The organism is Gordonia jinhuaensis (assembly GCF_014639795.1).
In the GTDB taxonomy this organism is placed as follows: domain Bacteria; phylum Actinomycetota; class Actinomycetes; order Mycobacteriales; family Mycobacteriaceae; genus Gordonia_B; species Gordonia_B jinhuaensis.
Map to the genome: position 1 here is coordinate 1 of NZ_BMGC01000023.1, position 57671 is coordinate 57671.

Below are 57671 nucleotides of genomic sequence, written 5' to 3' on the forward strand. Positions count from 1 at the left end.
GAATGTGTCGCAACATCCAGATTTCCGGAGACCAGGGGCGTCTCACGTCATCGACACGCCAGCCCGCTGACCAGGCATTGCCCGCTCAAGTTCGAAGAGCCGGTTCGGTGCTCGCCGGTTCGTCGAGGAGGTTGGTGCGGAAGGCGATCCGCTCGTCGTGGTTGCCCATCACCCAGATCACCTGTGCGTCATAGCGTGCCGCCGCGTCTTCGACGATGCGACGGATACGGCGGTAGGCGTCGGGGTCTCCGTTGTCGGCGAGGTCGCCGGTGAGCAGGATGGCCTCGGGCCGTGTGTTCGACTTCGCGAAGGCGTCGAAGAGTGCGGTGAGGTTGGCGTCGCAGTCGACCTCGTTGTACAGCTTGCCATCGGGTCCCACGAAATGGGTGTCGCTGATGTGGAGCAGGTAGTGCTGGGGCTGAGGATAGTTTTCGCCCAACATGGGATGTCTCCTTCGGAGTGTTGATAAGTCCTGTTCTGGTCGAACAAGTCGTTCGTTGGTGGCTGTGTGGTTGCTACTGCTCCACCAGCGTCGTGAGGAGTTCGTCGTGGTCTGCCGTGGTAAAGCCGTGGGCCTCCAGATAGCCGGTGGCCGAGTCGAATTCGGTGATGATTCGGTCGATGGTGGCATCCATGAGTTCGGCCGGGCTGGCCACGAGAGCCTCGTCGGGTATCGAGTAGCCGGCCGCGGCGATGCGCGTGCGCATCGAGTCCAGCCATTCGCCAGACAGGTTGGCCGAGGTCAGGATGTAGTCGTCGACGATGTCGGCGCGATCGACTCCGCAGGCGAGCAGTGCGAGTGCGACGACCACTCCCGTGCGGTCCTTGCCGGCGGTGCAGTGCACCAGAACCGGGGCGCTCGAGGTGGCGATGGCCCGCACCGCACCCGCGAGCGCGACACCACGATTGTCGATCATGTCGCGGTACACCGCCTCGAGGGTGATCGAGGAGTCCGCGGTAGTGGTGGGCCGGCCCGACTCGAAGATCGGTGCTGCCACGACCGTGGGAGTGGTGAATGACGCCGGCTCACCGTGGATCTCGTCGGCGCTGCGCAGGTCGATGATGCGGTTGATACGCAGTGAGGCCAGCGCATCTCGCCCCTGGTCGGTGATGCCGTCGAGAGCATCGGAGCGGAAGAGGGTGTTGCTCCGGATCACCGACTCCCCGGCGTCCAGCGACGGAATGGCACGAAAATTGTAGGTTCCCTCGACGGTGATCGGTGTGAGGAAGTCGGTGTCGGTCACTGGGTTCTCATTTCTACTCAGGTTCGGTGTCGATACTCGGTGTCGATTTATGTACTCAGGGCGATGTCGCAGAATCGGATCGCGGGTGAGTGCTCACTCGGTGACCAATGCCTGTGCCTGCTTCTGGGCTGCCTGCATCGTGGCCTTGGGGTCCTTGCCGTAGTAGACAGAACTTTCCACGGCATCGGAGAAGATCTTCGAGATCTGCGCATAGTTCTTGCCCGGGTAGGCATCCCACGGTTGCAACTTCTGCAGCTGCTCGAGGTTCGGCGTCACCAAGGGATTGGACTTGGCCCAGGCGGCGAGCGGACCGTTGCCCTGGGTCATGCTGTCGCGCAACGGAAGATAGCCGATCTTCGTGGTGATCTGCTCGTAGGCTGTGGGGCTGGTCATGAACTTGATGAACTCCCACGCCGCAGCCTGCTTCTGCGGATCCTTCGACATGATGAACAGTGCCGACCCGGAGTTCGTCGGTGCGGTCGGCTTACCGGCGAACGCCGGCATCGTGGTGTTCTTCAGCTCCCAGCCACCGGCCTTGGCGGCCTTGGCGAAGGTGCTCTGGAGTGCCGAGGTCTGGAGCTGGATCAGCGAATCGCCCTTGGCGAAGGCGGTGTACTGGGCGGTGGCACCCAGATTCTGCAGTACACCGGCGTCGTTGAGCTTGCGCATCTCGCTCACTGCGCCGACCGAGCCGTCGTCACCGAAGGTGACGTCTCGATGATCGGCGCTCACCACCGATCCGCCATCGGATTTGATGATGCCCTGCATACACCAGTCACCGCCGGTGACGGTGCACGACAACGTGATCGCGGGCTTACCGGTCTTCTCCTTGATCTCCCGGCCCACGGTTTCCAGCCCCTCCCAGGTGGACAGATCGGGGTTGGTGATGCCGAGTTTCGCCAGCGCGGTGGCGTTGTACCAGAGGATCGGGGTGGAGAAGACATACGGGATCCCGTAGGTGACAGAGTTCCAGTCGCCGAGTGTCTTGGCGCGGGCGTTGAAGGGGTACTGGCCGCCGAAGTGGTCGGCAACCGCCTTCTCGCCGACCAGCTTGCTGATCGGTTGCGCACCGAGATCGGTGGCGGCATAGCCCAGCGCGTCGAAGGTCAACTGTGCGACGTCGGGGGCCTTACCCGCCAGTGCCTCGGTCTGGACGCTGGACACATAGGAGCTGCTGCTGCTGCCCGTCACCGATGGTGGTTGTCCGTGGACGGTGATGTTGGGGTGCTGCTTCTCGAATGTGGCGATCAAACCGTTGATGGTGTCTGCCCATCCACCGGTCTGGGTGAGGTTGTAGCTCTCGAAGCTGATGTCCACCTTGGTGTTCGGGTCGAGCGGAGTGATCGTGGACGTGTTCGCAGAGCTGGAGGTGGAGGTGGATCCGAGGCCGCAGGCCGCGACGGAGCACACGGCGATCGCGGCTGCTGCGGACGCGAGCCATCGCCGACTGGTCGAGTACATGATTTCTCCTGATCAGAGTGGAGGGAGGAAAGCGATTGGAGGTGGGTCTGATGGGTGCTTCTGGTTTCGCGGCGCGCGGTTTCAGGCGGGGGCGCCGGTGACGGCCGACGGCATACCGTGACGGCTGTCGTCACGGGTCGCGGCGTCGGCGTCGGCTGTGCGGGGGGTGTCGGTCGACCCGGCCGATTCGGGATCGTCGATCCACTCGAGTCGCCGACCGGTCGCGGTGTCGAAGAGATGAATGTTGTCGGCGGATGCGGTCAGTGCGATGGCATCGCCACGGTCGGCGGGGATCATCCGGTCCACCGCGGCGGTCACCGTTGCCGAACCGGTGTGCACGTGCAGGAGTTGATGGCTGCCGAGGTTCTCGACCCGGGTGATCCGGCCCTCGAAGCGAACACCGGAGTCGGTGAACGCGGTGTGGCCGGCCGGTGCGGGAAGCAGATGTTCGGGACGTACACCGATGGTCACGTCGAGAGGTTCGGTGTCGCCGGGGAAGAGCCACCCGGTGATGCCGTCGCCCGAGACGGTCACCCGTGAGTCGAGTGATTCGATCTGTGCGTCAACGAGATTCATCGGCGGTGAGCCGATGAATCCGGCGACGAAGACCGACGCGGGCCGGTCGTAGACCTGTGTTGGTGTGCCCACCTGCTCGATGCGGCCGCTGTTGAGGATCGCGATCTTGGTGGCCATGGTCATGGCCTCCACCTGGTCGTGGGTGACGTAGATGAACGTCGACGCAAGCCGCTGGTGCAGGTCGCTGAGTTCGGTGCGGGTGGCCGTGCGCAGTTTGGCGTCGAGGTTCGACAGCGGCTCGTCCATCAGGTACGCGCCGGGGCGGCGAGCCAGCGCCCTGCCCACGGCCACCCGCTGGCGCTGTCCGCCGGAGAGTTCCTTGGGGCGGCGGTCGAGAAGTCCCTGCAAGCCGAGGGTGGCCGCCACCTCTTCGACTCGGGTTCTGCGCTCCTGCTTGGGCATCCGGATCGTGGCGAGCGGGAACTCGATGTTCTTGGCCACCGTCAGGTGCGGGTAGAGCGCATAACTCTGGAAGACCATGGCGAGATTGCGCTGTGCCGAGGACGTGGTGGTCATGTCGTTGCCGTCGATGAGGATTCGCCCGTCGGTCGGCTCGAGGAGGCCGGCGATCATGCGCAGCAGTGTCGTCTTACCGCATCCGCTCGGGCCGAGCAGGACCACGAAGTCCCCGTCGTCGATGGTCAGCGACACGTTGTCGACAGCGAGATGGCCCGTGAACTGTGCAGACACGTTCACGATGTCGATGCGACTCATGGGGGCTCCTGACTGGGAGGTAGGTCAACCGGAAGTCGAGTGGAATGAAATTCCAGATCGGGTTCCAGTTTGGAATTTCCGTTCCAGTCGATGGTGGAGCCCCATGGTTAACAGCGGTCAAACCGCATGCGACGGGAGATCGCCGGTTGGCGCAACGTCGCCGAAACAGGTGAATTCTCCGGAAGGTCCGACTCTGTCAGTCGCTTTCGCCCGCGTCGTCGTCGGCGAGGAGGTCGATGACCTCACTGGTGACCGCGGATTCGGCCTCCAGCCGCCCGGCGCGGTGCGCTGCAGCGCTCTGCAGCGCGGCGACGAGCACGAACTGTCCGATATTGGCGGCGACAGTTCCGGTGGGCCAGGTCTGGGTCACGTCACCGCAGACGAGCGGGATGTCGGAGATGCGGTGCAGTTTCGAATGGGTGAAGCCGGTGATGGACAACACGGTGGCGCCCGCTTTGGCGGCGACCTCGGCGGTGTGGAGGGTGAGGATGTTGGCTCCGCTGCTGCTGATGCAGAGGCACAGGTCGCCCGGTGTCAGGCTCGCCGCCGTGAGCTGCTGTACCGCGGCGTCCACCGGCGCCTCGGGATGCCAACCGAGAGCGAGGAATCCGATCAGTGCCGATTGTGCCACCGGCGCTGACCCGCCGTTGGCTGCCAGCAGTAGGCGGCGCGCACCGACGAGCGCGTCGACGGCGAGGTCGAAGTTCTCGTAGTCGACCGGTGCCGAGGCGTGGGCGAGTTCCTTGCCGGCCGACTCGAAGACGGCGGGCAACCATACGCGCGGATCGCCGACACCCATGCGCGGGACGGCCTCCGGCGGTGTGGCGGCCACGAGATCGCGCATGAGGTACAGCCGCAGCTGGTGAAAGCCCTTGAACCCCATGCTCTGACATGTGCGGATGACCGTCGCCGCCGAGGTGGCGGTGCGCTCGGCGAGTTCGGCCGCCGAGAGGGTGGACACCTCACGAGGGTTCTCCACCACCTCTCGGGCGACCTTCTGTTCGCTGGGTCCGAGGGAGGGGATCAGCGACTCGACATGCTTGAGCGTGCCACCAGACGGTGGGTCGACACGTGCACGGGCGGCCATGGGCACAGTGTCTACCACGCCAGGGTTGCGATCCGGTCAGTGCGCGCGGTTGCCCGAGAGGATCGTGAGGAGTTCGTAGGCCACATGAGCGGCCGCGATACCGGTGATCTCGGCGTGGTCGTAGGCCGGTGCGACCTCGACGATGTCGGCGCCGACCACGTTCAGCCCGGCCAGTCCGCGCAAGGTGTGCAGCAGTTCGCGACTGGTCAGTCCACCGGCCTCAGGGGTGCCGGTACCCGGTGCGGCGGCGGGGTCGAGGATGTCGATGTCGACCGAGACGTACACCGGTCCGCCGATCAGTCGCCGCCGCATGCGTTCGACGATGCTGCGGGTGCCGTCGACCTCGTAGTCGTCGGAGCGGATGATCGAAAAGCCCAGCCGCTGATCGTCTTCGAGGTCGGTCTTGGAATAGAGCGGCCCGCGGATGCCGATGTGCAGCGACCGTTCCATGTCGATGAGTCCCTCTTCGCTGGCGCGGCGGAAGGGGGTGCCGTGGGTGTAGGGCGCACCGAAGTAGGTGTCCCACGTGTCGAGGTGGGCGTCGAAGTGCAGCACCGCGATTCGCTGCCCGTAGAGCCGGTGCATCGCACGCAGCATCGGCAGTGCGATCGTGTGGTCACCGCCGAGTGCCAATGTGGTGGCGCCGTGTTCGCCGAGCCCGGTGACGGCGGTGTCGATGGTGTCGATGGCCTCGGTGATGGAGAACGGGTTGATACCGAGGTCGCCGCAGTCGGCCACCTGCTGGTTGGCGAACGGGGAGATGTCCATCGACTGGTTGTAGGGGCGCAGCAGTTTCGACGAGGCCCGGATGTGACCCGGCCCGAACCGTGCGCCCGGCCGGTAGCTCACGCCGGTGTCGAAGGGCAGACCGACGATGTGGACGTCGGCATCGCTGACCTGATCGAGGCGGGGCAGCCGCGCGAATGTCGACGGGTCGGCGTAGCGGGGTCGTTCCGCCGCGTTGGCCTGCCCGAGGATCGTGCCCTCGCCGTGGATGAATCCCGGATCGGTCCAGTCGGTCACGCGTGTTCTCCTCGTCAGATGCTTTCCGGCGCGCCTCGCGGCGCGGGCGGGGCCAGACGTCTGATCGGGGAATCGGACATCGAAGCGACCGGACAGGGTGGACCCGCCCGGTAGATTCCATCACGTGATCCGGCTGTGGCGCAGAAACACCGATTACGGCTCGGTGCTGCTCGGCTCGGCTGACGACAGCCCGCTGATCCGTCGTATCCGCGTGCAGGTGCTCATCTCGGTCTCGGTGATCACCGCGAACGCGATCGGCGCGGCGGTGGCGATCGTGTTGGCCGCGATCGGGATCCCGGAGCCGGCGATCCCCGATTCGGCCTGGTGGGTCAGCTACATCGTGTTGCCGATCTACGTCGGTTGCGCATTCGTGCTCGGCATCCTGATCGGTACGATCCGCACCATCCGGCGGCTGCGCTGGGCGTTCAGACCCGGCGCACCGACCACCAGGCAAGCCCGCCAGGCGCTGATCGCACCGCGTTCGCTGATGCTGATGCAGGCCGCCTTCTGGGTCATCGCCACGGCACTGTTCACCACGCTCTACGGAGTCCACGACCCGATCGTGATCCCCAAGGTGCTGCTGGTGGTGGGGCTGTCGGGTGTGGTGGTGTGTGCGATCTCCTACCTGATGACCGAGTTCGCGCTGCGGCCCATCGCCGCCCGTGCGATCAGCGCCGGCTATCCGCTCAAGCGCCGCGCCCGGCTGCGCACCCGGGCGTTCATGTCGTGGCTCGTGGGTTCGGGCATCCCCATCGCCGGAATGTTCCTCGCGGCGATCTTTGGTGCCTTCCGGGATCAGACATCCAAACTCGACATCTTCATCGCGGTCACGGTGCTCTCGGGGATCGCCGCGCTGACCGGGATGCTGCTCACCTGGCTGAACTCCGACGGCGTGGTCGCCCCCATCCGGTCGGTCCGGTGGGGGATGGGGCGGGTGCGCGACGGGGACGACGACGTGCGCGTGGTCGTCTTCGACGGCAGCGAGCTCGGTGAGCTGCAGGTCGGGTTCAACTCGATGGTGCAGGGGCTCTCCGAGCGCGAGCGACTTCGCGACCTCTTCGGTCGCCATGTGGGGCGTGAGGTGGCCGAGGCCGCGGTGTCGGGGAACTTCGAACTCGGTGGCGCCGAACGACGCGTCGCGGTGGTGTTCGTCGACGTCATCGGCTCGACCACCCTTGCGGCGCAACGCAGTCCGACCGAGGTGGTCGACGTGCTCAACTCGTTCTTCGAGGTGATCGTCACCGAGGTGGAACGCCACCGCGGACTGGTCAACAAGTTCGAGGGCGATGCGGTGCTCGCGGTGTTCGGCGCGCCGATCGCCATCGATGACTCCTCGGGTCAGGCGCTGAGAGCATCGGCGGAGATCTCCAGGCGCCTGCGCGCCGAGGTTCCCGAGATCAGCGCCGGCGTCGGCGTCAGCTACGGCGTGGTGGTGGCCGGCAACGTCGGTGCCGTGCAGCGTTTCGAGTACACCGTGATCGGCGACCCGGTGAACGAGGCCGCACGGCTGTCGGAGCTGGCCAAACGCGATCCCGAGGTGCCGTTGGCATCGGGGACCGCGGTCGATGCCGCCTCGCGCGAGGTCGCGGTGCGCTGGCGACCCGACGGCGAGATCGTGCTGCGCGGGCGCACCGCACCGACCGTCGTCTGCGTACCGGTGGAGACCACGAACGGATCCGATGAGCACGAATCCGATCGATCTGAGGGAGAGGTGGCCGAGGACATGTCACCCACTGAAGCGGGGTACAGCGCGTGAGTGTGCACGTCGACGCCGCACTCGACGTCGCCGAACGGGTGCTCGCTCCCGACGCCGCCCGGGTGGATGCCGAGGGCGTGATCCCGCAGGCGCACCTCGAGGCGATCGCCCGGGCCGGCCTCTACGGGGTCGCCGCCACCGCGGGACCGGCCGAGATGGGGCTGATCGGGGAGATTCTGGTCTCCGGCTGCCTGGCCACGGGTTTCGTCTGGGCGCAGCATCACGGCGTGCTCACCGCGGTGATGCGGGCCGGGGATGACGCGCTGGCCGAGCAGCTGGTCCGCGGCACCCGCATCGCCGGGGTCAGCTTCTCCGGGCTCTCCTCACACGGGCACACCGTGCGCGCCGAGCCGGTGGCGGGCGGTCACCGGCTGACCGGCCGATCGGTGTTCCTCACCGGCTGGGGGATCGTCGATCTCCTCGGTATCTGGGCTCATGACCCCGACACGGGCAGCGCGTCGATGTTCCTGATCGACCGGCCGGAGATGCTGCACGGTGCGGATGCCACACCGCTGCCGCTGATCGCCGGACAGGGCAGCAACACGGTGGCCGTCGCCTGGGATGCGGTGGTCGGGGGCGAGCCGATCGCGCGGGTCCTCGACGATCACCGGTCGCCGAGCGCGGCCGCCGGGATCCGCATCAACGCGGCACTGGCGCTGGGCGTGTGCCGGGCCGCGATCCGGGAACTGGTCGCACTGGGGGCATCGGCTGAGGCCGCGCACGCCCAGGATCAGCTCGACGCGCTGCGCGCCGAGTTCGACGCGGTGGTCGAGGGCGGTACCCCGGCAGGCGGGGCATCGGAGGTGACCACATCGCAGGCCGCCGCTAGCGATGCCGCGCTCTACCGACTGCGCGGGCAGGGTGCGCTGCTGGCACTGCGACTGGCCGCCGGTGTCACCGCGGTCACCGGGAGCAGGTCGGTGCTGCGCGGATCGGCGGCCGAACGGCTGCTGCGCGAGGCGCAGTTCGCCGCGGTCAGCGCCAACCGGCCGGCCATCGGCGATGCCACGCTGCGCGGACTGTCGCTGCGCACCGACTGAGGCCCCTCCCGAGGCCCTCCCGACGCCCTCCCGACCTCATCGGATCACCCCGGCGCTCACCCCTCGCCGATCGACTTGCGGTCCGACAACCCCTCCGCGAGGTCGAGATCGCGCAGCACCCGCCGCAACACCTCGTCATCGATACGGCCGTTGTCACGTTCGTTGACGAACACCTCGCGCTGCGTCTGGACCAGGGCGGTACGCATCCGGTTGAACGCCTGTCCGGGGCTCTCGCCGATCTCGTCGGCGCCGCGACCGAGTTCCTCCCATGCGAGGTTCTTGCGGGAGGCGATCCACTTGCGCAACACCTCGATCTGGCTCTTGCGCGGATCGTCGTCGCCGATCTTCGCGTCGAACTCGTCGAGACGTTTGTCGGCGGCCTTGGCCGCGCGGTCCTGCGCGGCGGCCAGCGAGATGAGGTCCTTGCGCCAGTCGTCGCCGCGGACACCGAGTGCGCGGATCACCCACGGCAGGGTGGTGCCCTGCAACAGCAGCGTGCCCACCACCACCACGAAGGCGAGGAACACGATCTCGTCGCGCGCCGGGAAATCGTGGCCGTTGACGATCAGCGGCACCGAGAATGCGGCGGCCAGCGTCACCACGCCGCGCATCCCCGACCACGACAGCACCGTCACCTCATTGGCGGTGAGCGCGTCCTGCTTCGAGTCCTGCTGCAGGCCGAGTCGCTTCTTGACCGCCCGCCGGGTGTAGGTCGCCACGAACAACCAGACGAATCTCGAGACGATCACCACCGCGAACACGGCCACCGCCGCGATGGTCAGCACGCCGGGTTCGTGGCCGCGCAGACTGCGTGCGACGTCGGGCAGCTGCAGACCGATGAGCAGGAACACGAACGACTCCAGCAGCACCTCCACCGACCGCCACACCGCATTGTCGGCCATCCGGGTCGCATACCCGGCTCGCGCCGACCGCTGGCCCAGGTACAGACCCGCCGTCACCACCGCGATCACGCCGGAGGTGTTCAATTCCTCGGCGAGCAGATAGATCCCGAAGGGAACCACGAGTCCGATCGCGGTCTCCATCGGCGGATCGTCGAGGATTCGCCGGATCCAGGCGACCACGAATGCCACCGCCAGACCCACGAGCAGCCCGCCGACCAGCGCCTCGGCGAACAACAGCAGCCCTGACCATGCCGACGCCGCGGTCCCGACCACCGCGGCCAGTGCGATACGCAGCGCGGTGAGCGAGGTGGCGTCGTTGAGCAGACTCTCCCCGCCCAGCAGCGTGGTCACCCGCCGCGGCAGTCCCACCCGCCGGGCGATCGCCTGCGCGGAGACGGCATCGGGTGGAGCGACCACCGCACCGAGTACGAATGCTGCAGGCCATGTCATCTCGGGCACGCAGTAGTAGGCCACAACCGCCACGCACACCGTGGTGAACAGTGGCAGGCCGATGGCCATCGAGGAGATCGGTCCCATGTTGCGCCGGAAGGCGACATAGGAGCTGTCGAGCGCCGCGGAGTACAGCAGCGGCGGCAGGATGATGAACAGCACCACGTCGGGGTCGAGGGTGAAGTCGGGCAGCCCCGGGATCCATCCGACGACGAATCCCACGAGGACGAGAACCAGCGGCGCGAGCAGACCGAACCGGCGTGCGGCCGCCCCGACGAGCAGCGCCATGACGGCCACCACGAGGAAAGTGATCGTCACTTCGCTGATTCTCCTCTCGCTCTGTGTCGTGCCAATCCTGTGTCGCAGTCGTCGGCGCAGCGCGGCTGTACGCGATGATGGATCAGATGAGACTTCCACGCCGATCCGCGATGCACCGGCTGATCCCGCGACGTGAGGCGCGCGACACGGCCCTTGCGACATGCGACGACCTGTCCGCAGCACCCACCGATCCAGCCGACGATCCGCCCGCCGACGAGGATCCTGACGATCTGACCTACTGCCGCGACTGTCGTGCGATAGGCGAACACAACTGGGCCCACCTGCGCAAATGCCTGACATGCGGTCATGTCGCGTGTTGCGATTCCAGCCCCCGTAAGCATGCCACCGCCCACTTTCATGCCAGCAACCATCCGGTGATGCGATCGGCGGAACCGGAAGAGACATGGCGTTGGTGCTATGTCCACGAACTGATCGGCTGACCTGCTCGGTAGCGTGTCACCTATGACGGCTCCCCGTGCACCGCGCATACCGCAGCGCCTCGGTACCCCACTCTCGCCCAGCGCCACGCGGGTGCTGCTGCTCGGCAGCGGCGAACTCGGCAAAGAACTCGTCATCGCCTTCCAGCGACTCGGCGTGGAGGTCATCGCCGTCGATCGCTATCCCGACGCCCCCGGCCACCAGGTTGCCCATCACGCACATGTGATCGACATGACCGATCGTGAGGCGATCCTCGACCTCGTGGAGCGGTACCGACCGCATTTCGTGGTGCCCGAGATCGAGGCGATCGCGACCGACGCGCTCGTGGAGGTGGAGAGGCGCGGTCTGGCCGAGGTGATCCCGACCGCCCGCGCGACGGTGTTGACGATGAACCGCGAAGGCATTCGACGACTCGCCGACGAGGAGCTCGGTCTGCCGACCTCGCCGTACGCCTTCGCCGACTCGGTCGACGAACTCGAAGCAGCCGCCCGCCAGATCGGTTTCCCCTGCGTGGTCAAGCCGGTGATGAGTTCCTCGGGCAAGGGACAGTCGGTGGTCAAACGCCCCGAGGACATCCCGACCGCATGGGACACTGCGATCACCGGCGGCCGCGTGTCCGGTGAACGGGTGATCGTCGAGGGCTTCGTGGACTTCGACTACGAGATCACATTGCTCACCGTGCGTGCCGTCGACCCGGCAACCGGCAAACTCACCACACATTTCTGTGCCCCGATCGGCCATGTGCAGGATCGTGGCGACTATGTGGAGAGCTGGCAGCCGCAGCCGATGGATCCGGACGCACTCGGCGCAGCGACGTCAGTCGCGGCGCGCATCGTCACCGCGCTCGGTGACGGTGGACTCGGTGGACGAGGCATCTTCGGCGTGGAGATGTTCGTCAAGGGCGGCGATGTGTACTTCTCCGAGGTGAGCCCGCGCCCCCACGACACCGGCATGGTCACCATGGCCACGCAGCGGCTCTCGGAGTTCGAGATGCACGCTCGCGCGATCCTCGGGCTCCCCGTCGATGTCACGCTCGCCAGCCCCGGCGCTTCGGCGGTGATCTTCGGACGGCTCGACGAGCCGGGTATCGCCTTCGAGAACGTCGCCGACGCACTTGCGGTGCCCGAGAGCGACATTCGGCTGTTCGGCAAGCCAGAGAGTTATGCCCGTCGCCGGATGGGTGTTGCGCTCGCGACTGCCGATGACGTGGAAACCGCGCGGGAACGGGCCAAGGAGGCCGCCGGTCGGGTGACGCCGGTGTCGGGTCGCCCACGCCGGCCCGACCCCGCACCGCGATCCGACCCCGCACCGCGACCTGACCCCGACGCGACCACCTATCTCCCGTCGAACGGTCGCAGCCAGGCCGAACGGAGCTCCGGCGAAGGACGCCAGGAGAGCGCAACCTGACCGGGACTCACACCTAGGTCAGGCCGCCCAGTGCCTCGACGGCTTCCGCGTCACAGGCCGGAAGGTCACAGATTCGAACACAGTGGTCCGATCCAGTCGTTGCGCTCGGAGAAGCCGTACCAGCCGGCCGCGAACACGACCACGCAAACGAGCGCCACGACGACTGCGGACAGGCGTGCCCACCGACGTGTCGAGATCGAGAACGCGAGCACCGACGAGATGAGGCCGATTCCGGCCAGCAGCATTGTCACCCAGAAGTATTGGGCGATTGCCAGCGGTAAGTGGGCGTGGCATGTCTGCTTCAGCTCGTTCTTCACCGCGATTCCGGCGCCGATCTGCACCGCATAGAGCACGCTGGCCGCGAGAGTGGCGCCCGCGGCCACGATCCACACGCTCACGGTTCGCTCGCGGTGTCGTGTCACTACCACGTCATCACCTGAAATGCCGTCATCTCCTGCCACGCATACTTCCTTGCCGACTTTCCCTGCCGCGCTGTGGTCTACCACGTCTGTGGCGGGCGAACGACGACGACACCGTTACTGTGGTGATTCCCCTCGGGAAAGGCGGGTTCAAACCGATGTGAGCAATACCCTCGTTCGCGTGGAACAGGGCGCCCTTGCGTCGTACGTTTGACCGGTGACAGCTACCCTGCGCAGACTCGTCGGTCTTGTCGTCGTCGGAATCGTGATGACCTGTGGTGTTGCGACCTCAACACTGGTATCGGGGGCAATCGTCTCCGGAACAGCCAGTGCGACAACGACTCCCGGCCGCGGTGCTGGCAGTGTCACCGAGGCCTATCTCACCGGGGCGACGCCGGGCGCGCGCGTGACGCTGCGCGACGGGACAGGCAGTCAGGTGGGGTCGGGTACGGTCGACCGCCTCGGGTCGTTGATCGTTCGAGATCTGACCCCGGGGCCCGGATTCCACTTCGACGTCAATGGTGTTGCCGGGAACAGCTTCTCGGTGCTCGACCGGTCTGGGTCGAGTGCACCGGCCTCGCTCTACCGCGACCAGCACCTGCATCCGGGCCTGAACTACATTCGGATGCGCGACGGCATCACGCTGGCCGCGACGGTACATCTCCCGCTGGGCAAAACCGCCGCCGACGGGCCGTTCCCCACGGTCATCGAATACTCCGGCTATCAGACCGCCGCGCCAGGCAACTTCTATCTCGGGGCCGCGGCGCAGGTGGCCAAACATCCCGACCCACTGGCCCCGGCCATCAGCACGGTGCTCGGCGGTGTGCTCGCGCCGGCGGCCGGATTCGCCTCGGTGAGTGTTCAGATGCGCGGGAGTGGTTGTTCGGGAGGTGCTTTCGACATCTTCGACTGGCCGACCATCCTCGACGGCTACGACGCGATCGAGACCGTTGCGGCGCAGCCGTGGGTCGCCGGTCACCGCGTGGGTATGGTTGGGATCTCCTTCTCGGCCATCTCGCAGTGGGCCGTCGCCGGCATGCATCCGCCGCATCTGGCCGCGATCGCTCCGCTGTCGACCACCGACGATCTCTACTCCACCGGCTATCCCGGCGGGATCCTCAACACCGGCTTCGCCAACACCTGGCTGACCGAACGTCAGGCCGACGCCCGCCCGGCCCCCGGCGGTGGCCAGCCGTACGCGAAAGCATTGGTGGCACAGGGTGACAAGCAGTGTGCGGTCAACCAGCAGCTGCGGCTGCAGACACCGGACCTGCTCGGCATGATCGAGGACAACCCCACCCGCAACATCGGTGTGTACGAGCATCGTTCGCCGCAGTACTGGGCCTCCAAGGTGAATGTTCCGGTGTTCCTGGCCGGGGCGCTGCAGGACGAACAGGTGGGGTCGCAGTGGACCAACCTGATCGGAGCACTGAAGGGCAACCCGAACGTATGGGTCAAGATGATCAACGGAGCGCATTTCGACTCGCTCGCGCCGCAGATCCTCGGCCCGTGGAACGAATTCCTCAATCTGTTCGTCGCACACCGTATCCCACCGAAATCCCCGGCACTCGAGGCGCACGGACCCGCGCTCTATCTGGCGACCACGTCGGGTCTGGGGCAGCCGGTGAACAGTTCGCGCTTCGCTGATGCGCCGTCATATCAGGCTGCACTCAACGGATTTCGTCGCGACGGCCGGGTGCAGGTGTTCTTCGGCAACGGTACCGGCTCGGCTGGCGTGGGCGGTATGTCGGCGCCGTGGTGGCGCAGTTATGACGCCTGGCCGCCGTCGAATTCGACGCAGACGCGGCTGAGTTTCGGGACCGGCGGAGCGTTGTCCTCGCAGGCGGGTGCCGCCGCACAGGTGAGTTTCCGGCCCGACCCGGCGGCGCGACCGGCTGGCACGCTGAACGTGACCGGCCCGTCGCAGCTCCCCTGGAAGGGCACACCGCCCTATGACTGGGCGCCGGTGCCCGGACATGCCGGGGTCAGCTTCGTGACCGCACCGCAGGCTCGCGATGCCGTGGTGATCGGGCAGGGGGCCGTCGCGCTGAAGCTACACAGCAGTGCGCCGGTCACCGATCTGCAGGCGACGATCAGCGAGGTCCGCCCCGACGGCAAGGAGACTTTCGTGGCGTCGGGTCTGCTGCGGGCACGAGTGGGACATCAGGCGCCCGGACAGTTCACCGACGTTGCGATCCCGCTCGACCCGATCGGCTATGCCTTCCGCGCGGGCTCGCGTATACGGGTGACCATCACAGCCCCCGGCGGCGACCGCACCTCGTGGCGGTTCGCGACGCCCGCGACCGGTGGTCAAGTGGTCGACACCCTCGCACTGGGTACGGGTGGGTCGGCACTGGTGCTGCCGGTGGTCGACGGTCAGCGCGCCGGCACACCGTTGCCGAGCTGTGTGGGTGTGCGCGGTCAGCCCTGCCGCACCTATGTGCGGACGTTCAACGGGGGATGACGGTCGGGCCGCTGCCTGAGTGCTCGCGTCGTTGTCGGTGCTCGCCTCTACGGTGACGGTGCGCCATACCTGCACACTCAGACCAGACCGTCCGCACCGAGAGGACTCCGCCATGGCCGGTTTCTACACGTCGCAGTCACTGTCGGTCGATGTCGGTGACGACCCGATGAAAGAGGACCTGCTCCTGCTGCTCGCCGATCAGCGGGCGCTACTCGAGATCGCCGTGGCCGGCGTCGACGAGGAGCAGGCACGCACGCGCACCACCGTCAGCGAGCTGACGCTGGGTGGGATCGTCAAACACCTCGCACACGGCGAACTCGACACTGCCGACATGATCGCCGACCCGGATCCGGATGCGCAGTTCGACCTCTCCCGACTCGACGACGAGTACACCCTCGGAGAATCGGAGACGTGGGCTGCGACGCTCGATGAGTATGCGGCGGCCACAAGGAGATTCGAGGAGGTGATCGCTGCGGCCCCGCTCGATGCGATGATCCCGCAGCCGATCGCCCCGTGGGCACCCGAGCGGGTGTGGTGGTCGGTGCACCGGCTACTGGCCAATCGCATCCGGGAGACGGCACACCACTGCGGCCATGCCGACATCATCCGGGAGGCACTCGATGGTCAGACCACGATGGGTGTGCTGTCCTCGGGGCTGTCGTTCTGAGCGTTCGCCACAACGTCGCGGGTCGCCGAGGCGATCAGCGGTCGCGGCGACCGACCGGAACGATCAGCGGGCCGCCCGAGACGGGATCGTCGATCACACGTGAATGCAGCCCGAAGGTCTCGAGCAACAGTTCAGGGGTGATCACATCGGCGGGCTTGCCCTGGGCAACCACCTCGCCGGCGCGCATCACCACGATCCAATCGCTGTAGCGCACAGCGAGATTCAGGTCGTGCAGCACCATCACCACGGTCTTGCCGTGCACGCTGCGCAGATCGTCGACGAGATCGAGTACATCGACCGCGTGGGAGAGGTCGAGGTAGGTGGTCGGCTCGTCGAGCAGGATCAGATCGGTGCGCTGGGCGAGGGCCATCGCGATCCACACGCGCTGGCGCTGACCGCCCGAGAGTGAGTCGACCGGTCGCTGCGACAGATCGCTGATCGAGGTCAGCTCCATCGCCTCGGAGACGGCTTCGTCGTCGGCGGCCGACCATTGACGCAGCCACGACTGATGCGGATGTCGACCCCGGGAGACGAGATCGAGCACGGTCAAACCGTCCGGCGCGATCGGGTTCTGGGGCAGCAACCCGAGGATCCGCGCCACCTCCTTGGTCTTGCGTGCGGAAATGTCGGTGCCGTCGAGCAGGACCGCACCGTTCGACGGCCGCAACAGTCGGGCCATCGACCGCAGCAGGGTCGACTTGCCGCAGCCGTTGGGGCCGATGATCGTGGTCACCGCGGCGTCGGGGATCTGCAGGTTCAGTCCCTCGATGATCGGATCGGCGCCGTAGCCCACGGTCAGCTCACTGGCCGTCAACCGCGAGCTGCTTCTGTTGGCAGGATCGGCGGTACCGAGGGCGTCGGTCTGACTGAGAGCGGTGTTGTCGGCGGTCATACGGTCGCCTTCCGTGAGACGCGGATCATGAGGTAGATGAGGAACGGGCCGCCGACTGCGGCGGTCACGATGCCGACCGGCAGCCCCGAGGGCAGCACGGTACGGCACACCACGTCGGCGAGTAGGACCAGCGTCGCCCCGACCAGTCCGGAGATCGTCGGCGTCGGTGTGGGGGTGCGGGCCAGCCGGGCGCCGATCTGCGGCGCCAGCAGGGCGACGAAAGCGATGGGACCTGCCGCGGCCACACACATCGCCGAGATCACCACGCCGAGTCCGAGGACGAGAGTGTTGCCGCGGCCGGGTGAGGCACCCAGCCCCGCAGCGACGTCGGGCCCCAGCGACAGCGCCGAGAGGGTGCGGCTGACCGGCCCGACCAGTGCGAGTGCGACCGCGACGGTGATGACCAGCGGCCAGACGTCACTCCATGATGCGTTGTTCACCGAACCCACGAGCCACTGCTGGGCGCGCGCGGCGTCGTTGATCTGGGCGCGGGTGAGCAGGTAGGAGGTGATGGCCTCGAACATCCAGGTCAGCGCGACGCCGACGAGCACCAGCCGAAACGATTCGATACCGCGTCGCCAGGCGAGCAGGTACATCGCCACCGCGGCGACAGCCGCCCCGATGATCGCCGCGACGGGAACTCCGACGCCGGCCAGCCACGACCCCCAGGTCGACCCGAACGCGATCGCCAGCACCGCGAAAGTGCTTGCGCCCGCGGTGATGCCGATCATGTCGGGCGAGGCCAGCGGGTTGCGGGTGACCACCTGGGTGAGGCTGCCGGCGTAACCGAGTCCCAGACCGACGAGCGCGGCGACCAGTGCCCGGGGGAGCTGCACGTCGAAGACGATCACGTTCTGGACCCGCGTACCGCCGCCGAACAGGATGCGGACGACGTCGGCCAGGGTCATCGGGTAGTCGCTGATCGCGATGTCGGCGAGGAACAACACCACCGCGATCACGGTCAGACACACCCCGACCACCGTCAGTCGGGTGCGCATGGGCAGCCGCATCGGACCGATCGCGATCACCGGACGCAACGGTCGTCGGTGCGCCAGGGGTTGCTGCGCAGTGTCGCCGCGCGCCGCACTCGTCACGCTCATACCGCCACCAGCTTCCTGCGCCGGACCAATGCGATGAGGAAGGGTGCGCCGATGACCGACACCATGATGCCCACGTAGATCTCACCCGGTCGCGCGATGACCCGGCCGATCACGTCGCACAGCAGGAGCAGGTCGGCGCCGATGAGCGCGGCGAACGGCACGATCCACCGGTAGTCGGGGCCCACCAGATAGCGTGCGATATGCGGTGCGAGCAGGCCGAGGAAGGCGATCGGACCACATGCCGCGGTCGCCGCACCGGCGAGGATCGTCAGGGCCAGCAGCCCGAGGAAGCGGGTGGTGGCCACGCGGGTGCCCAGCGCGGTGCTGAGATCGTCACCGAGGCTCAGTGCGTTGAGGAAGTAGCCGTTGGCCACCGCGAGGACCAGACCGATGGCGATGAAGGGCAGCGCGGCCCAGATGACGTCGGTGCCGCGTCCGGAGATCGAGCCGACGTTCCAGAACCGCCACGCGTCCAGCGAGGCGGAGTCGACCAGCACGATCGCCGAGGTGATCGCCAGCAGCATCGCGTTGAGACCCGTGCCGGCGAGTACGAGCAACAGCGGGCTCGACCCGCGGGCCGCCGAGGCGACCACGAACACCAGTGCCGAGGTGATGAGCGCACCGACCAGGCCGAAGCCCATGTACTGGATCGGGGTGGCGATGTTCAGGACGTACACGCCCACCACCACCGCGCACGCGGCCCCCGCGTTGACACCCAGGATTCCTGGATCCGCCAACGGGTTTCGCGTATGCCCCTGGGCGAGTGCACCCGCAGCACCGAGTGCGAGCCCGGCCAGCAGACCGAGGATCGTGCGCGGGATGCGCAGCTGATGGACGATGCCGTAGGCGTCGGTGCCGCGTGCGGCGGCATTCGCCCAGGGCACCGAGGTGTTCGCCCACAGGGCGTCCCACACCGTCGGCAAGGACATGAGTCGCGAGCCGACGGCGATCGACAGCGCCAGCGCGATCACCAGGACCGCGACGAGGACGAGTAGTTCGATCATCCGGATGCGGGTGGTGCGGCGGCGGTGGGCGACGGGAGCCGAGGCCGCCGTGGTGGTCGAGGGAGTCTCGATCACGGACATACTCGCCCCTCCCGGATGTGTGATGTGCGGTTGGTGTGGCTGTGTGGTCGGTGTGGCTGCGTGGCTGCGCCGAGATGCTCGACCGACCGCACCGATGCGCGCGCCGCAACATAGGCCAGCCTAACCATCATCGGGGAATACGGCCGCATCGGGTGGTCGGTTGCCTTGTTGCTGCACGAGGCGGTTTCTGCGTAACAGCTGTGAAGTGTCCTAACGATAAGTAAAATGTGATCTACATCTCAGGTGCAGATGCACGCACGACCCGACAGCCATCACGTGCCTCGTGCCCGTGGGAAGTAAGGAGAGCAGTGCGATGACCGAGAACACGACCGCGTCGAACACGACCGCGTCGAACACGACCGCGTCGAACACGACCGCGTCGACCACCGAGGCAGCCGCCGGTCCTACTCTGACACCCCTGCCTGACAGTTCGGGGCCCGGTAGGTCACGACGCTGGGCGAGGGTTGCCGGTGCCGCGGTGACCGCGATCGGCCTCGGAGCCGGGGCGTTCGTCGGAGTGGGCCCGGCGCAGGCCGACACACCCGCCCCCGCCGCCGGGGCGCCGAATCTGCACCTCGAAGGCGGAGTGTTCTGCACCTTCGGTATCCAACCCGGCAAGCCGTGGGGTGAGTCGTGGTCGATGACGCGCTATATGAAGGTCACCGCGCAGAACGGCACCTTCCGCAACGTGACGTTGCAGGAACTCGGCGGTCAGAACCAGTTCAAGAAAGACCTGAAGGCCGGTGAGTCGCTGGAGATCAAGACGGTCTGGTTCGGCTGCTTCCCGTCGTCGATCTCCGGGTACACGATTTCCGACTACGGTGAGAACCTGCTCGACAACGCCGGATTCTGGTGGAACGTCCGCCAGATCCAGAACCCGAGGCTGCTGAACGGATGAGTCGGCCCCTCGGCTGACGAAAGGAAAGCCGTGCGGCTGGCATCGACCGGATACACCATCGAATTACCCGAGTGGGTGGCCGACGAACTGGCCGATGTCGACGAGGTGATCGACGACCGCGTGGAGCGGATGCGGCTGGTCCACCGGCTCGCCGACCGCAACTGGCGTGAGGGCAACGGTGGCCCATTCGCCGCACTGGTCGCCGAGACCGCGACCGGTCGGATCGTCTCGGTGGGCGTGAATGTCGTTCTCGCGTCAGGCATCTCGTCGGCGCATGCAGAGGTCACTGCGCTGGGCACCGCGCAGCGGGCGGTGGGCACCTGGGATCTCGGCGCGGCCGGGCTTCCGGCCCACGAACTCGTGGTCAACTGGCGGCCGTGTGTGCAGTGCTACGGCGCGACGCTCTGGTCGGGGGTGCGGACACTCGTCGTCGCCGGATCGGGTCCGGAACTCGAGGAGATCACCACCTTCGACGAGGGGCCGATGCGGGAGGACTGGGCCGCACAGTTCGTCGCCCGCGGCATCGAGGTGGTCGACGGTGTACTTCGCGACGAGGCGCTCGAGGTCTATCGGGCCTATCGCGCCGCGGTGGACGCCGACGGCCTGACCGTCTACAACGCGCGCACCGGAGCCTGAACGCCTCAGGCAGGGTCTGAACACACGAGCGGGGTGGGAGGCGCTGCCTCCCACCCCGCTCGTCGGGTTCTGGCGAACCGGTCAGTCCTTGCGGACCTTGTGCGGCTCGGATGCGGCGAGCATGTCGTCACGCTCGACCACCTTCACGCGCTCGCGACCCTCCTTGGCGCCGAGGGCACGCTCGTGCTCGTCGAGGCGGTACCAGCCGTCCCAGGTGGTGAACGGCACGTCGCGTGATTCGAGCAGCTTGACGATCGCGTCCTCACCGGGCTCGGCCGGGTCGAGCAGATTGCCCGCGGCCATGTCCTCGATGACGCACTCGATGGTCTCGTTGGCGTCACCCTTGGTGTGGCCGATGAGGCCGATCGGTCCGCGCTTGATCCAGCCCGTGGTGTAGAGGCCGGTGAGGTGGGTGCCGTCGTCGAAGATGCGGCCCGACTCGTTGGGGATCACGCCCGCCTGATCGTCGAACGGGATCGACGGCAGATTGTCCGAGAGGTAACCGACGGCGCGGTACACGGCGGTGACATCCCAGTCGGTGAGCTTGCCGGTCGGCTTGACGTTCCCGGTCCCGTCGAGCTGGGTGCGTTCGGTGCGCAGGCCCACGACCTTGCCGTCCTCGCCCAGGATCTCCACCGGGTTCTCGAAGAAGTGCAGGAACAGCTTGTGGATCGCACCCTGCTTGGGCTCACGGATCGCGTAGTTCTCGATGATGGTCGAGACCTGGTCGACGATCTTGGAGCCGCGGCGTGCCACGGCCGAACCCTCGTCATAGTCGATGTCCTCGGGGTCGACGACGACCTCGATGTTCGGTGAGTGGTCGAGCTCCTTGAGCTCGAGCGGGGTGAACTTGGCCTGCGCGGGACCGCGGCGGCCGAACACGTGCACCTCGAGTGCCTTGTTGGACTTGAGGCCCTCGTAGACGTTGGCGGGGATCTCGGTGGGCAACAGCTCGTCGCCGGTCTTGGCCAGCACGCGTGCCACGTCGAGTGCCACGTTGCCCACGCCGATCACGGCGACCTTCTCCTCTTCGAGCGGCCATTCCCGCGGGAAGTCGGGGTGTCCGTCGTACCAGGCCACGAACTTGCCGGCGCCGTAGCTGCGTTCGAGATCGACTCCCGGGATCTGCAGTGCACGGTCGTCGGTGGCCCCGGTGGAGAAGACCACGGCGTCGTAGTGACTCTTCAGATCGTCGAGGGTGAGGTCGGTGCCGTAGTCGACGTTGCCGATGAGGCGGACCTGCGGCTTGTCGAGGACCTTGTGCAGGGCGGTGATGATGCCCTTGATGCGCGGATGGTCGGGCGCGACGCCGTAGCGGATCAGGCCGAAGGGTGCGGGCATCCGCTCGAACAGATCGATGCTCACACCGCGTTCCTTGGCGGTGTCGGTCTTCATCAGGGCATCGGCCGCGTAGATGCCGGCAGGCCCGGCACCGACGATCGCGACTCGAAGCGGACGGTTGTTCTCGCTCATGATGGGTGGAGTGTGCCTTCTCTGTTCTCGGGTAACGCGCCAGCCCCCATCGTAGGGTGCCCGGGCCGCGCGCCCAACCTCGGTGTGACGTATGAGGAGGTCGGGGCCGGTCCGGCGGTGGCCGGCGTCAGTCGTCAGGCGTTGGCGGAGACGTTCTCGCGCGACTCGTCGGCCAGCGGTCCGACCAGACGGTCGAGGACCCACGGGATGGTCAGCACGGTGGGTACCGACATCGCGGTGCCCACGGATTGGTCGGCATAGACCACCCCGCCGCGTTTGACGATGTCGAGGTTGTTCCAGGCAGGGTTGGCCTTGAGCTTGTCGGTCGCGCCCTCCCAATCGACCACCACCACGCGGTCGAGGCGGTTGAGCATGCCGAGGTTCTCCTGGGAGATCTCGCCGTAGAAACCGCCGGTCAGGGTCGATTTCAGGTAGTCGGGGAACTGGAAGCCGAGGTTGGTCAGCATCTGGCCGCGGCCGTCACCGGGGCCGTAGATCGAGACGCCGCCGTCGGGGGAATTGGTGATGACCGCGGCGGTCTGGCTCGCCCACTCGGGATGCTGTGCGCGCGCCTCGGTGAAGCGCGCCTCGGTGTCGGCGATCTTCGTGCGCGTCGGCGCCGACATACCCACCGAGTCGCCGATCTCCTGCGTGGACACCTTCCACGGCACCTGCCAGTCGGGGTACTGCTCTGGGCGCACGATCGTCGGGGCCACCTTGCTCAGCGTCGAGTACTGGTCCTTGCTGACCTCGTTGTTCACCCCGACGATCAGGTTCGGGTCGGTGGCGATGGCCTTGGGGATCTCGCCGCCGAGATCCTGCAGCGCATTCGACAGCACCGCGATGTCGGACTCCTTGCCCTTGAGGTACTTCTCGTTCCACGGGGTCACCACGGTCTTGTTCTGCGGGTCGAGGAACGGCGCGATGCTCGTGGGGGTGATGCCCAGGGCGAGCAGGATGTCCTCGTCGCCGGCGCCGAGGGTGGCCACCCGGGTGGGGGCCGAGTCGATGGTGGTGGTGCCGTACCGGTGGGTGATCGAGACCGGGAACGTGTCGGTGCGGCTGGGGGAGACCGCACTCGCGCCGGTGTCGCTGTCATCGGAGGAGGAACAGGCAGCTGTCGCGCCGACGAGCGTGCACACTGCCGCAGCACCGATGAGGGCCGAGGTCAACCGGCGCCAGCCGCGGCCGGAGCCCGCAGAACCTCGACGGAACGTACGACGGAAGTCAGCCATGCGGGCCTCACCTCGTTCTGTTTGGATAGCCTTACCTGTCAGAGTAAAGACTCTGGCATGGCCGGTGTGAAGCGGGCACACGGACCCCGGGGTGGCCCCGTCGCGCCGCTCACTAGACTCCGGCTCATGGCGAAGTCGTCGCGAAAGCCGTCCGGTGCGCGTGAGCAGGGATCGGCATCGCGTCAACAGCCTGCCCGTGACCAGAAGCCGCCCCGCGACCAGAAGCAGGTGGCCGCCGAACCTGAGGCGGTCGACGAGTCGACCTCAGGACTGCGGGCCATCTGGCCGTTCCTGGTGGCGCTGGGCATCGTGGTGCTCTTGTTTGCCATCTGGGGAATCGCGCAACTGGTCAACCCCAGCGATGAGCGCATGGGGACCAACGACAAGATCGCGGCGGCGGTCAACGACCACTACACGGCGCAGAACTCGGGGAACTACGACAAGTTCCGTGCCACCACCTGCTCGGCCGTACTCGGCGCTGCGGACTTCCCGACCGAGTCGGCCTTCGATGCCGATCACGACCGCGACAGTCGCGAACACGGCAAGATCCAGATCGACTCGATCGACGACATCGCCGTCGACGGGTCCACGGCCACCGCGACACTGCGATGGACCTGGGAGAAATCAGGCGACGACAAGCAGAGCACGCCGATCCGGTTGCAGCAGGAGTCCGACACCTGGAAGGTGTGCGGAAAGCCCTAGTGCCCGTTGGATATCGGCTCAGTACCCGGCGATGCCGGTGAACTTTGCGCCGTCGACGCGGGCCACCACGTGTTCGTCTGCGCCGTCGGCGAGCGGTACGGCCCGTATGGTCCCGCCGAGGTCGCTGACGTAGACGTAACCGCCCTCGGTGTCGACGGCCAACCCGATCGCCTCGTCGAAACCGTCGGCGAGGACCGTGGGGGTGCTGCCGTGCTCACCGGACGCGGGGATCGGTGCGACGTTGAGTGTGTTGCCGGCCGGCGGTGCACCGCGGTCGGTCCAGAACAGCAGCCCGGCTTCGGGTTCGACGTGCAGGTCGATCGGTTCGGGTAGGTCGGTGAACAGCGTCTCGATGTCGGTGCGGGTCTCGGCGGACTGTCGCTCCGGAATGTCGAGTCCGGCACGGAGGATGCGCCCGCGCCCGCCCTTGCTCGGCCCCTTCTGCGTCCAGTAGAGGTACCCGCCCGAGGAATTGCTCAACCGGCCGGGGTCCACGGCGACGCCCACACATTCCTGCGTCCACGTGTCATCACGCTGGTTGCGGATGAGTGCGGTGAGATCGCTGCCGTCGGTGCCGACCCGATACACCGCGGCGCCCTCGCGGTCGCAGAAATACAGCAGTCGCGCGTCGAGATCGGCGGCGAGTTGTTTGCCGGTGGTGAACGAGCCTTCGGGCACGAGTTCGGTGACCTCGGAACCGTCGCGCCGTGCGGTGCGGATCGATCCGTTGCGGTCGGTGTAGTCCCAGCCCTCACCGTTCGTGGTGGTCACCGCGGCCCGGTGTGGGCGACCCATGGTGGTCCAGTACAGGCGGTCGGGTGCCACCACGATGCCGTCCGGAGAGGGCCCGGCGTCATCGGTGAGAATGTCGACCTTCCCGTCGGGAAGGCTCACCTGCAGGATCGCGTGGTGTGCGACATCGAGGACGTACAGGCCGTTGAAGACATCTGCTGTGACTGTCATATCCGCCTCGATCGTGTGTGATCGCACACCCGCTCGGTGTGCCGTCCGGGGTCGGTCCAGCCCTTGCTGTCGCACCCGCTTGTCGTCTCCACCGTAGTGACCGATGGTCTTCGACGGTGATCCACAGCACCCGATGGGGGTGTCACGTCCGATGCGGTGCCGCCGACGACGCCGGGTGATCGGCGGTGTGACACTCTGGAAGTCATGAGCTATGCCGGTGACGTCACGCCTGAACAGGCATGGGAGACGCTGTCCACTGATCCGGATGCGGTGCTGGTGGACTGTCGAACGCAGGCCGAGTGGGCATTCGTGGGGGTGCCCGAGCTGGGCGCGATCGGCAAGGCCGTCGTCCTCATCGAGTGGAATCATTTTCCCGGCGGGCACAACGACGCGTTCGTCGACCAGCTGCGCGCGGCCGGTGTGCGCGACGATCAGACAGTGCTGTTCCTGTGTCGCTCGGGTCAGCGGTCTATCGGCGCCGCCCAGGCGGCGACCGCGGCGGGAGTGGGTAAGTCCTACAACATTCTCGACGGTTTCGAGGGCGGCCTCGACGCCGACGGCCACCGCGGCTCGGTGGGCTGGCGTGCGGTCGGACTGCCCTGGCGTCAACAGTGACCACTGCGTCCGCACTGACAAATGCGCACATGCGTCCGCAGTCTCGTGATCAAGAGGAGTTGTCGTGAGTGATCAACTGCCGGAGGATGTTTCGGCACAGACCCTGGCTGTCCGCGGTGGGCTGGCCCGGTCGAATTTCTATGAGACCTCCGAGGCGCTGTATCTGACCTCGGGGTATGTCTACCCGTCGGCCGAGGCCGCCGAGCGGGCCTTCACCGGCGAGGACGAACGTTTCGTCTACTCGCGCTACGGCAACCCCACGGTGGCGATGTTCCAGGAGCGGCTGCGGCTGCTCGACGGCGCGCAGGCCTGCTACGCCACCGCGAGCGGCATGGCCGCGGTCTTCGTCGCACTCGGTGCGCTGCTCAAAGCGGGTGACCGACTGGTCGCCGCGCGCAGCCTGTTCGGTTCGTGCTTCGTGGTGTGCAACGAGATCCTGCCGCGCTGGGGGATCGAGACGGTCTTCGTCGACGGCGAGGACCTCGACCAGTGGGAACAGGCGCTGTCGGTCCCCACTCAGGCGGTGTTCTTCGAGACGCCGTCCAACCCGATGCAGACGCTGGTCGACGTGCCGGCCGTCGCGGAGATGGCACATGCCGCAGGCGCACAGGTGGTCCTCGACAACGTCTTCGCCACCCCACTGCTGCAGCGCGGCTTCGACCTCGGCGCCGACGTGATCGTGTACTCGGGCACCAAGCACATCGACGGTCAGGGCCGGGTGATGGGCGGTGCGGTGCTCGGATCCGAGGAGTTCATCAACGGTCCCGTGCAGACCCTGATGCGCCACACCGGTCCGGCACTGAGCCCGTTCAACGCCTGGACGATGCTCAAGGGTCTCGAGACGATGAAGCTGCGGGTCGACGCCTCGGTCGACTCGGCGCTCAAGGTCGCCGAATTCCTCGAGGCGGACCCGCGGGTGAGCTGGGTGAAATACCCCTATCTGCCCTCGCATCCGCAGTTCGACCTGGCCAAGCGGCAGATGTCGGGCGGCGGCACCGTGGTCACCTTCGAGATCGCCGACGGCAACGGAAAGTCCGGTAAGGAACGCACCTTCGAGGTGCTCGACAAGTTGCGCGTGATCGACATCTCCAACAACCTCGGCGACGCGAAGTCGCTGCTGACCCACCCGGCCACCACCACCCACCGTGCGATGGGTCCGGAAGGCCGCGCGGCCATCGGCCTCGGCGACTCCGTGGTGCGGCTGTCGGTGGGCCTGGAGGGCACCGAGGATCTCATCAACGACCTGGACCGGGCGCTCTAGTCTCGCCCCTCTCGTCTCGCCGCCCGCATCCGCTGCACGAATCCCCGTTCGCGGACAAGATCCGTGCGGCGGATGGGGATTGATGCCGCGGACGGCGTATAGAGCGGGTCTTCGTGCGTCGACGTCGGGCAGTGAGGCGCGGTCCGGTTCATCATCTCGACGACCGACACCATGCAACCGGAGCGGCGCGATCGGCGTCTGAGCGGTCATGACCTTCCCCCCGATCTACCCCGTCGACCGTCACGGACTCATCCGACGCGAGTCGGCGTTGCGAGCCGGATTCTCCGACAACCAGCTCAATGCCGCGGTGACACGCGGTGGTCTCATCCGGCTGACCCCCGGCGTGTTCGTGGAGCCGCGCGACGACGTCGAGACAGCGGTCGGCTGCCGCACTCCACGGACTACCTCTGCTGCATCCCGACCAGCGGCTCGTCCATTCGACCAGCGGGCGCGGGAGTGGTGGCAGCATCCGGGCCCACCGGCACACCCACACCGGCGTTCTGGCGCCGGACGAGCTGACCCGCGTCGACGGCATCGCGGTCACCTCGCTGGAACGTACGGCCGTCGACGTCGCGATGATGGGGGACTTCGCCCAGGCGCTCACTGTTTTCGACGCCGCGCTGCGCCGGGGCGCAGATGTGGCGCTCATCCGGGCACGCGTCGATGGCGCACACACCACGGGCATCCGCATCGCGCGTCGAGCGCTGGGCCATGCGACGGGATTGTCCGAGAGTGTGGGGGAGTCGTGGAGCAGGGCTCAGATCATCGAGGCCGGCTTACCTGTACCCACGTTGCAGTGCAGGTATCGCGGGAGTTCGACGTATTTCTGCGATTTCGACTGGGACGGTGTACTCGTCGGCGAATTCGACGGGATGACCAAGTACAGCAGGCTCCTCCGCCCCGGTCAGACGATCGCCGACGCGGTGGCGCGCGAGAAGGCCCGCGAGGACGAGCTGCGCGCCCTGGGTCTGATGGTGCTGCGATGGACGTGGTCGACCCTCGTACGTGGCGAGCTGGTCGAGTTGCTGACTCCCTGGCTCCTCCGCCTGGGCATCACCGGTACCTGATTGGTGCCCGACCTCAGTACCCGGCTTCCGCATCCGCTGCGCGAATCCCCGTTCGCGGACCAGATCCGTGCAGCGGATGGGGATTGATGCCGCGGATGTGAGGGTCAGTCCAGCGCGTCGGGGCAGCCGAGACTGCGCAGGATGGTCGCGAACTTTGCTGTGGTCTCGGCCAATTCGGCGTGCGGATCGGAATCGGCGACGATCCCGCCGCCGGCCCAGGCGCGTACCGTGCGCTGGTCGTCGAAGATCTCCGCGCACCGGATGGTCACCATCCAGCGCCCGTCGCCGTGTGCGTCGCTGAAACCCACCGCGCCGCCGTAGAACCCTCGTGGTTCCTCCAACTCGGCGATGATGGCGCGCGCCGCATCCGTGGGTACCCCGCAGACGGCAGGGGTCGGGGACAGGGTCATCGCCAGCTCGAGTGAGGTCATCGACGGGTCGGCGAGTCGTCCGGTTATCGGCGTGCCCAGATGCCACATCGCGCCCGTGCCGAGCAGCGTGGGGTCCTCTTGAATGTGCAACGTCTCACACAGCGGCGCGAGCACCTCCCGGATGTGTTCGACCACGAACCGGTGCTCGCGGTGGTTCTTGTCCGATGCGACCAACTCGGCGGCGGCGGCGCGGTCGGCGTCGGCATCGGCGTGACGGCGCGCCGACCCGGCCAGCGGGTGACAGAACACCTCGGCTCCGCGCTTCTCCACCAGCAGCTCCGGACTCGCTCCGACCAGCGTGTGCCCGGCAGCGCCACCGGCCGACAGGTCGACCCCGAACACCTCGGCGTTGGCGTTCGCCGCAGCCAGCGACGACACGAGAGCCTCGATGTCGATCTCGTCGTCGAACAACAGGTCGACCGACCGCGCGGCGACCACCTTCTCGGCCGCGCCGGCATGGATGCGCGCGACCACCTCGGCCACGCGGGCGATGTGGAGTGCCGGCTCGGGATTGTGCGACTTCACGCTGACCGGATGCATCCGCGGCGGCCTCGCGTCAACGGGAGGACCGGTGCGGATCTCCGGGGCGCCCCAGAGCGAATCGGGACTACCCGGCTCGAACGACAGTGCGCCACCCACGACTCCATAAGTGTTGTCGCGCAGTCCTTTCACGGCATCGGCGGCGGCAGAGATCGGGGCCGACGACTCGTCGAGGCGATAGGAACCGCGGACGTCGGAGAGCAGGAATCGCACTCCCACACGGTACTCGCCGGGGTTTTGTGCGGCGTGATCGCAATGGCCGCAGGAGGTTGACGATCGGCGATTTCCGCCGCTACTGTCGGCGACAGGTCACGAGTACCAGCGTTCAGCCCCGGCTTGCTGGTCGGCAACCCTCCTCCGCGGTGGGGTGCTCCGGGTGACGACCTGGCTGATCGCCAGACGGCGACGGCAAGCGCGGACTCCGGCGACTTCATGCCGAGTCCTTGACGTGAGTGAGGAACTCGTAATGACTGCTGTTCTCGACACCACCGCCCGTTTCGACGCGACGACTGTCATCGACACATGTGGCGACGGCACAACGCGCCTGACCTGTGCCGATGCCGACCGTGGCGCATCCGGCCGCGGTACGCGCGGGCTGGCCGCGGTTGCCGGAGAGGGTGTCACCGTGCCGACCACCCGCGGTGAGGTGACCTACGCGAACTTCGACTACGCGGCGAGCGCACCCGCACTGACCGCAGTGGTCGAACAGATCACCGCGGCATTGCCCGAATACGCCAGCGTGCACCGCGGCGCCGGACATCTGTCGCAGCTGACCACCGAACGCTACGAGCAGGCGCGTACGGCCGTGAAGCGGTTCGTCCGTGCCCGCCTCGACGACCATGTGGTGTTCACCCGCAACACCACTGACGCGATCAACCTGCTGGCGCACTGTGTCACCGGCGACACCGTCGTCCTCGACATCGAGCACCACGCGAACCTCTTGCCGTGGAAGCGATCCGGTGCACGGGTGGTGGCCTGCCAGCCGACACTGGAGGAGACCCTGCAGGCGCTGGAAGCCGAACTCGCCTGCGCCCCTGCGGCTCTGCTGGCCATCACCGGGGCGTCGAATGTCACCGGCGAGGTGCTGCCGATCCGCCGTCTCACCGGCATCGCACATCGTCACGGTGCGCGCATCCTGGTCGATGCCGCGCAGCTGGCTCCGCACCGCGCACTGAATCTGACCAGCCACGGCGTCGACTACGCCGTGTTCTCCGGCCACAAGCTCTACGCACCCTTCGGTGCCGGCGTCCTCGTGGGCCGCGGTGACTGGCTCGACGGGGCGCAGCCGTATCTGGCCGGTGGCGGCGCGACCGCCGATGTGAGCGATCACGGTGCGGATGTCCGCTGGCATTCCGGGCCGGCACGCCACGAGGCGGGCAGCCCGAATGTGCTCGGCGCGCTCTCGATCGCGGCCGCAGCAGACGTGTTGAGCGCACTCGGACACGACCGTCTCGGTCTCGACGAGGTGGCACTGTGTGATCGCCTCGAGGAGGGGCTCGCCGCGATCGACGGTGTGGAGATCCTGCGCATCTGGCCCGACTCCGAGGACCGGGTGGGGATCGTCGCCTTCACCGTCACCGGGATCGCCCCGCGTGCAGTGGCCGAATATCTCAGTGACACACACGGAATCGGCGTGCGCGACGGTCGATTCTGCGCACATCCGCTGCTGTCGCACCTCGGACATCCCGAGGGTGCGGTGCGGGCGAGCTTCGGTCTGGGTACCTCGGTGGCCGACGTCGAGCGGGTGATCGCCGCAGTGACCGAACTCGTCGATGCGCACGCCGCGACATCCGGGGTGCATGCGTGAGCACTGAGGCGGTGACAGCTCCGCCGGTCGCACCGTCCGGATCGCGGGCGGTGCGACCGCCGTTGACGGTCGTCATCGACGGCGAGGACCACCCGATCGCCTGGAGCGGACCTCGTGACGTGGATTCACCGTGGTCAGATTCACCGTGGTCATCTGTGCACCGCATCCGATCCGAGACACTCGCCGATGCGGCCCGGAAGCGAAAGGCATTGCGCGCAAGCATCGATGACCCCGGAGCGCTGGTCGTGGCCCTGGAGGTAGAGGTACTCGTCGCGCCGGATGCATCAACGGCGCGAGCGGCCGCGGCGAGGATCGGCTCGGACCCAGACGCCGCGACCGCAGATGTCACAATCCCGGACACCACGGTCCGCTATATCGGGACCCCGTACGGCCTGCTCACCCTGGTGGAGGACATCTACGCCGCAGACGTCGCAGACGCAGTGATCCTCACGCCGATCGACGGGTTGGCCACTGCCGCGCTGATCGCCGATCAGGTGCTGCCGGTGCTGCGTTCGCGCCGAGCGAGCTGACCCCGCTCAGCCCAGTGCCACCCGGCCGCCGGCGAGCGGGGTCACCCTCGCCGTGTAGGCCGCCGCGAGGTCCAATCGCTGCCACGAGGGCTTGCCCCGACTCTGATCGTCGAGCGGATAGCCCGCGGGCAGTGCCGTCTGACGCAGCAGGTCGACCAGTTGTGCGTGGTCGAGGCCCGGATGGGCCCGAGCGACCAGTGCGACCGCGGTCGGCGGTACCACGAACGGCGCCGTGGGCGAACCGATCCGGGTGAAGCCGTAGGTCATCCGCTGTCGATAGACAGTCACAGCGTCGGCTGTGCGCAGATAGGGCTTGTCGTGGGCGATGCACACCGACAGCACTGCGCCGCAGCGCCATTCCAGCTCGGCCCGCAGTTCCGCGCCGGCCGCGACGATCAGCGGGCGGAAGCGGGGATCATTCCACCGGTCGGCGACAGCGGCGTCGGCCACCATTCGCCCGCCGATCACATCGAGCGGATAGTGCACGCCGAGCACCACGCGGTTGTAGCCCACTTCGCTCCCGCGTGCGAGGAACTGCGGTGCGAGTTCGGGGATCATGAGTGCGAGCAGGCCTGTGCGCACCATGGCCGAAGCGGTGTGTCCGGACGGGAATGACGAACCATCCGACAGCACATCGCTTGTCGACTTGCCCGGGCGGTTGTAGACCGTGATCCGATCCGGCTCGGTCACATACGGACGGTCGTTGTCGGAGATCAGCTTCTCGACCAGCGTGGAGGCGGCAATACCCTGGCCGCGGGCGAACACTGTGTCGAGCAGGGCCGACACCTTGGGGAGCCGCTTGTCGGCGAGCGCCTGCCGGAAGTCCTTGCCCAGGCGCGCTCCGAACGCATCCGACATGGTGTAGAGCTGGTTCTCCGAGATGCCGTCGATCGCGTAACCGTCGTCGAGTGCGCGCTTGCGCCTGACTGGATCGTTCTTCGCCGACTGGTTGATCGCCGCGGCCTTGTCGGAGTTCTCGGCGATGGTGTCGGGATGATTCGCGCGGATGTCGGTGAAACTCGAGATGACCGGCCAGTAGATGATGTCGGAGCCGTGGACGTCGGACTGGTACACGGTCGCGATCGCCCCTGCCGGGAAGGGGGACGGGGTGGGGCGGGCGGGTGCGGCATTCGCGTCAGGCAGCTGAGTGCCGACCAGCGCGCACGCCGAGATGGCGGTGATCGCCACGGCGCGGGCGACGGCGATGAACCTTGTCGTGTGCCAGGTTTTCATGTGTGCGGTCCTCACTTGGCCGTGTGCCTGGTTCGGTGTGCTGATGCGCTGCCATGTACTGATGTGGAGCTGTGGGTCGTTGCAGGCTTGGCGCTCAACGGATTCGGGGTGTAGACGGTCTCATCGGCGCCGGGGTAGGGCTTGCCCTCGTCGGAGATCCGGCACAGTGCCTTGGCGGCACCCTGGGCGCTGGCCAGCCCGTATTCGGGTCCCGAGTTGAATGTGGTGATGTCGTTGATCGCGCGAGCGCCGTTGAAGACGGCGTTGACCGACACATCCGACAGCGGGATGTAGTGGGTGAGTTCGCCACCGGCACTGACGTTCTGCAGCACTCCGGCCACATAGGTGAGTCCGGGACCGCCGATCACGGGTAGCGACGCCACCTTCTCGAACACTGCGGACAGTTCGTCCTCGTCCTTGGGTACGAAGGCGTTGCTGATGTACAACTTGCGGAGGTTGGCGCGCACCGTCGTGACGCTCGCGGCGTAGGAAGCCCGTTCGGGCTTGGGCAGTGTCGACTCATGCGTCGCGCCGACGTAGGCGACGGCTTCGTCGAGGCTCAGTGCCGACAGCGGCCGGCAGTCGCGACTCGAGAGTGTCAGTGACTTCGCGAAGGCGGTCAGCTCCGGGCTCACGTTCACCGCGAAGGCGTTCTTCACCGTCTCGCGCGTGATCGGCGTGGTGCCGTCACCGGCGGCCAGGCAGGTGCTGTCGGCGCTGTCGGCGATCGCTGTACCGCCCTTCTCGGCGACCGTACCGGGCAGCTCCACAACCTCTTTGACGACAGCCCCAGCGATGTCTCCGGCAATGTCGCCGACGACGGGGACGCCGACCGCGCTCGATACGGCGGATGAGGCCACCTTGTCCAGTACGACGGCGATGTTGCCGAGGACGAGGGCGTCATTCGCCTCGATCCCCACCAGCGCTGTCTCGATGGCGTCGTTGAGCGAGATCGACGACAGCTTGTAGCCGTCGCGGTAGGTGCCGTTCCTGATCGACAGCACCCGCTGGGTCAGTGCGTTGGCGCCGTGGGTGGCCTGTACTCCCTGCCCGGGGCTCACCTCCGATCCGCGCTCGGTGATGACCAATGTGCTCACCGTGGCGTTGCGCAGTTGTGCCGAGAACTGTGTGGCCGCAGAGTCGATCGCCGGGGCGGCACCGGGAGCTCGCTGCTTCAGCGCACCGGCGACGATCGGCACCACCTCGCCGAGCGTCAGTGTCGAGCCGGAGCGGCATTCGGTGGGAAACGGCGCAGCCGGCTGCCCGATCGGTGCGGCGTGCACCGGTGCGACACCCACGATCGAGGTGACGGCGCAGAACATGCCGACCCCGGTCGCGAGGGCGAGAGTGCGCCGTGGCGCGCGCCGCAGGGCAACGGGCAGAACAGAACTCATGACGATCCACTCTCTCTGGGAAGCGATACTGCGGGGAAGTGACGATGGTGGGAATGACGCTGCTGGATGTGCCGGACCGCCGGGGCGGGTAGGGAAGTCAGGCGCGCAGGAGCTTCGGGTGACCAGCGCGGGTATACCAGCCGAACGCCCGGCGCACGCCCGATTGCGGATTCGTCACATCGTCGACGTAGTACCAGTCCATCTGGGCGCGTGCCTTGTCGACCGTCATCACACCGAAGCCGTGGGTCGTCAGCTCGACATCCTTGATCCACGGGTTGACCGTCGTGATCGCCTGCTGGGCGATGCTCATCGCTGCGGCAGCAGGGGCTGCCAGTGCGCTGGTGAGCGCGAGACTGTCGAAGCCGCTGGCCGCGGTGATGCTCGGCGGAGTGAACTCGCAGGCAACCACCCGCCCGTCACTGTCTTTACCGTAATGCGGTGCACTCAGCGGGATCTCGCTGGCCCACGAACTGTGGATGTCGCCGGTCACCAGCACCACGCTCTTCTTGCCGGCCGTGTCGATCGCATGCAGGAGTTTGCGGCGCTCGGCTTGATAGCCGTCCCACTGGTCGTTGTTGAGGGTGATGCCATCGGCGGGCAGCCCGATCTGGTGGTGCAGCCAGTCGGCGACCCTGGGGTCGGTGGTCTCGGGGATCACCAGCGGCACCATCATCACCTCGTTGCCGATCACCTGCCACTGCGTGGACGAGGTGGTGATCGAGGTCTCCAGCCACGTGTACTGCGTCGTGCCGGTGATGCTGTGGTTCGGGTCGTCGACGGCGAGATAGGACTGCTTGTCCCGGTAGGAACGCAGATCCGGGATGATGAGCTCGGCGAGATCGCCGAAACGGAATCGGCGGTAGAGATGCTCGCCGTTGTCGATCGAGTTGGGACGCACCGGCATCCACTCGAAGTAGGCCTTGTCGGAGGCTCGCTTGCGGGCACTCCAGCTGCCCTGGGTGAGCTCCTTGTGGTTCTCGGCGCCATCGCGGTAGGAGTTGTCGGCCGATTCGTGGTCATCCCAGATGCAGATGAAGGGGTGGGCCGCATGTGCGCGGGCGAGGTCGGGGTCCTGGTGGTATTTCCCCTGGCGAACGCGGTAGTCGTCGACGGTCACGGTGGCGTGGACCGGGGCGGTCTGGCGGACCACCTCCCCGAATTTGCCCGGATAGCCGCCGGTCTCGTATTCGTAGGTGTAGTCGCCCAGATGCATCACGAAGTCGAGGTCGTCGCGGTCGGCGATTGCCCGGTATGAGATGAAGTGGCCGGCTTCGTAATTCGCGCAGGAACAGACCGCGAACCGCAGCTTGTCGACATCCGACGACAGCGCCGGTGCGGTCTTGGTGCGGCCGACCGGGGATGTCGCGCCGGCCAACGGCCCATCAGCGACGGTGAACCGGTAGAAGTACCTCGTGGCCGGCTGCAGACCAGCCGCGTCGACCTTGACGGTGTGGTCGCGTTCCACCGAGGTCGTGAACAATCCAGCCGACACGATGTGATCGAAGCGGGGGCCCGGGGAGACCTCCCATCGCACGGTGGTCGGTGAGCCGAATCCCGAACCCGGTGTCGCACGGGCCTCGGGTGTGACCCGAGTCCAGAGGATCACCCGGTCGGGGAGGGGATCGCCGGAGGCCACCGAATGCGCGAACACCGAATTCTTCGGGCTCGCTTCGGCATTGGGGCTCACGGCGGCGGCGACGGCGGCGGCCGATCCGGCGGCGACGGATGCGGTGCGCAGGAACATCCGACGCGACATCGAGGTCGTCGCGGCGGGGTCGGGCCGGGGGGCACTGCCAGGTTGCTGTGACACCAGCTGAGTGAAGACGGCTCAGGTTGCGGCTTGGGGTACAGAAGGTAAAGCGTTGGTGCGCTACGGGTATGCGAATCCCCACACTGTCATCGGCGGGTGAGTCGGCGTACCGGGACGTGCCAGAGTGACTGCGCGCACACCGAGTTCGCCGGGGTGTCCCCGGTCTCGGGTCTGGCCGCGAGCCGAGAATGATCAGTCGGCGAGTTCGCCTGACACCCAGCGCTTCTCGATGGTCTGCCGAGCATCGTCGGTGAGAGAACCGAAGAGTCGCAGTCGGGCCATGCCACCGTCGGGGAATACATCCATCCGTGCCTCGTCGATGGGCTCGGGGCATTCGACGACGAAGCGGTGCCGGGTGTCGGGCTGCAGGTGAGTGCGAGGCAGGATCTCCATCCACTCGCCGTCGCCGCGGCGTCCGCGAATCGACGCCGCACCTGGTGCGTTGCCGAGGAAGTAGCTGGTGTCGAGTTCGACCAGGCTGACGTGTCCCTCCCCGGCGAGCCGCACCTGCACCCAGTCATTGCCGTCATCGCGGCGTCGTGAGGTCTCCCAGCCCTCGCCCATCACGCGGGCCCGTCCGGGCATCAGCAGATTGTTGGGGGAGCTGTAGAACATGTTCGAGCAGGCGGTGATCATGCCGCCGTTCTCCAGTGCCGCGAGGTCGAGGCGGCCGCTGCCGAGGAATGCGGGGTCGGGTACGCCGCGTCCGTGTACGCGGAACCTCGCGATCCCGCCGTCGGGGTGCATGGTCAGGCGTACATGGGTGAAGCGTTCCTTGGAGTCGACCCGGAACGGGTTCTTGGTGTCGCCGTCGACCGCTGAGCGCTCGACGAGAGTCGTCCATTGCGCGGTGGTCACCAGTTCGTCGATAGACGGGAATCCCTCCACCGCGGCGCCTTCGACGGAGATGTAGGGCGGATAGTTGCCCTTGAACCATGCGGTGTCGACCACCACGCCGTAGATGATGCCGGGAACGCCGAGGCGGACGATCGCCTGATCGACACCCTGGGCGCGCCGGCGACGGGTCTCCCAGCCGTCGTACACCTGGCCCTTGTGGCCGAAGGTGTGCGGCTGGTACTCGGCATCGCCGGGTTTGATCAGATTCTGGGCCTCGGCGAACAGATCGTCGTTGCTCCAGACCACGGCCCCGCCGAGCTCGCGCAATGCCAGATCGGGCATCGAGGTGAAGTGCGGACGCGAGGAGGGGGGCATGGGGGTCACGGTCAAAAAGGGTACTTCGGATACCTGGTTGCACTCCAACCGAGTCCGGGCGCATACTCGCACGACGCAAGTAATTGCATGATGCAATCAACTAGTTGGTCGCGAAAGCCACTCGCAACCAGCGTCCGACGAGAGGGGTGGTGACACGGTGACGATCGATTCAGCGATGACCGAACCGACGACCAGCGCCTCAGTAACCACCGAACCGGCGACCACCGGCCAGGTTGGTACCGATCAGGCCGCGCGTCGTGAGTCCATCGAACTTCTCGTCACCGGTCTGCGTCGCTACGGCATGTTCCGCGAAAGCATGCTGACCTCACGCGATCACGGAAAGAGTCCCTTCCCTTCGGGCCGCGGCGGTGATCTCGCGGTGGAGAAGTCGGCCTACCGCTGTCTGTTCGCGCTCGACAAACGCCCCGCACGGTCGGGCGAGCTGGCCGAGTATCTGCACGCAGACCCCTCGACGGTGAGCCGACACGTTGCGCAGCTCGTGGACGCCGGCCACGTGCAGCGCGAGCCGGACCCGCGCGACGGCCGGGCCTCGGTGCTCGCGCTCACCGACAACGGACGAGAGTTCGTGGCATCGCTGCGCGCCGAGCGTGCGGCCTTCCTGGACCGCATCCTCGACGACTGGGAGACCGGTGACCTCGAGTCCGTCGCGGCGCTGTTCACCCGACTCATGGACCGCTTCGAGGAGCACATCTCGGGCGCGCCCGGCGGGTCGCCTGCCGCCTCGACCCCGGGACGCACCGGTACCGGTGCCTGAGCCTGAAACAGCTCACCCGCTTGCCCTGATCGCGTGTCGCAGCCGCTCGGCGCGACGACCTCACCCACACACCGCCCGCACAGCCCGCGAGAGACACAGTCCGACATCTCCCGCAAGGACGGTCCGATCAAGAAAGTCATCACATGTCGACCAATTCCGCCCCGGCGGATGCGGGCCACTTCACCGGCCCGAACCTGAGCCATCGGCAGATCCTGACCATCATGGCGGGGCTGCTCGCGGGCATGTTCCTCGCGGCACTCGACCAGACCATCGTGTCCACGGCGATCCGCACGATCGCTGACGACCTCAACGGGTACTCGCTGCAGGCATGGGTCACCACCGCCTACCTGATCACCGCGACGATCTCGACGCCGCTCTACGGCAAGTTGTCGGATATGTACGGCCGCAAGAAGCTGTTCATGTTCGCCATCACGGTCTTCGTCATCGGGTCGTTCCTGTGCTCGACCTCGACATCGATGTACGAACTCGCCGCCTTCCGCGCGCTGCAGGGTGTCGGTGCCGGCGGTCTGATGTCGCTGGCGCTGACCATCATCGGCGACATCGTGCCGCCGCGTGAACGCGCCAAGTACCAGGGTTACTTCCTCGCGGTCTTCGGCACCTCGAGCGTGCTCGGTCCGGTGCTCGGCGGTCTGTTCTCCGGCCAGAACTCGATCCTGTGGATCTCCGGTTGGCGGTGGGTGTTCCTGGTCAACGTGCCGATCGGCATCCTCGCGCTCGGTCTGGTGTTCAAGGTGCTCAACTATGAGCAGAAGAAGACCTCAGCCGATCGCGGTCGCGTGGACTGGTGGGGCGCTGCCGCGCTGACCATTGGTCTGGTGCCGCTGCTGATCGTCGCCGAGCAGGGCCGCACCTGGGGATGGGGATCGCCGGCCGCGATCATTTGCTACATCGTCGGCGCGGTCGGCATCGCCGCCTTCGTGTGGATCGAACACAAGATGGGCGAACGCGCGATCATCCCGTTGCGGGTGTTCAACAACCGCGTCTTCGCCCAGGGTGTCGGCATCTCGCTGGTGGTCGGCGCGGTCATGTTCGGCGGTATCTCGATGCTGCCGCAGTACTTCCAGGTGCTGCGCGGATCGAGTCCGACGATCGCAGGCCTGCAGATGCTCCCGATGGTGCTCGGCCTGATGTCGGCCTCGATCGTGTCGGGTCAGTTCATCTCGCGCACCGGGCGCTACAAGATCTTCCCGATCATCGGCGCGGTCCTCATGACCATCGCGACCTTCATGCTGCACTACGTGGGGACGGGCACCCCGATCTACGTCGTGATGATCTTCGCGTTCCTGCTGGGATTCGGTCTGGGCAATCTCATGCAGCCGATGACGCTGGCCATGCAGAACGCGTTGCCGATGAAGGACATGGGCGTGTCCACCGGTGTGGCGACGTTCTTCCGCCAGATCGGCGGAACCCTGGGTGTGGCGGTGTTCTTCTCGCTGCTGTTCAGCCTGATGGGTCCCAACATCACCGACAACATGAGGGCCGCCTCCACCACGCCCGAGTTCAAGTCGGCGGTCGTGAAGGCCACGCAGTCCCACGACGGCCAGGTGTCGGCCTTCGGTGACGCACTGGCATCCGGTCACGGTTCGACCGGCGGGGTCCTCGACGACACGTCGGTGATCGCACGCCTGCCGCATGCGCTCGCCGAGCCGATCGAGAAGGGATTCGCCGATGCGATGGACACCGTGTTCTTGTCTGTGTCGATCCTGGCGTTGATCGCGGTGGTGCTGGTGCTGTTCTGGAAGGAGATACCGCTGCGGGCCGCCGGTCGGGCACCGGTGGAGATCTCGCGGGAGACCGAGGCCTTCGAAGCGCAGAAACTCGCCGAGCGCACCGCGGGATCCGAGGAGGGTGATCGCTGAGGCGACCCGCAACGAAAAAACGGGCCGGTCAGATCATCAGTGTGATCTGACCGGCCCGATTGTTGCCGGTGCTCGTCAAGAACGGCTCGTCACGAACAGTTCTTCAGGACCGGTTCGTCAGGAATGCGGGTCAGCTATGCGTCTCGGCAACACGTGCCGCCGCCTGCGCGGCGGTCTTCTCGGCTTCGCTCTTGCCGACCCACTTGCCCGGATCCACATGCTTGCCCGGCTCGAGGTCCTTGTAGTGCTCGAAGAAGTGCGAGATCGCCGAGAGCTCGTACTCATCGACGTCCCCGACGTCCTGGATGTGGTCCCATCGCACGTCGTCGGCGGGCACCGCGAGGAGCTTGTCGTCGCCGCCGGCCTCATCGCTCATGGTGAACATGCCCACCACACGAGCCTTGACCACGACGCCGGGGTAGACCGACTCGGGCATCAGCACCAGGCAGTCGAGCGGATCGCCGTCCTCGCCGAGCGTGTCGTCGACGTAGCCGTAATCGGCCGGATAGCCGAACGAGGTGTAGAGGTAGCGGTCGAGGTGCACGCGGCCGGTTTTGTGATCGACTTCGTACTTGTTGCGCGAGCCCTTGGGGATCTCGATGATGACGTCGAATTCCACGGTCGTCGTGTCTCCTGTGTCGGCAAACGGGTGAACGGTCACCACAACGATACTGTTGCAGGACGCGGGCGGAAGCCGCAGGGCACGAACAGTCGCAAGGCGTGGGAGTCCGGTGCGATCGAGGCACGGGCGCGGGTGATGTGGAGGCAATGTGGGAGAGAGTCGGACCGGCAGGTCCTCGCGCAAGGGCCTGCTGTGGACGTTGATCCCACTGGTGGTAATCGTGATTGTCGCCGTCATCGTGGTGGTGGTCGCCACGCATGTGGACGACGACTCGACCGCGACCCCGGCAGGTATCCCGCCGCGACCGGCACTGATCCAACCGGTGGCCACCATCGCGCCGGTCAACGCGTCTGACCCCGAACCCACGCCGGAGGGTGTCGCCGCCACGCTGACGCCGCTGGTCGGCGTGCCGGCGGTGGGCAACCTGACCGGCGAGGTGATCGATGCGATCTCGGGTACGTCGCTGTGGTCGCGCAACCCCACCACCCCGATGACCCCTGCTTCGGCCACCAAGATCCTCACCGCGGCGGCAGCGCTGTTGTCGCTGCCGCTCGATGGGCGTATCACCACCAACGCGGTGATGGGCCCGGGCGGACAGGTGATCCTCGTCGGGGCCGGTGACCCCACACTGACCGAGCAGCCGGTCGGCCAACCGACACTGTTCACCACACCTCCGCGGATCTCCGACCTCGCCGCGCAGATCCGGCGCTCAGGAGTTGCCGTCACCTCGGTGGGGGTCGACACCAGCGCCTTCAGTGGCCCGTCGATGGCCTCCACCTGGGAGACGTCTGACATCGCTGCGGGCAACATCGCCCCGATCCAGTCGCTGATGGCCGACTCCGGTCGCAAGGACCCCCTCGGGCTGTACTCGCCACGCACCGCGACGCCGGCGGTCGACGCGGGATCGGCACTCGCACGTGCGCTGGGACTGTCCGGCGACGCGGTCCGCGAGGTCACTGCGCCGGCCGGCGCGAAGGTGCTCGCCTCGGTCACCTCGGCTCCGCTGTCGACACGTCTGGCCGACATGGTGACCCAGTCCGACGACGTGCTCGCCGAGACCATCGGTATCGAGGTGTCCAGGGCGACGGGCGGGCAGGCCAGCCTCGTCGGCGCGGTGTCGGCGGTGCGAAAAGTTCTTGCCGACAACGGCTTCGACCTGACCGGGGTGACCCTGGACGACGTCAACGGACTGTCGGTCGGGAACCGGATCCCGGCGTCGCTGCTGGCTTCCATCATCGAGTCGGCGGCCGGCGGCAACGCTGTGGCGGCCACCAAGCCCGCGGCACAGGCCAAGCTGCGACCACTGCTCGACACCTTCCCCGTGGGCGGTGCAAACGGCACACTGTCCGACCGGTTCGTCGGGGAGCAGTCGGGTGCGGGATGGGTGCGCGCGAAAACGGGTACGTTGACCGGTGTGAGCACACTGTCCGGCATCGTCCAGACCACCGACAACCGTGTGCTGGTCTTTGCGCTCATGTCCTCGGGCACCAATCCCGCCGATGCCCGTCCCGCACTCGACGACATCGCCTCGGCGCTGCATGGATGCGGTTGCCGGTGACGCCGGACCAGCCATCGCCGGACCAGTCGGCACCAGACCAGTCGGCACCAGACCAGTCGGCATCAAACCAGTCACTGCCGGATCAGCCGGTTGCCGCCCCATCCGAGCGCGAGCGTGACTCGCGGCCGGGGGCGCGGGTGGATTGGGGCACCGCGGCATCGGTCGGGCGTCGACTGGCCAAGGGTGGACCCAAGGTCACCACGTACACCTGGGAGCAGGCCAGGGCAGAGCTCGTCGCCGCCGCGGCCACCGCGGAGAAGCCGGTCCGCGAGGTGACCGGGCTCGCCGATGGGCTCGCCGTGCCCGTGGCGCAGGCGCTCGACCGCAAGGAATGGGTCACCGCGGCGACCAGTTCGATGTCGGCGATGCTCGGCGAGGACGGCGACTCGCCGACGGGCCTGTCGGCGATCACCGCACGGGTGGGCGGTGTGCAGGCGGGCGGATTGCTCGCGGTGCTCTCGAGCGCGATCCTCGGTCAGTACGACCCGTTCAGCATCGACCCGGTCAGTGGCGAGTTGGGTGTGCTGTTGCTGGTGACCCCCAACATCATTGCCACCGAACGGGCGTTGCACGTGGTGCCGCAGGATTTCCGGCTGTGGGTCTGTCTGCACGAGGTGACTCATCGTGTGCAGTTCTCGGCCAATCCCTGGCTGCGCGACTACATGCTCGACAACATCGCCGTGCTCACCCGCGACACCGGCGAGAGTAGTGCCGAGATCATCGCCCGTCTCACCGCCGCGGTGCGCAGCGACCGGCCGCGGGAGAAGGGTGTTCTCGGGATGATGCAGCTGCTGCAGACACCCGAACAGTACGACGCCTTCACCCGCATGATGATGCTCGGCACGCTCCTGGAGGGACACGCCGACCATGTGATGGATGCCGTGGGGCCCGACTACGTGCCCAGCGTCGAACGCATCCGCGAGGCCTTCGACCAGCGCAGACAACGCCCGCAGAATCCGGTCCAACGACTTCTGCGCGCCCTGATGGGGATGGACGCCAAACTCGCGCAGTACATCCGGGGCAAAGCATTCGTCGACGAGGTGGTCGAGAAGGTGGGGATGAGTCGGTTCAACACCGTCTGGTCGAACCCGCACACACTGCCGCGTCCCGACGAGATCGATGAGCCTCAGCGTTGGATCGACCGCGTGTTGTGACGCCCGCGGGGTGTTCTGGAGGTCGTGCGATCACTGAGATCACCACGGCGGTAACGGAGTTCGTGGCCGCACACGAACTCGGCAGGCGGGTGTGTGTCGGATTGTCCGGTGGTGCCGACTCGTTGTCGCTGACCGCGGCATCGGTCCGTGCGGGTCTGGACGTCTGTGCTCTCGTGGTCGATCACGGGTTACAGGACGGCTCGGCACAGGTCGCCTCGCGGGCCGCCAGAGCGGCCGAGCGACTCGGCGCCCGTGCGCAGGTGATCACCGTCGAGGTCTCCGGGAGTGGCGGAATGGAGGCGGCTGCGCGCGATGCCCGCTATCGCGCACTCGCCGAGCACCGGGGGGAGCGACCGGTGTTGTTGGCGCACACGCTCGATGATCAGGCCGAGACCGTATTACTCGGTCTCGCACGCGGTTCGGGCCCGCGCTCGATCGCGGGGATGAGGCCGTGGAGCCGACCGTGGGGACGGCCGCTGCTGGGCGTGCGCCGTGCGCGTACCCGCGCGGCCTGCGACGAGATGGGCCTTGTGCCACACGAAGATCCGCATAATGTCGATCCGAGGTTCACTCGCGTGCGATTGCGTACCGAGGTGCTTCCCCTGCTCGAGGAGGTGTGCCAGGGAGGTGTTGCGCAGGCTTTGGCGCGGACCGCGCGTCTCCTGCGTGAGGACATCGACTGCCTGGATGACGTTGCAGCCCATCAGCAGGTCGATGGGGAAGAGGTCGCTGTCGCCGACCTCGCCGCACACCCGCCGGCGATCCGCCGCCGCGTGCTACGGCTGTGGCTGGGCAGATGGAACACGGCGCCGACGGCATCGGTGATCGATGCCGTCGACGCCCTGATCGTCGACTGGCACGGGCAGGGCCCGGTGGCCATCGGTGGTGACCCGCAGTGGCGGATCAGCATTGTCCGTCGCGACGGTGTGCTGTCAGCCCTGCGCAGCGCGCGCGATCAGTGAACTCCGACTTGGCTGTCAGACGGTCAGACGGTCAGCCGGTTGAGTTCGCCGGTTGAGTTCTCAGCGCAACTTGGCCTTGAGCGCAGCCATCTGAGACTGCGCGTCGGCGGTGGAGGCCTTGGACAGCGTGACCGAGAGCTTGTTGTTCGGCCCCGACACGATCGCGGTCAGCAGCGGGGTCAGTGCACCGCAGTTGTGGAAGGCCGGGATGTCGTAGCTGCCGTCGAGTTGGCCGAGTTTTCCGGTGGCCTGATCCACGTACTCGGTGCCGAGTGCCCCGCCGGAGAGGGTGGCTTCGGTCTTGGTGGTCTCGCAGTTCTTGCCCACGAGGTTCACCGACGACGACCCGGGTGCGGCATCGAGGCCGAGGGGAGCCACCGAGTCGATCTTCACCTTGAATGACTGCTTGGCATTGATCTTGATGGACGCACCGACGGTGCCGGTTCCGGTGACCGGACCGGCGTCGACGACGGAGATCTTCATGGACGCGAGATTGATGGGGCCGAGCTGCAGCTTGGCAGACGCCTGCTTGAGGGCGAGGGTGCCGCTGATCGGGTAGATCGTGTTCCCGTGCTCGTCGGTACCAGCCGGGTTGCCGAGATCGAGTTCGGTGTTCAGCGGTGAGTTTCCGAAATCGACGTTGAGGCCCAGCTTCGCGACCGTGGTGGTGGTGTGCGCCGTGAAGGGGAACGCAATTGTGGCTGCGGACGCCGAACCGGTGCCGGCCACAACCATGCCCGCAGCAGCGCCGACTGCGACGATGCCAGCGGCGGTGGAACGAATAGTCTTGCGGCCGAGAGAATTGCGCAAAGAGATCATGTTGAGTTCTGCTCCAAGTTGTCATGCATTGTCCCGCGTCGTCGCGGCACGAGAAGCAGTATGTCCACGTGCTCGCAGGCAAACCTCAGCTTTTGCTCAGGTTCGGTGAATGCGACAACCCGGGTTGCTCGAATTGCTGCTCGGGCGGCAGGGATCGACGAGTGTTTTGTTAGCCACCACAATCAACTCCGCCGACCGGGCTGGGAGCAGGTGGGAGGCGATGCCGGTCGCTGTCCCTATCGAGGACGGCGACCGGCATCTACCGACTACATTCGGCGCGTGGCGTCGATCAGGCGGGGTTCGCGAGGGTGGCGGCGAAAGTGATGTGCCGGCCGGTCAGTGCCGCATCGACGGCAGGGGTCAGCAGCCCACAGCCGGAGAACAGGCCGATCGTCGAGTCGGCGGTCACGGTGCCGATGGAGGTCGGGGTGGCGTTCTTGGCACCGTAGTAGGTGCCCGACCAGTTTGCGGCGATCGGCAGGCTCTGGCAGGTCTTGCCGACGAGATTGGTCGCCGACGAGCCGGAGATGGTGGTCGGCGTGGCCGAGACGACCTTGATGCGATACGGCGCCGATGCCTTGATGGCGATCCCGTCGGGGCTGTCGGTGGCGGTGCCCTTGAGGCTGCCGGACTCCACGATCGCCAGCTTTACGTCGACGCCGATCGGACCGAGATGCACTGTGGCCATGCCGAGGTCACTGGGCAGTCCGATGGTGCCGGTGAGGGGGTAGACGTCCTCGGCGGTGGCCTTGCCGTACTTGAACACCGCGGTGGCGCCCGTGGCCTCGCCGGCGAAGCCGATCTTCGAGCTGGCCTTGACCGTGGCGGTGGTCGCGGTCTGTTCGGTGTCGGCGGCCGAGGCGGCACCGGTGCCCGCGATCGCGGCCGCGAGGGCGCCCGAAGCGATCAGCGTTGCGGTTGCCGAGCGGATGACCTTGGTGCGCAACGGCTTAGGGGTGATCGAGGTTGATGCAATCGACATTGACAGATCTTTCTTCGATGTACTGCGCCGATAGCGGAATGATCCGCCCGACGTCAGTTGGTGAGGAGAATCCGAGAGGTGTTCTCGAATCCGGACCGGGACGGTACGAAACAGCCCCGACAGATCTCGGTGCCCCCGACGAACACCGTGGGTGACAGACGCCTGATCAGGCGGTGGTGTGCGGTCTCAGATCCACCGACAGGGTGTTGCCGTCACCGGAGACAAGGGTGGTGAGCACGTCGGTGAGCGCACCGCAGTTGTGGAAGGCCGGAATCGTGTACGTGCCGGTCAGAGTTCCTGACATCGTCTTGAAGGTTCCGGCGAGATCGCCGGAGAGGTCTGCGGTGGTGGCCTCGGTCATGCACTTGGTGCCCACCAGGTTCAGTGTCGACGAGCCGGGTGCCTTGTCCAGGCCGAGTGGGACCAGCGAGGTGATCTGCACCTTGAACTTCTGGCTGACCTTGGTGTTCACCTTGCCGCCGGCGAGCAGGACTGAACCCGTGGTCTCCGGGTCGACGACCTTCATGGTGATCGCCGCCAGCTTCACCGGGCCGACCTTCAGATCGGTGGTGGCCTGCGGGAGTTCCAGGGTCGAGGTGAGTGGCAGGCGCCCGTCGGGACCGGCCTTGAACGCCACCTCGCCGGTCATCGTGGTGGTGGGGAAGGAGGTGGTCAGTCCGAGCTTGGCGACTGTGGTGTGTGCGGTGGCGTCGAGGGTGAGCGGGATGCTCAGGGCCGAGGCCGATCCGGTGCCCACAACGGCGACTGCAGCGGCCGCGGACGCTGCGACGGCACCCGCTGTGAGGGTGCGAATCGCTCTGCGTGAGCGAGGATTACGGAAAACTGACATTGATCGTGTTGCTCCACAAGTCGGGGTGTGCACACCACAGGACGCACGCCATGTGCCAACCGTGGCGTGCGTCGGTGGTGCGGCGCCGCATGTCGCGGCGCGACGAGGAGTATGCGCATCGGTACCGGCACAGCCGAGCCATTTTCGAAAATTTTTGTTAGAGGAGACAAGCAACCATGCACGCGCTGTCTTGGTGAACTCTTTACCGATCGCGTCGTATTGTGATCCGTCACATGATCGGTGGTGACGGGCTGTGACCTGACGACGGGGACGGAGATCCCAGGCGGGCGCGGATTCGCTGCCCGGCCGGTTCTCGTGACAAGCTGATCTGCGACGATCGAGTCGGCACTGTTCCCTCGAAGCCAGGGATCGTTCGAGCAGGAAGGCTGAGTGGATGTCAGCTGGGTGGATGGCGAGCGAAGGCGTGTCACGCGTATATGTGACGCCCTGCGGATCCGTATCGAAGGGGTGGCGCGCGCGATGACCTCAGACCAGTCCGCCAGGACGCTGTCCGCCGAGAGTGCCGACGTCCCCGACGGCGCGTATTCCGGTGACATCGAGGCCGTGCTCATCACCGAGGAGCAGATCCAGCAGCGCATCGCCGAGCTGGCCGAATCGGTGGCTGCACGCTACGCCGATGCCGAAGACGATCTGGTCCTCGTCGGCGTGCTCAAGGGCGCGATCATGTTCATGACCGACTTCGCCCGCGCGCTGCCGATCCCGTCGCAGATGGAATTCATGGCGGTGAGCTCGTACGGCTCGTCGACGTCCACCTCCGGTGTGGTTCGGATCCTCAAAGACCTCGACCGTGACATCGCCGGTCGCGATGTGCTGATCGTCGAGGACATCATCGACTCCGGCCTCACGCTCAGTTGGTTGATGAAGAATCTCGCGACGCGTCACCCGCGTTCGCTGCAGGTGTGCACGCTGCTGCGTAAACCGGAGGCGGTGCGCAACATCGTCGAGGTCGCCGACGTCGGCTTCGACATCCCCAACGACTTCGTGGTGGGTTACGGCCTCGACTACGCGGAGCGCTATCGCGATCTGCCCTATATCGGCCGGTTGCGGCCGGCGGTCTACGAGCGCTGAGCGACCATGGCCTGGCGCACCGGTGCACCCCGGTCCGGCGACTCCTCGGCGCTGCCGAGCGACGGTGAATCCTCCACTGCGACAGACACTTCGCCGCGCACCGCGGCTCAGATCGCGGCGGCGGTCCGAGCCGGTCGGCTGACCCCAGAGCAGGCGGTCACGCGTGCACTGAGTCGCATCCAGGCACGCGACGGAAATCTGGGTGCCTTCGTCTCGGTGCGCGAGGCTGACGCACTCGAGCGCGCGCGTGCGCTGTCGACGCATCCGCATCTGCGCGACCTCCCGCTCGCCGGGGTGCCGGTGGCCATCAAGGACAACGTCGGCGTCGCAGGCGAGGTGCTGACGATCGGCTCGGCGGCGACCAGTCCCGTGGCGCAGGGCTCCGATCACCCGGCGGTGGCTTGCCTCGTCGCGGCCGGTGCCGTGGTGGTCGGCACCACCGCGGTCCCGGAGCTGTGCGTCTGGGGTGCGACCGACCGTCCCGGATCGGTGACCCGCAATCCGTGGAACACCGCGCGTACCGCCGGCGGGTCCTCGGGTGGCTCGGCCTCGGCTGTCGCCTCCGGCCAGGTGCCGATCGCCCTGGGTAACGATGGTCTGGGATCCATCCGCATCCCGTCGGCCGACTGCGGGCTGGTCGGCATCAAGCCCGGTCCCGGGGTGGTGCCGGGACTGCTCGAAGCGGCGGATTCGCCGACCACCGATCCGCACGGCTGGTACGGGATGTCGGAGAACGGCCCGATCGCCACGACCGTGGCCGATGCGGCGCTGATGCTCTCGGTGTTGGCCGGCGACGCGTCCTACGCCACGGTGCACGATCCGGCGGCGCTGACGATCCTGTCGGCACACAACTTCCCGACCGCACTCGGTCGGCCCGACCCCTATTTCGACGCCAGTCAGACCGAATGCGAGTCGTTGTTCGGCAATGCCGGTCATCGGATCGCGCGGATGCCGCTGGCCTATCCGACCAACCCGCTGCCACTGCTGTACCGCTGGGTCGGCGGGGTGGCCGGCGATGTCGACTCGCTGACCGCCGACGGCGGCGCACCGGATCTGCTGCAGCGCCGGACCAAGGTCCATGCGCGACTGGGGAAGCTGGTCATCGATCGAAATCTGGTGCGCGACAGTCAGATCGACGATATCCGCAGTCGGATCGAGCGGTGTATGGACCTCGCGTGGGCGCAGGTCATCATGACCCCGACGCTGGCCCGACCGCCGATCCGGGCCCGTCAGTGGTCGCGGCGGGGGTGGTTGGCCAATGTGATCGCCAACGTCTCCTATGCGCCCTATCCGGGACTGTTCAACCTGCTGCGCTGGCCGGCGATCTCGATCCCCACCGGCGTGCATCCGGTTTCGGGGACGCCGGTGGCCGTCCAGCTCGCGGCGCGTCCGGGTTCGGAATCGCTGTTGCTCGGTCTGGCCGCTCAGATCGAGCGGCAGCGTCCGTGGCAGCGGGTCGCGCCCGGGTACTGACGCTGCATTGCTATATATCCACGGTGGACATATAGTTGGGTGTGAGCGACAACCGGACCGGAGCGCAGACCCGCGGACGCGGACGACGTGCCTGGTCGCAGGTGCGCGACGACGTCATCGGCGCTGCGGCCCTGCTGCTCGCCGACGGTGGGCCGGCCGCCGTCGACTTCAGCTCGGTGAGCGCCGCCAGTGGCGTCAGCCGGGTCACACTGCGTAAACACTGGGACTCACCGGCTGCACTCGCACTCGACGCCTACGTCGCCTCGGTCGGTGTGGACATGCCGATTCGTGACACCGGCGACCTGCGGGCCGATCTCGCCGCGGTGATGTCGGCATTCGTCGAGACCATGCGCGACCCGCGCCATCGCCGTGCCGCCGCGCAGCTGATCGGCGCCGCACAGCTCGACCCGGCAATGGCCGCGTCGTTTTCCGACCACTATTTCGGGCCGCGCCGACACCGACTGGTCGCACTGCTTCGCCTCGGGCGGATGCGCGGTCAGCTGCGTGACGACGTCGAGCCCGAGATCGTGATCGATCTGCTGTGGGGAGCGATGTACCAGCGCATCCTGCTCCCGCATCTGGTCGGGACGCTCGACGAGGCGGCGGCGCGGGCGCTGCTCGACATCACACTGCACGGCGCCGCCCCGACGCGGCCGGCCGTGCCCACGTCAACGGAAGAAGGACAACCATCATGACCACCCCAGTCGCCATCAGCACCGTCGCCACCAGCACCAACGGGGGCAGGCTCGCCGGCAAGGTCGCACTCATCTCGGGCGGCTCACGGGGGATGGGCGCCTCTCATGCGCGCGCACTGGTCGCTCAGGGTGCGCGGGTGGTGATCGGCGACCTCCTCGACGACGACGGCGCCGCACTCGTCGCGGAACTCGGCGAGTCCAATGCCGTGTTCGTCCACCTCGACGTCACCAGCGAGGAATCGTGGGCCCATGCCGTCGACGTCACCACCAGCACATTCGGACGGCTGGACGTGCTGATCAACAACGCCGGCATCTTCACCCGCGGTTCCGTCGAGGACGCCGACCCGGCACAGTTCGCCACGACCATCGACGTCGATCTCAACGGCGTCTTCCTGGGGATGCACGTCGCCATCGGCGCATTGCGTGCGGCCGGCGGCGGGTCGATCATCAACATCTCGTCGATCGCCGGCCTCACCGGGTTCAAGAACCGTGCCGCCTACGCCGCCGCGAAGTGGGGTGTGCAGGGCTTGACGAAGACCGCAGCGCTGGAACTCGGCGGCGACAACATCCGCGTGAACTCGATCCACCCGGGCTCGGTACGCACCCCGCTCACCGCCGGACTCGAGCGCGGATTCGACCAGATCCCACTCGGCCGCGACGCCGCACCGGAAGAGATCTCCGCGCTGGTGGTCTACCTCGCATCCGACGAGTCGGCCTTCGTCTCGGGGGCCACTATCGCGATCGACGGGGGCGAAACGGCCGGTAACAACATGCGTGCGGACGCCTGACCGGGGCGCATGTGAACCGGCATTCGTCCCGGGCGTCGCGCACACCTGGGGAAATGCGCCGATTTCGCCCACGGGGGAACGCTCGACCGTCGCCGATCGTTAGCGGGTAGCCTGTTAGATCAGGTGTAACCGACTCGTTGAAGGGATGCGCCGGCCCAGCCGGGAACAGACCGAATGAACCGTAAGACAGTCTTTCGCAATCTCGCGATCATCGCCGTCATCATCGTGGCGATCTGGGGCTGGTCCGTGCTCCACGACAACAACAGGGACTACAAGAGTGTCGACACCTCTGTGGCCATCAGTCAGCTGACGGACAAGAACGTCTCGGAAGTCCAGATCGACGATCGTGAGCAGCGTCTGCGTCTGACGCTCAAGAACGATGTCGACGGCTCCGACAAGATCAGCACCAAATACCCCGACGGGGCCAGTGCGCAGATCTTCACCGACGTTCAGCGCTCGGGAGCCAAGTACCAGACCAACGTCACCCAGCAGTCGGTGTTCTGGCAGCTCATGGTCTACCTGCTGCCGATGATCATCCTCTTCGGCCTGTTCTTCTTCGTCATGAACCGCATGCAGGGCGGCGGCAAGGGCGGCGTGATGGGCTTCGGCAAATCCAAGGCCAAGCAGTTGTCCAAGGACATGCCCAAGACCACCTTCGCCGATGTGGCCGGTGCGGATGAGGCAGTCGAGGAGCTGCGGGAGATCAAGGACTTCCTGCAGAACCCGCAGCGCTATCAGGCCCTGGGCGCCAAGATCCCTCGTGGCGTGCTGCTCTACGGTCCGCCCGGCACCGGTAAGACACTGCTCGCCCGTGCCGTGGCCGGTGAGGCGGGGGTGCCGTTCTTCACCATCTCCGGTTCGGATTTCGTGGAGATGTTCGTCGGTGTCGGTGCCTCCCGTGTGCGCGACCTGTTCGAGCAGGCCAAGAGCAATGCCCCGTGCATCATCTTCGTCGACGAGATCGACGCCGTCGGTCGTCAGCGTGGTGCCGGCCTCGGCGGCGGTCACGACGAGCGCGAGCAGACCCTCAACCAGCTGCTGGTGGAGATGGACGGCTTCGGTGACCGGTCGGGCATCATCGTCATCGCCGCGACCAACCGTCCCGACATCCTCGACCCGGCGTTGCTGCGCCCCGGCCGTTTCGACCGGCAGATCCCGGTCGGCGCGCCCGACATGAAGGGCCGACTGCAGATCCTGCAGGTCCACATCAAGGGCAAGCCGGTGGCACCTGATGTCGACCTGTCCGGGCTGGCCAAGCGCACCCCGGGGATGTCCGGTGCCGACCTGGCCAACGTGGTCAACGAGTCCGCACTGCTCACCGCGCGTGAGAACAAATCGGTGATCACCAACGAGACGTTGGAGGAATCGGTCGATCGTGTGATCGGCGGTCCGCGACGCAAGAGCCACGTCATCTCCGATCAGGAGAAGAAGATCGTGGCCTACCACGAGGGCGGACACACCCTCGCCGGCTGGGCGATGCCCGATCTCGACCCGATCTACAAGGTCACCATCCTCGCCCGCGGTCGCACCGGCGGTCACGCCCTGGCCGTGCCGGAGCAGGACAAAGACCTCATGACGCGGTCGGAGATGATCGCCCGCCTGGTGATGGCGATGGGCGGTCGTGCGTCGGAGGAGCTCGTCTTCCACGAGCCCACCACCGGTGCGTCCTCCGACATCGACCAGGCCACCAAGATCGCCCGCGCGATGGTCACCGAATACGGCATGAGCGCCAAACTCGGTGCGGTGCGCTACGGCCAGGAACAGGGCGATCCGTTCCTCGGACGCAGCATGGGAGCCCAGAGCGACTACAGCGCCGAGGTGGCCAGCGAGATCGACGACGAGGTGCGTCGCCTGATCGAGGCCGCCCACACCGAGGCGTGGTCGATCCTCACGCAGTACCGCGACACCCTCGACGAGCTGGCCACCCAGCTGCTCGAGAAGGAGACGCTGACGCGTAAGGATCTCGAGGCGATCTTCGCCAATGTTGAGAAGCGGCCGCGAATCACCACTTTCAACGACTTCGGTGAGCGCACGCCCAGCGACAAGCCGCCGGTGAAGACGCCGCGTGAGCTGGCGCTCGAACGGGGCGAGCCGTGGCCGCCGGAGGGTTCGCAGGATCGCTCCCGCGAAACCGTCGGTGCGGCACCGGTGAACGGTTCCGGTGGCGTCGGTCCGGTCAACGGGCATCAGCCCGGCCCCAACGGCCAGGGATATCCCGGCTACCCGCAGGGTTATCCGGCACCGGGATACGAGGGGCCCGGATACGGCAACCCGGGGCATCAGTCCCAGCCGCAGCCCATCCCGCACGACCAGAACCCGGGATACCCCCCGCAGCAGAACACCCCGCCGGCCGGCGGTCGCCACGATGGCGGGACGTACCCCGACTACGGTGCGCCGCGCGACTGGTCGGCATCGGGCTGGCCTCCCCGTGACGGTCACAACGACGGAGATCAGGGTGGCACCAACGGCAACGGCCACCAGTACTGAGGCGCCACCCCGCGTCGCAGGCGCCCGCATCGATCAGCGGGCGCGTGCGCGTATCGGCCGGATCTGTTCGGACCGGGATGAATTCTGTCGAGGCTGACGCCGGAGCCGGCCGATGACCGCCGACGACGAATGCCCGGCAACGCCTCGCGAATCGACGATGGAGGATGCTCAGATGACCGTCGCACACCAGGGTGAGGCGACATCGACGTTCGACGCACCACGCGCGGAAGCCGCAGTCCGGGAGTTGCTGATCGCGATTGGGGAGGACCCCGACCGGGACGGACTCAAGGACACCCCGGCGCGCGTCGCGCGCGCCTACGAGGAGATGTTCGCGGGCCTGCACGAGAACCCCGACGACGTGTTGGCGACCACCTTCGACGTGGGACACGACGAACTCGTCCTCGTCCGCGACATCCCGCTCTACTCGACCTGTGAGCACCATCTGGTGTCGTTCCACGGTGTGGCACATGTCGGCTACATCCCCGGAAAGAGCGGACGGGTCACCGGCCTGTCCAAACTCGCCCGGCTCGTCGACCTCTACGCCAAGCGGCCCCAGGTCCAGGAGCGGCTCACCACACAGATCGCCGATGCGATCGTGCGGCGGCTCGACCCGCGCGGGGTGATCGTGGTGATCGAATGCGAGCATCTGTGCATGGCGATGCGCGGTATCCGTAAGCCGGGCGCGGTGACCACCACCTCGGCGGTGCGCGGACAGTTCAAGTCGAGTGCGGTCTCGCGCGGCGAGGCGCTCGACCTCATCAGCCGGGGACGCTGACGTAGCCGATGACCCTCGTGATGGGCATCGTCAACGTGACCACCGATTCGTTTTCCGACGGTGGCCGCTACGTCGATGCGGACAAGGCGATCGCTCACGCACATCAGCTGATCGCCGAGGGCGCCGAGATCATCGACGTGGGCGGTGAGTCGACACGGCCGGGCGCGGTGCGCGTAGACCCCGAGATCGAGACCGCGCGGATCGCGCCGGTGATCACCGCACTGGCACAGGACGGCATCTCGGTGTCGGTCGACACCATGCGCGCCCGTGTCGCCGAGGCCTCGCTCGCCGCGGGCGCCCGGATCGTCAACGACGTCTCGGGCGGTCGCGCTGACGCGGACATGGGCAAAGTCGTCGCCGCCCACGACGTTCCGTGGATCCTGATGCACTGGCGACCGGTCGGGGACGCGACCGCGCGCGTCGCACGTTTCGGTCATGACGTGTCGGCGGTCGGCGGCTACCGGGACGTGGTCGCCGAGGTGAGTGGGGAATTGCTGGCGCAGGTGGACGCCGCGGTCACCGCAGGTGTTGATCCTGCGCGGTTGATCCTCGACCCGGGACTCGGCTTCGCCAAAGCCGCCGAACACAACTGGGCGCTGCTGCACGAGCTGCCCACGCTGGTGGGGCTGGGCTTCCCGGTGCTCGTGGGCGCCTCGCGCAAACGTTTCCTCGGGTCGCTGCTGGAGACCGACGGCCGACCGCGTCCGCCTTCCGGGCGTGACGTGGCGACTGCGGCGATCTCGGCGCTGGCCGCCACACACGGCGCATGGGGTGTGCGGGTGCATGACGCGGGCAGCAGCCGTGATGCGATCGCGGTGGCGCGAGCCTGGCAGGCCGGCGGCGCCCGCGCCGGACGTGCCGACATCACCGAGGTCTCGACCGCCCAGAGCGGCAGACCGGATGCGGGTGCGACATCAGATGACGACAGTGAGGTGGGGAGTCGAGATGACTGACCGGATCGAGCTGCGCGGGCTGAAGGTGCGCGGCCATCACGGGGTGTTCGATCACGAGCGTCGTGACGGTCAGGACTTCTTCGTCGATGTGATCTGCTGGCTGGATCTGGCCGACGCCGCAGCCACCGACGACCTGACCCGCACGATCGACTATGGCGCACTCGCTCAGCGCGTCCACGACATCGTCGCAGGTGAACCGCATAATCTGATCGAGAGGGTCGCCGGACTCGTGGCCGACGACGTGATGGCCGACGAGCGGGTGTTCGCGTGTGAGGTCACCATCCACAAGCCCTCGGCGCCGATCCCGTTGACCTTCGCCGACGTGGCCGTCGTCGCCCGCCGATCACGCAAGTCGATGCGGGCGCGGGTGCAACCGCTGTGAGCCGCGCCGTACTGTCGATAGGTTCCAACATCGGTGACCGCCTCGGTCATCTGCAGTCGGTGTACCGGTATTTCGCCGACACGGGCGATGCGGGGACGTCGGTGGTGGGTATTTCGGCGGTCTATGTGACCTCACCCTGGGGTGGTGTCGACCAGCAGGATTTCCTCAACACCGTGCTGATCGTGGACGACCCGGGACGCGACGCGTGGGCGTGGCTGCGCGCGGGTCAGGAGCTCGAACGCGCCGCCGACCGTCACCGTGAGGTGCGCTGGGGCCCGCGCACCCTCGATGTCGACGTGGTGAGCGTGGACGTCGACGGGCACGCCGTTGTGCAGGACGACCCCGAACTGACGCTGCCCCATCCGCATGCCGCCGAGCGCGCCTTCGTGTTGATCCCCTGGGCCGATGCCGACTCCGATGCCACGCTGCCCACCCGATCCGCCCCGGTGCGGGTCGTCGATCTGATCGCGGAGCTGCCCGACACCGAGCGGACCGGCGTCCGCCGATCCGATGCCGTGTGGGGTCCGATGGTGGCGGTGCCGGGGGAGACGCGGTGACCTACGACCAGTTGCCGCCGGGCGGACCGAACAGGGACCGGGCGCCGGGCGACAAAGAACCCGGTACCGGACCCACGCGGGTGCGTGATCTGCTGGTGATCGCGGTGGTCGCCGGTGTGCTGGCATGGATCCTGGTGCGGTTCAACTACGGGAGCATGCCACCGCTGCCGCTGTTCGCGGGGGTAGTGCTCTACATCCTCGCGGCACTGGAGGTGGTGATCGGCTTCTTCGTGCGCAAGCGCGTCTCATCACGCGAGATCTCCGCGGTCAGCGGGCACGTCCACCCGCTGACGGTGGCCAGGCTGGTCGCATTGGCAAAGGCCTCGTCGATCCTCGGAGCCATCGGGACCGGGGTCTTCGCCGGGATGTCGGTGTACCTGTTCCGTGCTGATCTCGCCGCGGCCGACGACGACAAGACGCCGGCACTGATCGGTCTGGTCGGGGGTGTGCTGCTGGTGGCCGCGGCTCTGTGGCTGGAGTACTGCTGCCGCGCACCCGATGATCCGTCCTCGGACCCACCTGCGTGAACTCGGCGCGGAGTCCGATTGTGGGCGGACTCTCCGGCGACCTTGATTTGATGGCGTGAACTTCACAGGTATGTTACCGAGCATGACTACGTCTCGGGCGCGCAAGACCGACGCGGCGCGCACACGCGGCGCGAGTCCCAGTCAGTGGCTCCTGGGGTTGCTGCTCGTCCTGGCGATCGTCGCGAGCATCGTCATGGTGTTCACGTCGTCGCTGAGTGTGGTGGGCAGCATCGCGGTCATCGCCGCACTGTGGGCCGCGGTGATCGGGGCGATCCTGGTCACCAAGTACCGCAGGCAAGCCGAGGCGTCGGAGAGCAAGGCACGCGACCTGCGGCTGGTGTACGAGCTGCAACTCGAACGCGAGATCAATGCGCGGCGGCAGTACGAGCTGACCGTGGAGAACCAGATCCGCCAGGAGGTGCGTGCCGAGGCCTCCGAGGATCTCGACGACCTCAAGGCGCAGGTGTCCTCGTTGCGGGCCAGCCTCGAGCGGCTCCTGGGGACCGACCTGCTCGACGGGCCCAGCGCACTCGAGCGTGACCGAATGCGTGAACTGGCCGGATCCTCGAGCGCGGCGACCGGCCCGCAGACCGGACGCGAGGACCCGGGTTTCGGTGACTCGGGATTCGAGGACCGGGGACGTGACGATGTACTCGCCGAGCGTGATTTCGCAGCGACGGCACCGCCGCCGCTCGACCTTCGGGCCGGGGCCGGGGCACAGCCGTCCGAGGAGCGCACCGAGGTGATCCCCGCCATCACCGACGAGATGCTGGCACAGGCCGATGCGCGTGTCGGCCAGACCGGTGCCTCTGAGGCCACACCCGACCCGACGACATCGGCACAGGCGGCGGGTCCGGTCGGTGAATTCGGTTCCGCTGATTCTTCTTTCGCCACATCCGGCACGGAGGACAGCCGTGTCGGCGACGAGTTGCCGCGCGAGGACAGCGGCGGCGGAGCCCATTCGTCCGAACCGCCCGCGCCGCCGGAACCCGAGGATGCGACCGTCGTCGAAGACGATGAGGACGAGCCTCTTGAGGCCGATACGCAGGCGACCGAAGCTCTTGAGACCGAGGCTGTCGACACCGAGACTCTCGAGCTCGAGGAGCCCGAGCACGAAGGCCGCCACGAGCGCAACGGACATCCGGCCGCGACGCTGATCAACGGCAGTGCGCACGCCGGGGAGAACCCTGCCGACGAGCGCGCCGACGAGGACGACGAATCCGGTGCGCACTACGCCGGGCGCTCGGTGAGCGACCTGCTCGCTCAGTGGCGGACCGCCGCCGAGGATGCCGGTGACGTCGGCGCCGGGCGTCGCCGTCGGCGCGCCGACTGAATTGGACCGATCTGCATCGCAGTTCGTGGCCGGGTGATCCGGGCCACAGAATGTGACTCCCCACACCGGCGCACCTATTCTCGTGGTCGACGTCCGGTACCCGTGATCGCTCGGGACTGGAACGGATCTAGGAGGGGACACCGTTGACCTCGACGGGTAT

At 67.0% G+C, this 57671-nt stretch carries 53 protein-coding genes, 1 pseudogene and 1 riboswitch (1 of these 55 running past the window's edge); of the genes and pseudogenes, 31 read left to right on the plus strand and 23 right to left on the minus strand.

The annotated features are described in order from the left end of the window. Nucleotides 1-85: 85 nt before the first annotated feature. From IEW22_RS14120 to speB, 6 genes are all read right to left on the minus strand, one after another. Nucleotides 86-442, minus strand: coding sequence for a metallophosphoesterase (locus tag IEW22_RS14120; RefSeq protein ID WP_188587261.1), 357 nt, complete (start codon nucleotides 440-442; stop codon nucleotides 86-88). A gap of 73 nt (nucleotides 443-515) precedes the next feature. Further along, nucleotides 516-1244, minus strand: a complete 729-nt coding sequence (locus tag IEW22_RS14125; protein ID WP_188587262.1) for a tyrosine-protein phosphatase — start codon at nucleotides 1242-1244, stop codon at nucleotides 516-518. Nucleotides 1245-1337: 93 nt separating this feature from the next. Next, nucleotides 1338-2705, minus strand: a complete 1368-nt coding sequence (locus tag IEW22_RS14130; RefSeq protein ID WP_188587263.1) for an extracellular solute-binding protein — start codon at nucleotides 2703-2705, stop codon at nucleotides 1338-1340. A gap of 81 nt (nucleotides 2706-2786) precedes the next feature. Next, entirely contained in the window at nucleotides 2787-3995 is a 1209-nt protein-coding gene (locus IEW22_RS14135) for an ABC transporter ATP-binding protein (RefSeq protein ID WP_188587264.1), read from the minus strand. Between the two features lie 196 nt (nucleotides 3996-4191). Then, nucleotides 4192-5082, minus strand: a complete 891-nt coding sequence (locus tag IEW22_RS14140; protein ID WP_188587265.1) for a MurR/RpiR family transcriptional regulator — start codon at nucleotides 5080-5082, stop codon at nucleotides 4192-4194. 36 nt (nucleotides 5083-5118) lie between these two features. Continuing rightward, nucleotides 5119-6078: an agmatinase gene (gene speB / locus IEW22_RS14145; protein WP_188587307.1), complete on the minus strand. Its 960-nt coding sequence runs from the start codon at nucleotides 6076-6078 to the stop codon at nucleotides 5119-5121. Between the two features lie 154 nt (nucleotides 6079-6232). Between speB and IEW22_RS14150 the strand changes: the two genes are divergently transcribed. Together IEW22_RS14150 and IEW22_RS14155 are read left to right on the plus strand one after the other, a co-directional pair. Next, entirely contained in the window at nucleotides 6233-7861 is a 1629-nt protein-coding gene (locus IEW22_RS14150) for an adenylate/guanylate cyclase domain-containing protein (RefSeq protein ID WP_188587308.1), read from the plus strand. Next, nucleotides 7858-8901: an acyl-CoA dehydrogenase family protein gene (locus tag IEW22_RS14155; protein ID WP_188587266.1), complete on the plus strand. Its 1044-nt coding sequence runs from the start codon at nucleotides 7858-7860 to the stop codon at nucleotides 8899-8901. The genes IEW22_RS14150 and IEW22_RS14155 overlap by 4 nt, the downstream gene beginning before the upstream one ends. Before the next feature lie 56 nt (nucleotides 8902-8957). Here IEW22_RS14155 and IEW22_RS14160 read toward each other — a convergent pair whose 3' ends face one another. Further along, a complete protein-coding gene (locus tag IEW22_RS14160) occupies nucleotides 8958-10571 on the minus strand; it encodes a Na+/H+ antiporter (protein ID WP_188587267.1) in 1614 nt (537 codons plus the stop codon). 110 nt (nucleotides 10572-10681) lie between these two features. On the opposite strand from IEW22_RS14160, the gene IEW22_RS14165 reads away from it, so the two are divergent. Together IEW22_RS14165 and purT are read left to right on the plus strand one after the other, a co-directional pair. Further along, the gene (locus IEW22_RS14165; protein WP_229742676.1) at nucleotides 10682-11011 is read left to right on the plus strand and encodes a UBP-type zinc finger domain-containing protein; all 330 of its coding nucleotides are present in this window, start codon (nucleotides 10682-10684) and stop codon (nucleotides 11009-11011) included. A gap of 22 nt (nucleotides 11012-11033) precedes the next feature. After that, on the plus strand, nucleotides 11034-12416 hold the full coding sequence (gene purT / locus IEW22_RS14170) for a formate-dependent phosphoribosylglycinamide formyltransferase (protein WP_188587269.1): 1383 nt from the start codon (nucleotides 11034-11036) through the stop codon (nucleotides 12414-12416). A gap of 65 nt (nucleotides 12417-12481) precedes the next feature. Here purT and IEW22_RS14175 read toward each other — a convergent pair whose 3' ends face one another. Continuing rightward, on the minus strand, nucleotides 12482-12814 hold the full coding sequence (locus tag IEW22_RS14175; protein ID WP_188587270.1) for a hypothetical protein: 333 nt from the start codon (nucleotides 12812-12814) through the stop codon (nucleotides 12482-12484). Nucleotides 12815-13052: 238 nt separating this feature from the next. On the opposite strand from IEW22_RS14175, the gene IEW22_RS14180 reads away from it, so the two are divergent. Continuing rightward, nucleotides 13053-15299 carry a CocE/NonD family hydrolase gene (locus tag IEW22_RS14180; protein ID WP_229742685.1) on the plus strand — a complete coding sequence of 749 codons (2247 nt, stop codon included), beginning with the start codon at nucleotides 13053-13055 and terminating at the stop codon, nucleotides 15297-15299. Nucleotides 15300-15411: 112 nt separating this feature from the next. After that, nucleotides 15412-15966, plus strand: a complete 555-nt coding sequence (locus IEW22_RS14185) for a DinB family protein (protein ID WP_188587271.1) — start codon at nucleotides 15412-15414, stop codon at nucleotides 15964-15966. A 34-nt stretch (nucleotides 15967-16000) separates the two neighbouring features. On the opposite strand, the gene IEW22_RS14190 is transcribed toward IEW22_RS14185, so the two are convergent. The 3 genes from IEW22_RS14190 to IEW22_RS14200 are packed head-to-tail and all read right to left on the minus strand — an operon-like array spanning nucleotide 16001 to nucleotide 18962. After that, entirely contained in the window at nucleotides 16001-16858 is an 858-nt protein-coding gene (locus tag IEW22_RS14190) for an ABC transporter ATP-binding protein (RefSeq protein ID WP_188587272.1), read from the minus strand. Beyond that, complete coding sequence (locus IEW22_RS14195; protein ID WP_188587273.1) at nucleotides 16855-17958, minus strand: FecCD family ABC transporter permease; 1104 nt, start codon at nucleotides 17956-17958, stop codon at nucleotides 16855-16857. The genes IEW22_RS14190 and IEW22_RS14195 overlap by 4 nt, the downstream gene beginning before the upstream one ends. Beyond that, on the minus strand, nucleotides 17955-18962 hold the full coding sequence (locus IEW22_RS14200) for a FecCD family ABC transporter permease (protein WP_229742705.1): 1008 nt from the start codon (nucleotides 18960-18962) through the stop codon (nucleotides 17955-17957). Before IEW22_RS14200 ends, IEW22_RS14195 begins: the two co-directional genes overlap by 4 nt. Nucleotides 18963-19356: 394 nt before the next feature. Between IEW22_RS14200 and IEW22_RS14205 the strand changes: the two genes are divergently transcribed. Both IEW22_RS14205 and IEW22_RS14210 read left to right on the plus strand, forming a co-directional pair. After that, nucleotides 19357-19941 (plus strand): hypothetical protein, encoded by a 585-nt coding sequence (locus IEW22_RS14205; protein ID WP_229742687.1) that lies wholly within the window; start codon nucleotides 19357-19359, stop codon nucleotides 19939-19941. A gap of 30 nt (nucleotides 19942-19971) precedes the next feature. Then, nucleotides 19972-20577 (plus strand): nucleoside deaminase, encoded by a 606-nt coding sequence (locus IEW22_RS14210; protein ID WP_188587275.1) that lies wholly within the window; start codon nucleotides 19972-19974, stop codon nucleotides 20575-20577. Between the two features lie 81 nt (nucleotides 20578-20658). Here IEW22_RS14210 and IEW22_RS14215 read toward each other — a convergent pair whose 3' ends face one another. Both IEW22_RS14215 and IEW22_RS14220 read right to left on the minus strand, forming a co-directional pair. Continuing rightward, nucleotides 20659-22050, minus strand: a complete 1392-nt coding sequence (locus IEW22_RS14215) for an FAD-dependent oxidoreductase (RefSeq protein WP_188587276.1) — start codon at nucleotides 22048-22050, stop codon at nucleotides 20659-20661. 134 nt (nucleotides 22051-22184) lie between these two features. After that, nucleotides 22185-23285, minus strand: a complete 1101-nt coding sequence (locus IEW22_RS14220; RefSeq protein WP_188587277.1) for an ABC transporter substrate-binding protein — start codon at nucleotides 23283-23285, stop codon at nucleotides 22185-22187. Between the two features lie 126 nt (nucleotides 23286-23411). Between IEW22_RS14220 and IEW22_RS14225 the strand changes: the two genes are divergently transcribed. Next, complete coding sequence (locus IEW22_RS14225; protein WP_188587278.1) at nucleotides 23412-23987, plus strand: Rv0361 family membrane protein; 576 nt, start codon at nucleotides 23412-23414, stop codon at nucleotides 23985-23987. A gap of 18 nt (nucleotides 23988-24005) precedes the next feature. On the opposite strand, the gene IEW22_RS14230 is transcribed toward IEW22_RS14225, so the two are convergent. After that, entirely contained in the window at nucleotides 24006-24950 is a 945-nt protein-coding gene (locus IEW22_RS14230; RefSeq protein WP_188587279.1) for a hypothetical protein, read from the minus strand. A 204-nt stretch (nucleotides 24951-25154) separates the two neighbouring features. Here IEW22_RS14230 and IEW22_RS14235 point away from each other — a divergent pair, with 204 nt between their 5' ends. From IEW22_RS14235 to IEW22_RS20575, 3 genes and pseudogenes are all read left to right on the plus strand, one after another. Then, complete coding sequence (locus IEW22_RS14235; protein WP_188587280.1) at nucleotides 25155-25565, plus strand: rhodanese-like domain-containing protein; 411 nt, start codon at nucleotides 25155-25157, stop codon at nucleotides 25563-25565. 64 nt (nucleotides 25566-25629) lie between these two features. Next, on the plus strand, nucleotides 25630-26826 hold the full coding sequence (locus IEW22_RS14240; RefSeq protein ID WP_188587281.1) for an O-succinylhomoserine sulfhydrylase: 1197 nt from the start codon (nucleotides 25630-25632) through the stop codon (nucleotides 26824-26826). Between the two features lie 208 nt (nucleotides 26827-27034). After that, a pseudogene (locus tag IEW22_RS20575) lies at nucleotides 27035-27893 on the plus strand (hypothetical protein). Nucleotides 27894-27997: 104 nt separating this feature from the next. Here IEW22_RS20575 and IEW22_RS14250 read toward each other — a convergent pair. Further along, entirely contained in the window at nucleotides 27998-29083 is a 1086-nt protein-coding gene (locus IEW22_RS14250; RefSeq protein ID WP_188587282.1) for an isochorismate synthase, read from the minus strand. An 88-nt stretch (nucleotides 29084-29171) separates the two neighbouring features. After that, nucleotides 29172-29285: riboswitch (SAM riboswitch) on the plus strand. A 45-nt stretch (nucleotides 29286-29330) separates the two neighbouring features. On the opposite strand from IEW22_RS14250, the gene IEW22_RS14255 reads away from it, so the two are divergent. Both IEW22_RS14255 and IEW22_RS14260 read left to right on the plus strand, forming a co-directional pair. After that, nucleotides 29331-30671 (plus strand): aminotransferase class V-fold PLP-dependent enzyme, encoded by a 1341-nt coding sequence (locus IEW22_RS14255; RefSeq protein ID WP_188587283.1) that lies wholly within the window; start codon nucleotides 29331-29333, stop codon nucleotides 30669-30671. Beyond that, nucleotides 30668-31201: a hypothetical protein gene (locus IEW22_RS14260; protein WP_229742690.1), complete on the plus strand. Its 534-nt coding sequence runs from the start codon at nucleotides 30668-30670 to the stop codon at nucleotides 31199-31201. Before IEW22_RS14255 ends, IEW22_RS14260 begins: the two co-directional genes overlap by 4 nt. Nucleotides 31202-31207: 6 nt before the next feature. Here the strand turns inward: IEW22_RS14260 and IEW22_RS14265 are convergent, their stop codons facing one another. The 4 genes from IEW22_RS14265 to alc all read right to left on the minus strand — a co-directional run bounded on the left by IEW22_RS14265 (nucleotide 31208) and on the right by alc (nucleotide 36817). Next, nucleotides 31208-32434 (minus strand): phosphatase PAP2 family protein, encoded by a 1227-nt coding sequence (locus IEW22_RS14265; RefSeq protein ID WP_188587284.1) that lies wholly within the window; start codon nucleotides 32432-32434, stop codon nucleotides 31208-31210. 11 nt (nucleotides 32435-32445) lie between these two features. Continuing rightward, complete coding sequence (locus IEW22_RS14270; RefSeq protein WP_188587285.1) at nucleotides 32446-33828, minus strand: hypothetical protein; 1383 nt, start codon at nucleotides 33826-33828, stop codon at nucleotides 32446-32448. Nucleotides 33829-33925: 97 nt separating this feature from the next. Beyond that, nucleotides 33926-35638 carry an alkaline phosphatase D family protein gene (locus IEW22_RS14275; RefSeq protein ID WP_229742692.1) on the minus strand — a complete coding sequence of 571 codons (1713 nt, stop codon included), beginning with the start codon at nucleotides 35636-35638 and terminating at the stop codon, nucleotides 33926-33928. 192 nt (nucleotides 35639-35830) lie between these two features. Continuing rightward, entirely contained in the window at nucleotides 35831-36817 is a 987-nt protein-coding gene (alc, locus tag IEW22_RS14280; RefSeq protein WP_229742707.1) for an allantoicase, read from the minus strand. Between the two features lie 190 nt (nucleotides 36818-37007). Here alc and IEW22_RS14285 point away from each other — a divergent pair, with 190 nt between their 5' ends. Together IEW22_RS14285 and IEW22_RS14290 are read left to right on the plus strand one after the other, a co-directional pair. Next, nucleotides 37008-37625: a MarR family winged helix-turn-helix transcriptional regulator gene (locus IEW22_RS14285; protein ID WP_229742693.1), complete on the plus strand. Its 618-nt coding sequence runs from the start codon at nucleotides 37008-37010 to the stop codon at nucleotides 37623-37625. Nucleotides 37626-37768: 143 nt separating this feature from the next. After that, nucleotides 37769-39505 carry an MDR family MFS transporter gene (locus IEW22_RS14290; protein WP_188587286.1) on the plus strand — a complete coding sequence of 579 codons (1737 nt, stop codon included), beginning with the start codon at nucleotides 37769-37771 and terminating at the stop codon, nucleotides 39503-39505. Nucleotides 39506-39635: 130 nt separating this feature from the next. Here IEW22_RS14290 and IEW22_RS14295 read toward each other — a convergent pair whose 3' ends face one another. Continuing rightward, nucleotides 39636-40124, minus strand: a complete 489-nt coding sequence (locus tag IEW22_RS14295; RefSeq protein ID WP_188587287.1) for an inorganic diphosphatase — start codon at nucleotides 40122-40124, stop codon at nucleotides 39636-39638. A 151-nt stretch (nucleotides 40125-40275) separates the two neighbouring features. Here IEW22_RS14295 and dacB point away from each other — a divergent pair, with 151 nt between their 5' ends. The 3 genes from dacB (at nucleotide 40276) to tilS (ending at nucleotide 43801) form a co-directional block, all read left to right on the plus strand. After that, complete coding sequence (gene dacB, locus IEW22_RS14300; RefSeq protein WP_229742695.1) at nucleotides 40276-41685, plus strand: D-alanyl-D-alanine carboxypeptidase/D-alanyl-D-alanine endopeptidase; 1410 nt, start codon at nucleotides 40276-40278, stop codon at nucleotides 41683-41685. Next, the gene (locus tag IEW22_RS14305) at nucleotides 41670-42839 is read left to right on the plus strand and encodes a zinc-dependent metalloprotease (RefSeq protein ID WP_188587288.1); all 1170 of its coding nucleotides are present in this window, start codon (nucleotides 41670-41672) and stop codon (nucleotides 42837-42839) included. The genes dacB and IEW22_RS14305 overlap by 16 nt, the downstream gene beginning before the upstream one ends. Before the next feature lie 62 nt (nucleotides 42840-42901). Continuing rightward, on the plus strand, nucleotides 42902-43801 hold the full coding sequence (gene tilS / locus IEW22_RS14310; protein WP_229742697.1) for a tRNA lysidine(34) synthetase TilS: 900 nt from the start codon (nucleotides 42902-42904) through the stop codon (nucleotides 43799-43801). 60 nt (nucleotides 43802-43861) lie between these two features. Here tilS and IEW22_RS14315 read toward each other — a convergent pair whose 3' ends face one another. The 3 genes from IEW22_RS14315 to IEW22_RS14325 all read right to left on the minus strand — a co-directional run bounded on the left by IEW22_RS14315 (nucleotide 43862) and on the right by IEW22_RS14325 (nucleotide 46359). Beyond that, entirely contained in the window at nucleotides 43862-44620 is a 759-nt protein-coding gene (locus IEW22_RS14315) for a hypothetical protein (RefSeq protein ID WP_188587289.1), read from the minus strand. A gap of 289 nt (nucleotides 44621-44909) precedes the next feature. Then, a complete protein-coding gene (locus IEW22_RS14320) occupies nucleotides 44910-45602 on the minus strand; it encodes a hypothetical protein (RefSeq protein WP_188587290.1) in 693 nt (230 codons plus the stop codon). Between the two features lie 166 nt (nucleotides 45603-45768). Further along, nucleotides 45769-46359, minus strand: a complete 591-nt coding sequence (locus tag IEW22_RS14325) for a hypothetical protein (RefSeq protein ID WP_188587291.1) — start codon at nucleotides 46357-46359, stop codon at nucleotides 45769-45771. A gap of 573 nt (nucleotides 46360-46932) precedes the next feature. Between IEW22_RS14325 and hpt the strand changes: the two genes are divergently transcribed. The 12 genes from hpt to IEW22_RS14385 all read left to right on the plus strand — a co-directional run. After that, nucleotides 46933-47541, plus strand: coding sequence for a hypoxanthine phosphoribosyltransferase (gene hpt, locus IEW22_RS14330; RefSeq protein WP_188587292.1), 609 nt, complete (start codon nucleotides 46933-46935; stop codon nucleotides 47539-47541). 6 nt (nucleotides 47542-47547) lie between these two features. Beyond that, complete coding sequence (locus tag IEW22_RS14335) at nucleotides 47548-49014, plus strand: amidase (protein ID WP_188587293.1); 1467 nt, start codon at nucleotides 47548-47550, stop codon at nucleotides 49012-49014. A gap of 41 nt (nucleotides 49015-49055) precedes the next feature. Continuing rightward, nucleotides 49056-49709: a TetR-like C-terminal domain-containing protein gene (locus IEW22_RS14340; RefSeq protein WP_188587294.1), complete on the plus strand. Its 654-nt coding sequence runs from the start codon at nucleotides 49056-49058 to the stop codon at nucleotides 49707-49709. Beyond that, nucleotides 49706-50497 carry a glucose 1-dehydrogenase gene (locus tag IEW22_RS14345; RefSeq protein WP_188587295.1) on the plus strand — a complete coding sequence of 264 codons (792 nt, stop codon included), beginning with the start codon at nucleotides 49706-49708 and terminating at the stop codon, nucleotides 50495-50497. The genes IEW22_RS14340 and IEW22_RS14345 overlap by 4 nt, the downstream gene beginning before the upstream one ends. Before the next feature lie 174 nt (nucleotides 50498-50671). Continuing rightward, entirely contained in the window at nucleotides 50672-52984 is a 2313-nt protein-coding gene (gene ftsH, locus IEW22_RS14350; RefSeq protein WP_188587296.1) for an ATP-dependent zinc metalloprotease FtsH, read from the plus strand. A gap of 172 nt (nucleotides 52985-53156) precedes the next feature. Beyond that, a complete protein-coding gene (folE, locus tag IEW22_RS14355; protein ID WP_188587297.1) occupies nucleotides 53157-53759 on the plus strand; it encodes a GTP cyclohydrolase I FolE in 603 nt (200 codons plus the stop codon). An 8-nt stretch (nucleotides 53760-53767) separates the two neighbouring features. Next, on the plus strand, nucleotides 53768-54712 hold the full coding sequence (gene folP, locus IEW22_RS14360) for a dihydropteroate synthase (RefSeq protein ID WP_455350616.1): 945 nt from the start codon (nucleotides 53768-53770) through the stop codon (nucleotides 54710-54712). Next, entirely contained in the window at nucleotides 54705-55094 is a 390-nt protein-coding gene (gene folB / locus IEW22_RS14365) for a dihydroneopterin aldolase (protein ID WP_188587298.1), read from the plus strand. Before folP ends, folB begins: the two co-directional genes overlap by 8 nt. Continuing rightward, complete coding sequence (folK, locus tag IEW22_RS14370; RefSeq protein ID WP_188587299.1) at nucleotides 55091-55651, plus strand: 2-amino-4-hydroxy-6-hydroxymethyldihydropteridine diphosphokinase; 561 nt, start codon at nucleotides 55091-55093, stop codon at nucleotides 55649-55651. The genes folB and folK overlap by 4 nt, the downstream gene beginning before the upstream one ends. After that, nucleotides 55648-56178 (plus strand): DUF3180 domain-containing protein, encoded by a 531-nt coding sequence (locus tag IEW22_RS14375; RefSeq protein WP_229742699.1) that lies wholly within the window; start codon nucleotides 55648-55650, stop codon nucleotides 56176-56178. Before folK ends, IEW22_RS14375 begins: the two co-directional genes overlap by 4 nt. 82 nt (nucleotides 56179-56260) lie before the next feature. Further along, nucleotides 56261-57511, plus strand: coding sequence for a DUF6779 domain-containing protein (locus tag IEW22_RS14380; protein WP_188587300.1), 1251 nt, complete (start codon nucleotides 56261-56263; stop codon nucleotides 57509-57511). Nucleotides 57512-57654: 143 nt separating this feature from the next. Beyond that, nucleotides 57655-57671, plus strand: partial view of a Rossmann-like and DUF2520 domain-containing protein gene (locus tag IEW22_RS14385; RefSeq protein WP_188587301.1) — the 5' portion only. Its footprint extends 910 nt past the window's final position; only the first 17 of its 927 coding nucleotides appear in the window; its start codon is at nucleotides 57655-57657; its stop codon lies beyond the right edge, outside the window.

Excerpts from the sequence above, each read along its gene's own strand:
- IEW22_RS14120 (WP_188587261.1), bottom strand. The coding sequence starts at position 442 with ATGTTGGGCGAAAACTATCCTCAGCCCCAGCACTACCTGCTCCACATC.
- IEW22_RS14130 (WP_188587263.1), bottom strand. The coding sequence starts at position 2,705 with ATGTACTCGACCAGTCGGCGATGGCTCGCGTCCGCAGCAGCCGCGATC.
- IEW22_RS14135 (WP_188587264.1), bottom strand. The coding sequence starts at position 3,995 with ATGAGTCGCATCGACATCGTGAACGTGTCTGCACAGTTCACGGGCCAT.
- IEW22_RS14140 (WP_188587265.1), bottom strand. The coding sequence starts at position 5,082 with ATGGCCGCCCGTGCACGTGTCGACCCACCGTCTGGTGGCACGCTCAAG.
- IEW22_RS14165 (WP_229742676.1), top strand. The coding sequence starts at position 10,682 with ATGCACCGGCTGATCCCGCGACGTGAGGCGCGCGACACGGCCCTTGCG.
- purT (WP_188587269.1), top strand. The coding sequence starts at position 11,034 with ATGACGGCTCCCCGTGCACCGCGCATACCGCAGCGCCTCGGTACCCCA.
- IEW22_RS14185 (WP_188587271.1), top strand. The coding sequence starts at position 15,412 with ATGGCCGGTTTCTACACGTCGCAGTCACTGTCGGTCGATGTCGGTGAC.
- IEW22_RS14190 (WP_188587272.1), bottom strand. The coding sequence starts at position 16,858 with ATGACCGCCGACAACACCGCTCTCAGTCAGACCGACGCCCTCGGTACC.
- IEW22_RS14195 (WP_188587273.1), bottom strand. The coding sequence starts at position 17,958 with ATGAGCGTGACGAGTGCGGCGCGCGGCGACACTGCGCAGCAACCCCTG.
- IEW22_RS14200 (WP_229742705.1), bottom strand. The coding sequence starts at position 18,962 with ATGATCGAACTACTCGTCCTCGTCGCGGTCCTGGTGATCGCGCTGGCG.
- IEW22_RS14205 (WP_229742687.1), top strand. The coding sequence starts at position 19,357 with ATGACCGAGAACACGACCGCGTCGAACACGACCGCGTCGAACACGACC.
- IEW22_RS14215 (WP_188587276.1), bottom strand. The coding sequence starts at position 22,050 with ATGAGCGAGAACAACCGTCCGCTTCGAGTCGCGATCGTCGGTGCCGGG.
- IEW22_RS14220 (WP_188587277.1), bottom strand. The coding sequence starts at position 23,285 with ATGGCTGACTTCCGTCGTACGTTCCGTCGAGGTTCTGCGGGCTCCGGC.
- IEW22_RS14225 (WP_188587278.1), top strand. The coding sequence starts at position 23,412 with ATGGCGAAGTCGTCGCGAAAGCCGTCCGGTGCGCGTGAGCAGGGATCG.
- IEW22_RS14230 (WP_188587279.1), bottom strand. The coding sequence starts at position 24,950 with ATGACAGTCACAGCAGATGTCTTCAACGGCCTGTACGTCCTCGATGTC.
- IEW22_RS14235 (WP_188587280.1), top strand. The coding sequence starts at position 25,155 with ATGAGCTATGCCGGTGACGTCACGCCTGAACAGGCATGGGAGACGCTG.
- IEW22_RS14255 (WP_188587283.1), top strand. The coding sequence starts at position 29,331 with ATGACTGCTGTTCTCGACACCACCGCCCGTTTCGACGCGACGACTGTC.
- IEW22_RS14265 (WP_188587284.1), bottom strand. The coding sequence starts at position 32,434 with ATGAAAACCTGGCACACGACAAGGTTCATCGCCGTCGCCCGCGCCGTG.
- IEW22_RS14270 (WP_188587285.1), bottom strand. The coding sequence starts at position 33,828 with ATGAGTTCTGTTCTGCCCGTTGCCCTGCGGCGCGCGCCACGGCGCACT.
- alc (WP_229742707.1), bottom strand. The coding sequence starts at position 36,817 with ATGCCCGATCTGGCATTGCGCGAGCTCGGCGGGGCCGTGGTCTGGAGC.
- IEW22_RS14290 (WP_188587286.1), top strand. The coding sequence starts at position 37,769 with ATGTCGACCAATTCCGCCCCGGCGGATGCGGGCCACTTCACCGGCCCG.
- IEW22_RS14305 (WP_188587288.1), top strand. The coding sequence starts at position 41,670 with ATGCGGTTGCCGGTGACGCCGGACCAGCCATCGCCGGACCAGTCGGCA.
- IEW22_RS14315 (WP_188587289.1), bottom strand. The coding sequence starts at position 44,620 with ATGATCTCTTTGCGCAATTCTCTCGGCCGCAAGACTATTCGTTCCACC.
- IEW22_RS14320 (WP_188587290.1), bottom strand. The coding sequence starts at position 45,602 with ATGTCGATTGCATCAACCTCGATCACCCCTAAGCCGTTGCGCACCAAG.
- hpt (WP_188587292.1), top strand. The coding sequence starts at position 46,933 with ATGACCTCAGACCAGTCCGCCAGGACGCTGTCCGCCGAGAGTGCCGAC.
- IEW22_RS14335 (WP_188587293.1), top strand. The coding sequence starts at position 47,548 with ATGGCCTGGCGCACCGGTGCACCCCGGTCCGGCGACTCCTCGGCGCTG.
- IEW22_RS14345 (WP_188587295.1), top strand. The coding sequence starts at position 49,706 with ATGACCACCCCAGTCGCCATCAGCACCGTCGCCACCAGCACCAACGGG.
- ftsH (WP_188587296.1), top strand. The coding sequence starts at position 50,672 with ATGAACCGTAAGACAGTCTTTCGCAATCTCGCGATCATCGCCGTCATC.
- folE (WP_188587297.1), top strand. The coding sequence starts at position 53,157 with ATGACCGTCGCACACCAGGGTGAGGCGACATCGACGTTCGACGCACCA.
- folP (WP_455350616.1), top strand. The coding sequence starts at position 53,768 with ATGACCCTCGTGATGGGCATCGTCAACGTGACCACCGATTCGTTTTCC.
- folB (WP_188587298.1), top strand. The coding sequence starts at position 54,705 with ATGACTGACCGGATCGAGCTGCGCGGGCTGAAGGTGCGCGGCCATCAC.
- IEW22_RS14380 (WP_188587300.1), top strand. The coding sequence starts at position 56,261 with ATGACTACGTCTCGGGCGCGCAAGACCGACGCGGCGCGCACACGCGGC.